Annotated in this window: 52 protein-coding genes, 9 pseudogenes and 1 CRISPR repeat array (2 of these 62 only partly in view); of the genes and pseudogenes, 34 read left to right on the top strand and 27 right to left on the bottom strand. The window is 41.8% G+C overall.

Going from position 1 to position 56,623, the window contains the following annotated elements; translation table 11 throughout:
• The 4 genes from argH to ACE3JL_RS02285 form a co-directional block, all read left to right on the top strand.
• On the top strand, positions 1-183 hold the 3' portion of the coding sequence (argH, locus tag ACE3JL_RS02270; protein ID WP_045361287.1) for an argininosuccinate lyase. 1,206 nt of this gene lie to the left of the window's left edge; the window shows 183 of its 1,389 coding nt (coding positions 1,207-1,389); its start codon lies beyond the left edge, outside the window; it ends in the stop codon at positions 181-183.
• 85 nt (positions 184-268) lie between these two features.
• Positions 269-724: an NUDIX hydrolase gene (locus ACE3JL_RS02275; protein ID WP_002736967.1), complete on the top strand. Its 456-nt coding sequence runs from the start codon at positions 269-271 to the stop codon at positions 722-724.
• A 332-nt stretch (positions 725-1,056) separates the two neighbouring features.
• Positions 1,057-2,460, top strand: coding sequence for an SUMF1/EgtB/PvdO family nonheme iron enzyme (locus tag ACE3JL_RS02280; protein WP_375328754.1), 1,404 nt, complete (start codon positions 1,057-1,059; stop codon positions 2,458-2,460).
• 303 nt (positions 2,461-2,763) lie between these two features.
• Positions 2,764-3,000 (top strand): CopG family transcriptional regulator, encoded by a 237-nt coding sequence (locus ACE3JL_RS02285; RefSeq protein ID WP_002798399.1) that lies wholly within the window; start codon positions 2,764-2,766, stop codon positions 2,998-3,000.
• Between the two features lie 488 nt (positions 3,001-3,488).
• Here ACE3JL_RS02285 and ACE3JL_RS02290 read toward each other — a convergent pair whose 3' ends face one another.
• Positions 3,489-4,571: a molecular chaperone DnaJ gene (locus tag ACE3JL_RS02290; RefSeq protein WP_375328755.1), complete on the bottom strand. Its 1,083-nt coding sequence runs from the start codon at positions 4,569-4,571 to the stop codon at positions 3,489-3,491.
• Between the two features lie 398 nt (positions 4,572-4,969).
• On the opposite strand from ACE3JL_RS02290, the gene ACE3JL_RS02295 reads away from it, so the two are divergent.
• The 5 genes from ACE3JL_RS02295 (at position 4,970) to ACE3JL_RS02315 (ending at position 11,067) form a co-directional block, all read left to right on the top strand.
• Positions 4,970-6,328 (top strand): CmpA/NrtA family ABC transporter substrate-binding protein, encoded by a 1,359-nt coding sequence (locus tag ACE3JL_RS02295; RefSeq protein WP_375328756.1) that lies wholly within the window; start codon positions 4,970-4,972, stop codon positions 6,326-6,328.
• A gap of 112 nt (positions 6,329-6,440) precedes the next feature.
• Positions 6,441-7,271, top strand: a complete 831-nt coding sequence (gene ntrB / locus ACE3JL_RS02300) for a nitrate ABC transporter permease (RefSeq protein ID WP_043996475.1) — start codon at positions 6,441-6,443, stop codon at positions 7,269-7,271.
• A gap of 70 nt (positions 7,272-7,341) precedes the next feature.
• A complete protein-coding gene (locus ACE3JL_RS02305; RefSeq protein ID WP_375328757.1) occupies positions 7,342-9,360 on the top strand; it encodes a nitrate ABC transporter ATP-binding protein in 2,019 nt (672 codons plus the stop codon).
• Between the two features lie 79 nt (positions 9,361-9,439).
• The gene (locus ACE3JL_RS02310; protein ID WP_271992431.1) at positions 9,440-10,279 is read left to right on the top strand and encodes a nitrate ABC transporter ATP-binding protein; all 840 of its coding nucleotides are present in this window, start codon (positions 9,440-9,442) and stop codon (positions 10,277-10,279) included.
• Positions 10,280-10,593: 314 nt separating this feature from the next.
• Positions 10,594-11,067, top strand: a complete 474-nt coding sequence (locus tag ACE3JL_RS02315) for a phosphate-starvation-inducible PsiE family protein (RefSeq protein WP_110578770.1) — start codon at positions 10,594-10,596, stop codon at positions 11,065-11,067.
• Positions 11,068-11,113: 46 nt separating this feature from the next.
• Here ACE3JL_RS02315 and ACE3JL_RS02320 read toward each other — a convergent pair whose 3' ends face one another.
• The 3 genes from ACE3JL_RS02320 to queF all read right to left on the bottom strand — a co-directional run bounded on the left by ACE3JL_RS02320 (position 11,114) and on the right by queF (position 13,692).
• Entirely contained in the window at positions 11,114-11,596 is a 483-nt protein-coding gene (locus tag ACE3JL_RS02320; RefSeq protein WP_375328758.1) for an SH3 domain-containing protein, read from the bottom strand.
• Between the two features lie 12 nt (positions 11,597-11,608).
• Positions 11,609-13,114 carry an AAA family ATPase gene (locus ACE3JL_RS02325; RefSeq protein ID WP_271992433.1) on the bottom strand — a complete coding sequence of 502 codons (1,506 nt, stop codon included), beginning with the start codon at positions 13,112-13,114 and terminating at the stop codon, positions 11,609-11,611.
• A 182-nt stretch (positions 13,115-13,296) separates the two neighbouring features.
• Positions 13,297-13,692 carry a preQ(1) synthase gene (gene queF / locus ACE3JL_RS02330; RefSeq protein WP_375328759.1) on the bottom strand — a complete coding sequence of 132 codons (396 nt, stop codon included), beginning with the start codon at positions 13,690-13,692 and terminating at the stop codon, positions 13,297-13,299.
• A gap of 219 nt (positions 13,693-13,911) precedes the next feature.
• Here queF and ACE3JL_RS02335 point away from each other — a divergent pair, with 219 nt between their 5' ends.
• The 3 genes from ACE3JL_RS02335 to ACE3JL_RS02345 are packed head-to-tail and all read left to right on the top strand — an operon-like array spanning position 13,912 to position 16,067.
• Entirely contained in the window at positions 13,912-15,093 is a 1,182-nt protein-coding gene (locus tag ACE3JL_RS02335) for a M20 family metallopeptidase (RefSeq protein WP_271992435.1), read from the top strand.
• Between the two features lie 22 nt (positions 15,094-15,115).
• Positions 15,116-15,580, top strand: a complete 465-nt coding sequence (locus ACE3JL_RS02340; protein ID WP_375328760.1) for an MEKHLA domain-containing protein — start codon at positions 15,116-15,118, stop codon at positions 15,578-15,580.
• 52 nt (positions 15,581-15,632) lie between these two features.
• Entirely contained in the window at positions 15,633-16,067 is a 435-nt protein-coding gene (locus ACE3JL_RS02345; protein WP_271992438.1) for a VOC family protein, read from the top strand.
• On the opposite strand, the gene ACE3JL_RS02350 is transcribed toward ACE3JL_RS02345, so the two are convergent.
• Complete coding sequence (locus ACE3JL_RS02350; protein ID WP_271992439.1) at positions 16,064-16,732, bottom strand: hypothetical protein; 669 nt, start codon at positions 16,730-16,732, stop codon at positions 16,064-16,066. The genes ACE3JL_RS02345 and ACE3JL_RS02350 overlap by 4 nt on opposite strands.
• A gap of 190 nt (positions 16,733-16,922) precedes the next feature.
• Here ACE3JL_RS02350 and ACE3JL_RS02355 point away from each other — a divergent pair, with 190 nt between their 5' ends.
• The 5 genes and pseudogenes from ACE3JL_RS02355 to ACE3JL_RS02375 all read left to right on the top strand — a co-directional run.
• On the top strand, positions 16,923-17,624 hold the full coding sequence (locus tag ACE3JL_RS02355) for a DUF3120 domain-containing protein (RefSeq protein ID WP_271992442.1): 702 nt from the start codon (positions 16,923-16,925) through the stop codon (positions 17,622-17,624).
• Between the two features lie 407 nt (positions 17,625-18,031).
• Positions 18,032-19,417, top strand: coding sequence for a cytochrome P450 (locus tag ACE3JL_RS02360; RefSeq protein ID WP_271992444.1), 1,386 nt, complete (start codon positions 18,032-18,034; stop codon positions 19,415-19,417).
• Between the two features lie 86 nt (positions 19,418-19,503).
• Positions 19,504-20,487: a protein-methionine-sulfoxide reductase catalytic subunit MsrP gene (gene msrP, locus ACE3JL_RS02365; protein ID WP_271992445.1), complete on the top strand. Its 984-nt coding sequence runs from the start codon at positions 19,504-19,506 to the stop codon at positions 20,485-20,487.
• A 43-nt stretch (positions 20,488-20,530) separates the two neighbouring features.
• A pseudogene (locus ACE3JL_RS02370) lies at positions 20,531-20,964 on the top strand (DUF29 domain-containing protein).
• A 68-nt stretch (positions 20,965-21,032) separates the two neighbouring features.
• A pseudogene (locus ACE3JL_RS02375) lies at positions 21,033-21,582 on the top strand (IS30 family transposase); the annotation flags it as partial.
• Positions 21,583-21,626: 44 nt separating this feature from the next.
• Here ACE3JL_RS02375 and cobT read toward each other — a convergent pair.
• The 3 genes from cobT to ACE3JL_RS02390 form a co-directional block, all read right to left on the bottom strand.
• The gene (gene cobT / locus ACE3JL_RS02380) at positions 21,627-22,706 is read right to left on the bottom strand and encodes a nicotinate mononucleotide-dependent phosphoribosyltransferase CobT (RefSeq protein ID WP_375328761.1); all 1,080 of its coding nucleotides are present in this window, start codon (positions 22,704-22,706) and stop codon (positions 21,627-21,629) included.
• Between the two features lie 169 nt (positions 22,707-22,875).
• Positions 22,876-23,238: a type II toxin-antitoxin system VapC family toxin gene (locus ACE3JL_RS02385; protein WP_375328762.1), complete on the bottom strand. Its 363-nt coding sequence runs from the start codon at positions 23,236-23,238 to the stop codon at positions 22,876-22,878.
• The gene (locus ACE3JL_RS02390; protein ID WP_271989617.1) at positions 23,226-23,459 is read right to left on the bottom strand and encodes a hypothetical protein; all 234 of its coding nucleotides are present in this window, start codon (positions 23,457-23,459) and stop codon (positions 23,226-23,228) included. The genes ACE3JL_RS02385 and ACE3JL_RS02390 overlap by 13 nt, the downstream gene beginning before the upstream one ends.
• 198 nt (positions 23,460-23,657) lie before the next feature.
• Between ACE3JL_RS02390 and ACE3JL_RS02395 the strand changes: the two genes are divergently transcribed.
• The 4 genes and pseudogenes from ACE3JL_RS02395 to ACE3JL_RS02410 all read left to right on the top strand — a co-directional run bounded on the left by ACE3JL_RS02395 (position 23,658) and on the right by ACE3JL_RS02410 (position 27,401).
• Positions 23,658-24,536, top strand: coding sequence for an ABC transporter permease (locus tag ACE3JL_RS02395; protein WP_194033432.1), 879 nt, complete (start codon positions 23,658-23,660; stop codon positions 24,534-24,536).
• A 45-nt stretch (positions 24,537-24,581) separates the two neighbouring features.
• Positions 24,582-24,944, top strand: coding sequence for a co-chaperone YbbN (locus ACE3JL_RS02400; protein WP_193956626.1), 363 nt, complete (start codon positions 24,582-24,584; stop codon positions 24,942-24,944).
• 16 nt (positions 24,945-24,960) lie between these two features.
• Positions 24,961-26,139 (top strand): LL-diaminopimelate aminotransferase, encoded by a 1,179-nt coding sequence (locus tag ACE3JL_RS02405; RefSeq protein ID WP_271989619.1) that lies wholly within the window; start codon positions 24,961-24,963, stop codon positions 26,137-26,139.
• A gap of 231 nt (positions 26,140-26,370) precedes the next feature.
• Positions 26,371-27,401, top strand: a pseudogene (locus ACE3JL_RS02410) (6-bladed beta-propeller).
• 64 nt (positions 27,402-27,465) lie between these two features.
• Here ACE3JL_RS02410 and ACE3JL_RS02415 read toward each other — a convergent pair.
• From ACE3JL_RS02415 to acsF, 8 genes and pseudogenes are all read right to left on the bottom strand, one after another.
• Positions 27,466-28,260, bottom strand: coding sequence for an Rpn family recombination-promoting nuclease/putative transposase (locus ACE3JL_RS02415; RefSeq protein ID WP_375328763.1), 795 nt, complete (start codon positions 28,258-28,260; stop codon positions 27,466-27,468).
• Positions 28,253-29,041, bottom strand: coding sequence for an Rpn family recombination-promoting nuclease/putative transposase (locus ACE3JL_RS02420; protein WP_375328764.1), 789 nt, complete (start codon positions 29,039-29,041; stop codon positions 28,253-28,255). The genes ACE3JL_RS02415 and ACE3JL_RS02420 overlap by 8 nt, the downstream gene beginning before the upstream one ends.
• Positions 29,034-29,828, bottom strand: coding sequence for an Rpn family recombination-promoting nuclease/putative transposase (locus ACE3JL_RS02425; protein ID WP_375328765.1), 795 nt, complete (start codon positions 29,826-29,828; stop codon positions 29,034-29,036). The genes ACE3JL_RS02420 and ACE3JL_RS02425 overlap by 8 nt, the downstream gene beginning before the upstream one ends.
• A complete protein-coding gene (locus ACE3JL_RS02430) occupies positions 29,829-29,924 on the bottom strand; it encodes a plasmid maintenance system killer protein (RefSeq protein WP_375328766.1) in 96 nt (31 codons plus the stop codon). It abuts the gene before it with no gap.
• A complete protein-coding gene (locus tag ACE3JL_RS02435; RefSeq protein ID WP_375328767.1) occupies positions 29,912-30,733 on the bottom strand; it encodes an Rpn family recombination-promoting nuclease/putative transposase in 822 nt (273 codons plus the stop codon). Before ACE3JL_RS02435 ends, ACE3JL_RS02430 begins: the two co-directional genes overlap by 13 nt.
• Positions 30,734-30,871, bottom strand: a pseudogene (locus tag ACE3JL_RS02440) (flagellar assembly protein H); the annotation flags it as partial.
• A 384-nt stretch (positions 30,872-31,255) separates the two neighbouring features.
• On the bottom strand, positions 31,256-31,792 hold the full coding sequence (locus ACE3JL_RS02445; RefSeq protein ID WP_375328768.1) for a zinc ribbon domain-containing protein: 537 nt from the start codon (positions 31,790-31,792) through the stop codon (positions 31,256-31,258).
• 157 nt (positions 31,793-31,949) lie between these two features.
• The gene (acsF, locus tag ACE3JL_RS02450) at positions 31,950-33,026 is read right to left on the bottom strand and encodes a magnesium-protoporphyrin IX monomethyl ester (oxidative) cyclase (protein WP_002752007.1); all 1,077 of its coding nucleotides are present in this window, start codon (positions 33,024-33,026) and stop codon (positions 31,950-31,952) included.
• A 560-nt stretch (positions 33,027-33,586) separates the two neighbouring features.
• Here acsF and ACE3JL_RS02455 point away from each other — a divergent pair.
• The 6 genes from ACE3JL_RS02455 (at position 33,587) to ACE3JL_RS02480 (ending at position 36,567) form a co-directional block, all read left to right on the top strand.
• Positions 33,587-34,291: a vWA domain-containing protein gene (locus tag ACE3JL_RS02455; protein WP_375328769.1), complete on the top strand. Its 705-nt coding sequence runs from the start codon at positions 33,587-33,589 to the stop codon at positions 34,289-34,291.
• 316 nt (positions 34,292-34,607) lie between these two features.
• A complete protein-coding gene (locus ACE3JL_RS02460; RefSeq protein ID WP_002733756.1) occupies positions 34,608-34,883 on the top strand; it encodes a hypothetical protein in 276 nt (91 codons plus the stop codon).
• Positions 34,880-35,251, top strand: coding sequence for a clan AA aspartic protease (locus ACE3JL_RS02465; RefSeq protein WP_375328770.1), 372 nt, complete (start codon positions 34,880-34,882; stop codon positions 35,249-35,251). Before ACE3JL_RS02460 ends, ACE3JL_RS02465 begins: the two co-directional genes overlap by 4 nt.
• Before the next feature lie 552 nt (positions 35,252-35,803).
• Positions 35,804-36,082 carry a nucleotidyltransferase family protein gene (locus tag ACE3JL_RS02470; protein WP_375328771.1) on the top strand — a complete coding sequence of 93 codons (279 nt, stop codon included), beginning with the start codon at positions 35,804-35,806 and terminating at the stop codon, positions 36,080-36,082.
• A gap of 19 nt (positions 36,083-36,101) precedes the next feature.
• Entirely contained in the window at positions 36,102-36,302 is a 201-nt protein-coding gene (locus ACE3JL_RS02475; RefSeq protein WP_375328772.1) for a hypothetical protein, read from the top strand.
• The gene (locus ACE3JL_RS02480; protein ID WP_271992205.1) at positions 36,274-36,567 is read left to right on the top strand and encodes a DUF86 domain-containing protein; all 294 of its coding nucleotides are present in this window, start codon (positions 36,274-36,276) and stop codon (positions 36,565-36,567) included. Before ACE3JL_RS02475 ends, ACE3JL_RS02480 begins: the two co-directional genes overlap by 29 nt.
• Before the next feature lie 690 nt (positions 36,568-37,257).
• Here ACE3JL_RS02480 and trpE read toward each other — a convergent pair.
• Positions 37,258-38,778: an anthranilate synthase component I gene (gene trpE, locus ACE3JL_RS02485; RefSeq protein ID WP_375328773.1), complete on the bottom strand. Its 1,521-nt coding sequence runs from the start codon at positions 38,776-38,778 to the stop codon at positions 37,258-37,260.
• A 51-nt stretch (positions 38,779-38,829) separates the two neighbouring features.
• On the opposite strand from trpE, the gene ACE3JL_RS02490 reads away from it, so the two are divergent.
• Complete coding sequence (locus ACE3JL_RS02490; RefSeq protein WP_375328774.1) at positions 38,830-39,018, top strand: hypothetical protein; 189 nt, start codon at positions 38,830-38,832, stop codon at positions 39,016-39,018.
• Positions 39,019-39,166: 148 nt separating this feature from the next.
• Here ACE3JL_RS02490 and ACE3JL_RS02495 read toward each other — a convergent pair whose 3' ends face one another.
• Entirely contained in the window at positions 39,167-39,592 is a 426-nt protein-coding gene (locus tag ACE3JL_RS02495) for a photosystem I reaction center subunit II PsaD (protein WP_002740397.1), read from the bottom strand.
• A 168-nt stretch (positions 39,593-39,760) separates the two neighbouring features.
• The gene (locus tag ACE3JL_RS02500) at positions 39,761-41,398 is read right to left on the bottom strand and encodes an iron ABC transporter permease (protein WP_271990319.1); all 1,638 of its coding nucleotides are present in this window, start codon (positions 41,396-41,398) and stop codon (positions 39,761-39,763) included.
• A 31-nt stretch (positions 41,399-41,429) separates the two neighbouring features.
• A CRISPR array of direct repeats spans positions 41,430-41,677; the repeat unit is 35 nt; unit sequence GTTTCCGTCCCCTTGCGGGGAGTAAGAGATGAAAG.
• Between the two features lie 447 nt (positions 41,678-42,124).
• Between ACE3JL_RS02500 and ACE3JL_RS02505 the strand changes: the two genes are divergently transcribed.
• Entirely contained in the window at positions 42,125-42,337 is a 213-nt protein-coding gene (locus tag ACE3JL_RS02505) for a hypothetical protein (RefSeq protein WP_375329660.1), read from the top strand.
• A 113-nt stretch (positions 42,338-42,450) separates the two neighbouring features.
• Here the strand turns inward: ACE3JL_RS02505 and ACE3JL_RS02510 are convergent, their stop codons facing one another.
• The gene (locus ACE3JL_RS02510; protein WP_375328775.1) at positions 42,451-43,665 is read right to left on the bottom strand and encodes an ISL3 family transposase; all 1,215 of its coding nucleotides are present in this window, start codon (positions 43,663-43,665) and stop codon (positions 42,451-42,453) included.
• A 177-nt stretch (positions 43,666-43,842) separates the two neighbouring features.
• On the opposite strand from ACE3JL_RS02510, the pseudogene ACE3JL_RS02515 reads away from it, so the two are divergent.
• The 3 genes and pseudogenes from ACE3JL_RS02515 to ACE3JL_RS02525 form a co-directional block, all read left to right on the top strand.
• Positions 43,843-44,794: pseudogene (locus ACE3JL_RS02515) on the top strand (ISNCY family transposase); the annotation flags it as partial.
• An 810-nt stretch (positions 44,795-45,604) separates the two neighbouring features.
• Entirely contained in the window at positions 45,605-45,928 is a 324-nt protein-coding gene (locus tag ACE3JL_RS02520; protein WP_375329574.1) for a DUF6883 domain-containing protein, read from the top strand.
• A 117-nt stretch (positions 45,929-46,045) separates the two neighbouring features.
• Positions 46,046-46,354, top strand: a complete 309-nt coding sequence (locus ACE3JL_RS02525) for a DUF4926 domain-containing protein (protein ID WP_375328776.1) — start codon at positions 46,046-46,048, stop codon at positions 46,352-46,354.
• Positions 46,355-46,502: 148 nt separating this feature from the next.
• Here the strand turns inward: ACE3JL_RS02525 and ACE3JL_RS02530 are convergent.
• Positions 46,503-46,799 (bottom strand): annotated as a pseudogene (locus ACE3JL_RS02530) (ISKra4 family transposase); the annotation flags it as partial.
• 174 nt (positions 46,800-46,973) lie between these two features.
• Here ACE3JL_RS02530 and ACE3JL_RS02535 point away from each other — a divergent pair.
• A pseudogene (locus ACE3JL_RS02535) lies at positions 46,974-48,188 on the top strand (ISL3 family transposase).
• Positions 48,189-48,214: 26 nt separating this feature from the next.
• On the opposite strand, the pseudogene ACE3JL_RS02540 reads toward ACE3JL_RS02535, so the two are convergent.
• Positions 48,215-48,996, bottom strand: a pseudogene (locus ACE3JL_RS02540) (ISKra4 family transposase); the annotation flags it as partial.
• Between the two features lie 261 nt (positions 48,997-49,257).
• Between ACE3JL_RS02540 and ACE3JL_RS02545 the strand changes: the two are divergent.
• Positions 49,258-50,472 (top strand): annotated as a pseudogene (locus ACE3JL_RS02545) (ISL3 family transposase).
• Between the two features lie 482 nt (positions 50,473-50,954).
• Here the strand turns inward: ACE3JL_RS02545 and ACE3JL_RS02550 are convergent.
• From ACE3JL_RS02550 to ACE3JL_RS02570, 5 genes are all read right to left on the bottom strand, one after another.
• Complete coding sequence (locus ACE3JL_RS02550; RefSeq protein ID WP_375328777.1) at positions 50,955-53,387, bottom strand: S8 family peptidase; 2,433 nt, start codon at positions 53,385-53,387, stop codon at positions 50,955-50,957.
• Positions 53,387-54,391, bottom strand: a complete 1,005-nt coding sequence (locus ACE3JL_RS02555) for an AAA family ATPase (RefSeq protein WP_004162500.1) — start codon at positions 54,389-54,391, stop codon at positions 53,387-53,389. The genes ACE3JL_RS02550 and ACE3JL_RS02555 overlap by 1 nt, the downstream gene beginning before the upstream one ends.
• A gap of 365 nt (positions 54,392-54,756) precedes the next feature.
• Entirely contained in the window at positions 54,757-55,605 is an 849-nt protein-coding gene (locus ACE3JL_RS02560; protein WP_375327644.1) for an IS630 family transposase, read from the bottom strand.
• A 337-nt stretch (positions 55,606-55,942) separates the two neighbouring features.
• Positions 55,943-56,278 carry a ribulose bisphosphate carboxylase small subunit gene (locus ACE3JL_RS02565; RefSeq protein WP_002741682.1) on the bottom strand — a complete coding sequence of 112 codons (336 nt, stop codon included), beginning with the start codon at positions 56,276-56,278 and terminating at the stop codon, positions 55,943-55,945.
• Between the two features lie 15 nt (positions 56,279-56,293).
• Positions 56,294-56,623, bottom strand: the 3' portion of a protein-coding gene (locus ACE3JL_RS02570; RefSeq protein WP_271989071.1) for a chaperonin family protein RbcX. It continues 69 nt past the right edge of the window; 330 of the gene's 399 nt are visible here — the last part of the coding sequence; its start codon lies off the right edge, out of view; it ends in the stop codon at positions 56,294-56,296.

Raw genomic sequence — 56,623 nt, forward strand, 5'->3', positions numbered from 1 at the left:
AAGTTATTGAAAGATTTAACCCTGACGGAATGGCAAGAATTACATCCAGCTTTTGAGGCCGATATCTACGACGCGATCGCTCCTCGTCAGGTAGTAGCGGCCCGTAATAGCTATGGTGGCACAGGTTTTGAACAAGTGCGATCGGCTTTAATTCAAGCTAAAGCCATTCTCGATCATGATTGATATTGTTAGGGGTTTTGGGGTTTTGGGGTATTAGTTAAAATTTCCCTATCTCCCTATCTCCCTATCTCCCTATCTCCTAATTCCTATGGGTCGTGTTTGGCATTTTATTAAAAGTGTGATGGGAATTATCTTTCGTCATCCTGTAACTGGGGTGACAATAATTCCGCTGCTTGCTGATGGTACAATTGTTTTAATCCGACGCAGAGACACCGGCAAATGGGCCCTACCGGGGGGAATGATCGATTGGGGGGAAGATATTTTTAATACTGCTCAAAGAGAATTAAAAGAGGAAACAGGATTAAATTTAGTCAGTTTAGGGCGTTTAGTCGGGGTTTATTCCTCTTTTGAACGTGATCCGCGCATTCACTCCATTTCAGTTTTAATTGAAGTGACGGCTGCGGGGAATTTTCAGATCAAAGATACATTAGAAGTTAGCGAGGTGAGAGCTTTTAGCGTCGAAACTTTACCTCTAGGCAATCTCAGCCACGATAATGATCGCCAACTAGAAGATTATCTCAGGGGTGCCACTGTAGTAGCTTGATTTTTTTCTATGTGATGGTGATTTTGTTGATTTCGATAAGACTCACGGTTTGTTTAATTTTTTAAAGGAGGATTTTTAAAATTTGCTGTTACCTTTGTCCTGTATTGCTTTTAGTGGGATAATACTCGAAAGCAGTTCGCCATTCAATAACCGGAAGGTTGATACTTGGCTATGGATTTGGTAGCATGGCGGCGGAAAAAATGTGCTTATTATGGGCAAACCACAAATCTCTATCGGAATTCCCCTAGTTCCTCACCAGACCAAACCTCTAACCCCCAGAATCTGCTAAGTTACCTAGTAAATCAGTAGCGACTACACTGGTAGAAACCAAAGTGAAGAAGAAGTCAGAGATCCAAATTTTCCTAGCTCACGCTAGTGAGGATAAACCAGCAGTTTTGGCACTGTATAACCGCCTCAAGCAAGCGGGGTATAAACCTTGGTTGGATGAAGAAGACCTTATTCCGGGTCAAATTTGGCGAGATGAAATTCCGAAAGCGATTAAAGCTAGTCAGATTTTTCTGGCCTGTCTGTCAGCGAAATCGGCTAAACAGGGATACATCCAACGGGAGTTGAGGATTGCACTTGATACCTTGGGACAGATGCTACCGGGGACAATTTTTTTTATTCCCATGAGGTTAGAAGAATGCGAAATTCCTGATCTGCGAAGTGCAGAAGTTGGCTTGAATCTGCGAGATATTCACCGGCTTGATTATTGGAAAGAAAACGGATTTGAGCAACTAGAAAGAGCAATTACCTATCAATTCAAGCTTGAACCAGAAGAGCTAAAACAACCAGTAATCGTTCCAGAAGAGCTAAAACAACCAGTAATCGTTCCAGAAGAGCCAAAACAACTGTTATCAGTATTTAACTTTGAGATCGTGCGAGTAAATGCGAAGGGTGAGGAAATCAAAAAAGAGTCGAAACAGTCCCAATATTTCAGGGAAGATTTGGGCAACGGCATCACCTTAGAGATGGTTGCCATCCCGGGGGGAACTTTCCTGATGGGTTCACCGCAAGACGAGAAAGATAGTTTTGGTGATGAACGTCCTCAACATGAGGTTAACGTCCCCCCCTTTTTTATAGGTAAATACCCCATCACCCAGGCCCAGTGGAGAGCGATCGCCTCTCGCACGGATTTAAAAGTTGACCCTTCGGCTTCGCTCAGGGTCAACCTTGATCTCAACCCGGCCTATTTTAAAGACCGTCACGATAGCGATCGCCGTCCCGTCGAACAAGTCAGTTGGTACGATGCGATCGAGTTCTGCGCGAGATTATCGAAACTAACGGGAGGGGAATACCGACTTCCCAGTGAGGCGGAATGGGAGTACGCCTGTCGTGCTGGAACCACCACCCCGTTTTACTTTGGGGAAACTATTATGGGGGAATTGGCCAACTACAATGCCAGTAATACCTACGCCGAGGAAGCGAAGGGAGAATATCGAGAAGAAACGACTCCCGTGGGACAATTTCCCCCAAACGCCTTCGGGCTGTACGATATGCACGGCAATGTCTGGGAATGGTGCGCCGATACCTGGCACGATAATTATGACGGTGCGCCGAGGGATGGCAGTGTCTGGACAGAAAATGGGGATGATAATCGTTCTCCTCTGCGGGGCGGTTCTTGGTTCAACTATCCAGCTCTCTGCCGTTCTGCTTGCCGCTACTACGACTCCCGCCGCGACGACTACTACTACTTCGGTTTTCGGGTGGTGTGCGGTGCTGGGAGGACTCTGTAACCCTTTTCCCCTTTTTTTCCCTTTTTACCCTCATTCCCTATTTTTTCTCTTTTCTTTTCTTTCCCGCCCTTAGGCGGGTCGATTTTTTTGAGAAAATGGCGTTAATGTTAAATTTTATTAAGGCAATGAAAGAATTATCGGTTATCAGTTGGGAAGGTGGTGTTATATTATGGGTAGTAAAGTTGCTCAAAAAGCTGATCAGTTTGCTATTAGAATAGTGAACGCTGATCAATATCTCAGCCCATAAAAGAAAGAAGTTATCCTGTTATAATAAAGTTAATTGATATTTGCTTAATTTAAGTTATGAACTTCAACCTTTATCTGGAAGATGAATTAAGTCAGCAACTACAGGCTTTATCTCGCTCTACAGGCAAATCCCAGAATGCTTTGATTCGAGAAGCAATACAGCTTTTAATTACCACAAAAGAACAGTCTCAATGGTCGTCAACTATCCTTAATTTTCAGGGTATAAGTGATGGTATTATTTTTGAAGCTTATAGAGAGGAACTTTCCCCACCTAGAGAAGATGAGGTGATTTAGTGCTGGTTTTACTCGATACTTGTACGATTAGTGATTTTGTCAAAGGTGATAGCAACACTCTAGTGCAGATCAAAAATCATACTAAATCTGGTTATTAAAAACTGATTATTTATTTCCCTTTTTGCCTTTTGCATAAGTAGAAAACGGGTTTCTCGGAGAAACCCGTTTTCTGTGGGTTACTCAACGGATTTAAAAATTAGGTAAAACCCTACACTCGGCCACCGGGAAAAACTTTTTGCCGCATACCCTAAATAGGGTCTGCTGAAAAAGTACGGGCGAAGCATTCGGATAGAAAATCTACGGTTTCACCGATAGGTTATTGCCCGAATGCTTCGCCCCTACAGGACACGGGCCGATGAAGACGCAAGGTTTTGAACGACGATTCTCTCAAAATCTTGCACCTGTGAGAGCAAAACAGAACCCTAAAACCCTTACCTCGTCTATATTTCACATTTATTCAGCATACCCTAAATATTGGCTTTCTCTCTTTAACGGCTGATTCCGCGAAGTTGCTCCAGAAGTTGATCAAGAATGTCTTCCATCTCTTCCGGGCTTCTGCCCATCCTGACCGGTCCGCGCAGAAACTCTTTAACCGTTATCTTTTTATCGCGGAAGTCCCGGACAAAATTATAGATTTTTTCGGTGGATTGAACTTGTAATTTCATCTCCTCTAGCATTTGCTCAATCGGGTCGATGCCATCCTTCTCACAAGCGCGACTGGCCCTCACCATCTCGCCTTCCGGGGTATTTCGCACCGAGCGCAGTTCTCTTTTCAGGTTCTCGTATTGCTTTTTAAGTAGTTCGTTATTGGTTTCAACCCTCTCGCACTGTCGTTTAAGGTCGCTTTCCGATGAGCCTTCAACCGCGAAAGAGTCCCCCATTTGATGCTGTCGTTCGATTTCCAGCAGTTTGGCAATATCTCCCTCTTTATAGGCGCGGTTGACTTCCTTCATGATCTCATTGTGACGCATCCGAGTTTCGGGGTCTGTAACCTTATCGGGGTGAAAAATCTCGGCCATTCTCAGGAAAGTGCGTCGTATTTGTCTAGATTCAGGAGATTTAGGCGAGCTTTCAGGTGATAGCTCTGTTCCATCATCGTGACGGTTATAGGAGTCTCCCCCAGAGAAGAAATCCTGCGCGGATTGCTCCGATGATCCTTCCGGTCCTTCGTCTCCGAAAAGTTCGTCAAGTTCTTCATCTCCATCGTCAAATTTCGGGCTAATCACCCCCGTTAACTGAAGTGTCTCGTAAATTCCGAGAATCCTTTTTTTTGTCTGCTGCCCCAATTTTCTAGCAGTGAGGATTTCGTCAAAAAGGGCGTGTATTTCGCGGTCGAGGTCGGTAAGTTTTTCATAGAGGGGTTGCCCTCTCTGGAAAATCTCCGTCGCTAAGGAACGCATCTGGTCGAGGAATTTCTTCAGTTCGTTGCGTTTTCTGCCAATCTGCTTGAGGAGCCACTGATGCTCCTCCTCTAAAGCTTGGAGACGAAAATGTAGGGAAGACAGAGCCAAGGAAGGAGAGGTAGGCGAATCAGAGGAGTTCGGTGATTTCGGCTTTTTAGATCTGGTCATTACTTTGGGGTGAAAGCATATTGTCCATTCTACCAAGCCGGAAGGAGCCGCATTCCTAAAACTCACCCTTGGCTCATTTTATTGTTTCTCCCCACCTCCCTGCTCCCCATCACCCCTGCTCCAGCGCCCTACGGAAACCTTTTAAAGTGGCTAGAAGCTAGATATATCAATGGTCTTAATTAATCCTTATCAATCGAATTAAATTTTTGTACATAAAATTCTCGCTCAGATTAATTATTTTTTCCAAATTCCGCTAGACTTATTTAGTAAGTTCAATCGAGATTCAATATTCCATAGCTAAATTTCTATAGCACAGGCTAGAAGGGAAGTTTAGCGAGGGATTCCTTTACCCATAATTCAGCACACATATTTGCTTTAGCAAGCAGGTAGGAGATTCTATGTCAAATTTTTCGAGACGGAAATTTTTAACCACAGCGGCAGTTTCAGCGGCAGGGGCTGTTGTCCTGAAAGGTTGTGTGGGTAATCCCCCCGACAGTACGGGTGGAACCACCACCACCGCGCCCGCTTCCCCGGTTGCTTCTCCGGTTGCGGTGGCCCCCGGAGAGGCCCCCGAAACCACCAAAATTAAATTAGGTTATATTCCTATCGTTGAGGCTGCACCTTTAATTATTGCCAAGGAAAAAGGCTTTTTCGCTAAATACGGGATGCCCGATGTGGAAGTCTCCAAACAAGCAAACTGGGGATCCGCTAGAGATAACGTCGAAATTGGGGCAGATGCGGGCGGAATTGACGGAGGACAGTGGCAAATGCCCATGCCTTACCTAATTTCCGAGGGACTAATCACCAAAAATAACGTTAAAGTCCCCATGTATGTGTTAGCGCAGTTAAACACCCAGGGTAACGGAATTGCGATCGCGGGTAAACACGAGGGCAAAAATATCGGTTTAGACCTGAAACCCGCCAAAGATTACATCCTCGGCATGAAAACGACGGGAACTCCCTTCAAAGCTGCCTATACTTTCCCGAAAGCTAATCAAGACTTCTGGATTCGTTACTGGTTAGCCGCCGGTGGGATTAACCCCGATACGGATATTAACCTAATTGCCGTACCCGCAGCCCAAACCGTGGCCAACATGAAAACGGGAACCATGGATGCGTTTAGTACCGGCGATCCTTGGCCGGCGAGAATTGTGGCTGATCAGATCGGTTTTATGTCAGCTTTAACCGCAGAAATCTGGCCCTATCACCCGGAAGAATACCTCGCTATCCGCGCCGATTGGGTGGATAAAAACCCGAAAGCTACTAAGGCACTATTAAAAGGAGTTATGGAAGCGCAGCAATGGCTCGATCAAGAGGCAAATCGGGCAGAAGCGGCGGCAATTCTCGCTAAACCGGCTTATTTCAACCTCAAAGAAGAAATTATCGCCGGTCCCCTCAAAGGAATGCAGAAAATGGGTGACGGCAAACCGGAAATCACCGACAAAAATAAAGGGGTTTTCTACTGGAAAGATCCCGCCGGTAGCGTTTCCTATCCCTATAAGAGTCATGATCTCTGGTTTTTAACCGAAAGTGTTCGTTGGGGTTTCTTGCCGAAAGAAACTTTAACCACTGCCTCAGCATTAATCGACAAAGTTAACCGCGAGGATCTTTGGAAAGCGGCAGCTACAGAATTAGGCGTTCCCGCGGCCGATATTCCCACCAGTACCTCCCGGGGTGTCGAAAAATTCTTTGATGGCAAAACTTTTGATCCTGCCAATCCCCAAGCTTATCTCGATAGTTTGGCGATTAAAAAATAGCGAGATTTTTCCGATAGGCTAGGGGCATAAAATATCTAGTCTATCAATCCCAAAAATGTTTTCTTCTCTTCCCAATCAAGTAACTTTATTTTCAACAAAGGAAAACGAAAAAATGGCAACTAGCGTCAGCAGAACAAGCAAGGGTGGTTTCAACTTTAGTAAATTTTGGAAAAAGCATTCTGGGGATATCCTTCCTCCGATTGTGGGTATTTTATTTTTCCTGATTTTATGGCAGTTAATGTCTATGGTGGGATTGATTAAATTACCGCCGCCATCGGATATTATTACTAATGAGCGTACCCGCACCTATTTAATGTATCCTTTCTTTGACCGTGGAGGTATTGATAAGGGACTATTCTGGCAAACTCTCGAAAGTCTAAAACGGGTATTAATCGGTTATTCTTTTGCCGCAGTGGTGGGTATTGGAGTTGGAATTATGGTTGGGGTTAATCCCTTCTTAAATAAGGCACTCGATCCCCTTTTCCAATTCCTGAGAACAGTTCCTCCTCTTGCTTGGGTTCCCCTATCTTTGGCCGCTTTACAACAAAACCAACCTGCTGCTTTATTCGTTATCTTTATTACCGCAGTTTGGCCAATTTTGATTAATACTACCGTTGGTGTCCAACAAATTCCCCAAGACTATATCAACGTTAAACAAGTCTTGCAATTGTCCAACCAAAAATTCTTTTTCAAGATATTAATTCCCTCAGCACTTCCCTACATCTTCACTGGTTTGAGAATTGCGATCGGTTTAGCTTGGTTAGCGATTATTGCGGCGGAAATTGTTATGTCGGGTATTGTCGGTATCGGTTTCTTTATCTGGGATGCCTACCAAAATAACTACATCAGCGATATTATTCTGGCGCTATTTTATATCGGTGGTGTGGGTTTATTACTCGATCGCTTTATGGCTTGGTTGCAAAATCAAATCGTTCGTCAATAGGGAATTAATGGGGAGAGTTTCCCCATTTCTAAATAACTGAAACTTGAGCCAATTTAAGGAGAAAAAAACTATGAGTTTGTTTGTTGCTGTCGATAACATTGATAAAATCTTCCCCCTTAGTGGTGGCGGTGAATATGTGGCCTTAAAAGGGATAGATTTACAGATAAAAAAAGGAGAATTTATCTCCCTTATCGGTCACTCTGGATGCGGAAAATCCACCCTCTTAAACATGATCGCTGGTTTAGATTTGCCCACAGAAGGGGTGGTGACTTTGCAAGGTCAAAGCATCAAAAAACCCGGACCTGATCGCATGGTAGTCTTCCAAAACTATTCCCTTTTACCCTGGTTAACCGTCAAAGAAAATATCACTCTGGCCGTCGATCAAGTTCTCGCCCAACTATCAGAAGACGAAAGAAAAGCTGAAGTCGAAAAATATATCGATTTGGTCAATCTTCGTCATGCAGTGGATAAACGTCCCAACGAATTATCGGGGGGGATGAAACAACGGGTAGCGATCGCTCGCGCCCTAGCCATCCGTCCGAAAGTCCTGCTTTTAGACGAACCCTTTGGCGCGTTAGATGCCCTGACTAGAGGTAATCTACAGGAACAGTTAATGCAACTATGCGAAGAATACGAAATGACCTCGGTAATGGTGACGCACGATGTGGATGAAGCGGTGCTATTATCCGATCGCATCGTCATGCTCACCAACGGTCCTGGCTCAAAAATTGGCGGTATTTTGGAAGTAGATATCCCCCGTCCCCGCAAACGCATGGAAGTGGTGGAACACCCCAGTTACTACAGTCTCCGGAGCGAAATTATCTATTTCCTCAACCAACAAAAACGGATCAAAAAACTACGCGCTCGCAAAGTCGAAGTTATTGCCCGTCACGGTTTAGAAAAAGTCAATCTAGAAATCGGTTTTGTTCCCCTCACCGCTTGCGCTCCCCTAGCAGTGGCCAAAGAAAAGGGATTCTTCACTAAACATGGTCTAGATGAGGTGAATTTAGTCCGGGAAACCAGTTGGCGAGGCATTGTGGACGGGATCGCAGGGGGATTCCTCGACGGGGCGCAAATGCCTTCAGGAATGCCCACCTGGTTAACCGTCGGTGGTTATCAAGATCAACCTTTGCCGATTGTCAGCGCCTTGACTATGACTCGTAACGGTAACGGTGTCACCCTCGCTAAACGCTTCTATGACGAGGGAGTGATTGACGGTAACGCTTTAAGACAGATGCTATTGGAATCGAAGGAGCAGCGCCATATTTTTGGCATTGTTCATCCCTCCTCGATGCACAATTTGCTCCTGCGTTACTGGTTAGCGGCAGCGGGAATTGACCCCGATAAAGACGTTCACCTCGAAACTATTCCCCCGGCCCAAATGGTAGCTGACCTCAAAACCGGTAGTATTGACGGTTACTGTGTGGGTGAACCCTGGAATCTCAGGGCTGCTATGGAGGGTATCGGTTACACCGTCGCTACCGACTTAGAAATTTGGCAGGGCCACCCGGGTAAGGTCCTGGGAGTCCGGGAAGATTGGGCCAATAAATACCCTAATACCCACGTCGCTTTAGTTAAAGCATTGCTGGAAGGTTGTCGCTACTGTGCTGAGGAAGGGAATCAGGAAGAAATTCGTCGAATCCTCGCCAGTCGTCAGTATCTTAGTACCAATATTGATTATATCCAACTGGGTGATCCCAACTCCCAGGTGTGCAGTCTCGATCAACCGATGAAAGAATATGCACACCATCTCTTCTATGGAGAAGGGGTAAATCGTCCCAGTCGTACCGAACACCTCTGGATGATGACCCAAATGGCACGCTGGGGACACATTCCTTTCCCCCGTAACTGGGTAGAAATTCTCGAACGCGTCTGTCGGGTGGGTGTCTTCAGTACCGCAGCCCGGGAATTGGGTCTAGGGGATATTAAATATCGTCGCACACCGATCCTGTTATTCGATGGTATCGAGTTTGATGCCGAGGATCCGATCGGTTATCTCAATAGTTTAGAGATCAAACAAAACATCACCATGGCCGAAGTGGCTATTGATGCTCGTCCTAGTGCCAGCGAATCTCGTAAAATTGCCTAAAAATCGACTAAGGGGATAATTCCTAGCCAATTATCCCCGGTCATTGCCCCTATTAACTAATTTCCCCCAAAGACTAATCATGTACACCACCACCGACACAATTAACCGAGCAACCCAGACCCCCAGTAAAGAAGCTTTTGTCACCATTGAAGGAGTTTCTAAGGTTTATCCCACTCCCAGAGGCCCCTACACCGTCCTCAAGGATGTTAATCTCAGCATCAATGAAGGTGAATTTATCTGTGTGATCGGTCACTCCGGTTGCGGTAAATCGACCCTATTAAATATGGTGTCGGGTTTTTCTTCTCCCACCGATGGCATCGTTAAAGTTAACGGTAAGAAAATTACTAAACCCGGGCCCGATCGCATGGTAGTGTTTCAAAACTATGCTTTATTGCCTTGGTTAAGCGTTTTTGAAAATGTCTATCTTGCGGTAGATGCGGTGTCTCCCAATGCTCCAGAAGCGCAAAAACGCTCGATCGTGCGGGAACATTTAGCTATGGTGGGTTTAACCGAAGCTATGGATAAAACCCCTCCCCAAATCTCCGGGGGGATGAAACAACGGGTTTCGATCGCTCGCGCTCTTTCTATCCGTCCGGAGGTGTTGATTCTTGATGAACCTTTCGGCGCTTTAGATGCGATTACCAAAGAGGAATTACAGGAAGAATTGCTGAAAATCTGGCAAGATAAACGCTGTACGGTGTTGATGATTACCCACGATATCGATGAGGCTCTTTTCCTCGCTGATAAGCTGGTAATGATGACCAATGGACCGGAAGCGAAAATCGGCGAAGTGATGAATATTCATTTCCCCCGTCCCCGCGATCGGGAGAGAATTATGGAGGATCCAGAATATTATCGTCTGCGTAACTATGCCCTCGACTTCCTCTATAATCGTTTCGCTCACGATGATGTCAGCTAGATGTGAGCATTTGTATTAGTTTGGGGTGCGGTTGACTTAATAGCGATCGCACCTAGATTTTTTTTCTAGGGAAGCCTTCTTCAAGTAAAATTATCTCTAAGTAGGTAGAGTTTAAAAATTTTCAGATGCCCCCCTTATCAAGGGGGGATTAGCTTACTTGTCAACTAAATAAGTACCTAGGCAAAATTAATTACACATATCTAACCCCGCTCTTGCCTCTTGCCTATCTTCACTAGGAAATTAATTTTGCACGACTACTTAGAACAATTAGCAATCAAATACAATAATAATTTTTACTTTTTACTTAATCAATCATGCTCAAACAGATACGGAAACTAATTATCAATTTTGGTCAACAATGGCGCGATGAAAATTTCATGAAGTCGATTCATGTCGTTGAAAACTTAGTTTCTAAGGTTTTATCCGTAGCCTTAATTATTGTTATTATTGTTTCTCTTTATGATCTAGTAGTTATCCTAATCCGAGATTTATTTACTACGGAACCCATCGGTTTTTTTGGCAAAACTTTAATTGAAATTTTCGGATTATTTCTCAATATTTTAATTGCCTTAGAGTTATTAGAAAACATCACTGCTTACCTAAGAAAACACATCGTACAGGTTGAATTAGTTGTAGTTACGGCTTTAATTGCCATCTCTCGAAAAATTATTATTTTCGATCCCAACAAATACAGTAAAGATGATTTAATTGCCCTCACCGTGGGAACCTTAGCTTTAGCGGCAAGTTATTGGTTAATCAGAAAAGTTAATCGCGATAATCGTTCTTGAATTAAGGGAAAGGGATAGATTTAGAAAATCTATCCCTTCTAAATATTTACTGGACTCTGGAAATATTACCCGCTTTAATCCAACCTTCGCGACCATCGGACAGACGCACGCGATGCCATTGGCCATCACTACTGGTTCCCACCACACTGACTTTAGTATTATAATCCAGACCGCCGAGACGAGTAGATTCAGTGGTAGGTTGAGAGCGCAGACTTAAACCGCTTTGCCATGTCACCCGCGCTTGATAACCCTCGGATGTGGTTTCTTTTTTTCTTGCTTCGGGACTAGGTTTCGGGGCGACTTTTGGTGCTGGTGCAGCCGTGGGAGACTCTTTCACCTCAGCTTGGGGTTTAGCAGCTTTCTCCTCCTTAGTTTCCTCTTTTTTCTCCTCGGTAAAGACGGGTTTAGGAGGATTAGAATTCATACCGGAGAGAAGCATATAGGCGACAGCAGTAGCCCCACCGACCAAAATCGCCACTCCTAGGACAAAACCGACCATAAATTGTAATAAACCAGATAAACGCTTCATATTGGTGCTAAATTAACTGTTAGGATTAACATTAAAACGATCATCGCGAGAGGCTAGACGAGCTTTACCTGACTTAGCCCAATCCTGTAGAAATTGGATTTGTTCTTGAGCAGTGCGAGCTAGGGGTATAATCTGACTAGCGGCCTCAAGCACATCATCGGTGCTAAAGTCGCGATTTTGACTAAACCCAATGTGCATCGCTTCCACGATGGTTTGTTCGATTTCTGCCCCTGAAAAATCGGGAGTTTCGTAGGCTAGTCGCTTTATATCATAACTTTTTAGATTATGGGGCCGGACTTTCCCCAGATGAACGCTAAAAATCTCCTCGCGGGACTTTTGACTAGGTAGTCCGACAAAAAATATCTCATCGAAGCGTCCTTTTCGCAACATTTCCGGGGGCAAAGATTGGATGTTATTAGCTGTAGCGACGACAAAAACCGGCGATTGTTTCTCCGCTAACCAAGTGATAAAAGTCCCGAAAACCCGTCCGGTGGTTCCCCCGTCACCTTTCCCATCCACTCCGGCGAAAGCTTTATCGATTTCGTCTATCCACAGCACACAGGGAGCTAAAGCTTCAGCGAGATTAATCATCTGACGGGTGCGTGATTCCGATTCTCCCACCAATCCGCCAAATAAACGCCCCACGTCTAGACGTAGTAGCGGTAAGTGCCAATGATGGGAAATAGCTTTCGCTGTCAGGGATTTACCCGTCCCCTGAATTCCCACCAATAGTAAACCCCGGGGATTGGGTAAACCGTAGGCGCGGGCGCGTTCACTAAAAGCACCACCGCGACGAATCAGCCAGTCTTTGAGATTATCTAGACCCCCGATGTCAGAAATCTGCTCTGTAGCGGGATAAAAGTCTAATATCTGGGTTTGACGAATCGATTGGCGTTTTTCTGCCAAAATTAATTCCACGTCCTCTGGCTCAATTTGGCCGTGACTGGCTAAACATTTGGCTAAAACCCGACGAATTCTCTCTAGGGATAATCCTTGAGCAGAAAGCACTAATTCATCCAGGAGTGGTTCTTTTACCAGTTGTCTGGTGGCAGCGATTAATCGCTGGATTTCCTGTTTAATTTCTTCGCCACTGGGGAGGGGAAAATCGACGACGGTGATGACTTCGGTGAGATCCGAGGGGATAGACAGTTCAGGAGCGACGATAATTAGGTTTTTAGGCTGAGATTTCAGGGAACGAGCAAGATTTCGCAATTTTCTGGCGATGGAAATATCTTCTAGAAAGCGCTGGAAATCGCGTAAAATGATGATGGCGGCGATGTTAGACGGCAGCTTTTCGACGAATTCAAGAGCTTGGAGGGGATTGCGCCGAGCAAAGTTCTCATTATTGGGATTATCTTGATAACCATCCACGAAATCCCAGACATAGACAGCGCGGTTATGGCTCTGTTTGGCAATATCGGCGATCGCTTTTTCGAGACGTTCTTCTTCTAGGGTGGTAACGTAGATGAGAGGATAACGGGCCCGCAGCAGTAATTGAAATTCTTCACCAAAGCTCATAGCTATTCGTCTATAGTTTTTGCTATTTATATCGTCATCAGAAAATATAGCAGTTAGCCGTCAGTCAGATCAGGATGGTAGGGATAATGGGTAATGAAGACGACGACAGCAAAAAACTTGAACAATAAAAACTAGAACAGTTAGAGATGGGGGTCAACCCATCCCCAAACTAAACAATTATGCTATTCCTTTTTATACATCACCTCCACCACGGTATGTACGTTACCTCTGGGATGAAAATCCCCTTTAACTTTCATCTGCAAGGGTTCGCAAGCCACCACCAAATCATCTAAAATTTGGTTAATTGCTTCTTCGTGGGAAATATAACGATCGCGATAACTATTAATATAAAGTTTAATCGCCTTTAATTCCATCACCTTTTGATCGGGAACGTAGCTAAGATAAATAGTGGCAAAATCGGGATAACCGGAAAAGGGACATTTACAGGTATATTCCGGCAGAGTGATCTGAATATCATAATTTCTGCCAGGGCGTGGATTAGGGAAAGTAATTAATGTTCCTTCGGCAATTTCTCTTTCCCCGTACTTAACTTCAATTTTTTCAGAAGACTGAACCATGTTTTTTCCTAACTAGACACTGCTTTCTATCATAGCTGGAATATTCTCTCGATAGGAGTTACCGAATTAAGATATGAATAGTAACTCCCGTATCCTCTTAACAAATTAGCTTAGTCCCAGAATGCCGAGAAGACAGTTCAAGCAGAAAATCAGCCAAGCCCAATTTTTAGGTAAAAAATGATCTATGATTAACCCTAAAGATACTGTAAAACTGCTTTCATGCTCTCCGAGATTAAAAACATAGCCGAGAGTCTCGCACCCCGATTAGTGGAGATTCGCCGCCACATTCACGCGAATCCAGAGTTAAGTGGGCAAGAATATCAAACTGCTGCCTATATTGCCGGGGTTTTGTCTTCCTGTGGTCTATCGGTGCAAGAAGCGGTGGGAAAAACGGGAGTTAAGGGAGAATTGCCCGGAAAAGGCAGTGATCGAAGGATTTTAGCCATCCGGGCCGATATGGATGCCCTACCGATCCAAGAAAAGACCGATTTAGACTTTGCTTCCCGTAAACCGGGGATTATGCACGCCTGCGGTCACGATGTTCATGCTACCGTCGGTTTAGGGGTGGCGATGGTGCTTTCCCGTCTCTCGGAACCTGTGGGGGGAAAAATACGCTTTCTCTTTCAACCAGCAGAGGAAATCGCCCAGGGGGCCAGTTGGATGATCCGGGAAGGGGTGATGCGGGATGTCAGCGCCGTTTTTGGACTGCACGTTTTCCCCTCGATTCCGGCCCGATCGATCGGAGTTCGTTACGGGTCCTTAACCGCGGCTGCCGACGATCTGGAGATTTTTATTCAAGGGGAATCCGGCCACGGGGCCCGGCCCCACGAGGCCATCGATGCTATCTGGATCGCTTCCCAAGTAATCACCACTTTACAACAGGCAATTAGTCGGACTCAAAACCCCTTGCGTCCCATTGTCCTCACCATCGGCCAGATTAGCGGTGGTCGCGCCCCCAACGTCATCGCCGATCAGGTACGCATGGCAGGAACAGTGCGATCGCTGCACCCAGAAACCCACGCTCATCTCCCGGAATGGATCGAGGGTTTGGTCACGAATGTCTGTGGCACATATAACGCAAAATGTCAAGTAAATTATCGTCGGGGTGTGCCATCGGTGCAAAATGACCAATTTTTAACCCGTTTGGTGGAAGAAGCTGGTTTAGAAGCTTGGGGACGGGATCGGGTTTTAATTCTCTCGGAACCCTCCATGGGGGCCGAGGATTTTTCCCTTTATTTGCAACAGGCCCCCGGTACAATGTTCCGTCTGGGAGTGGGTTCGACTAATCTCCTCAATCCCCCCCTTCACCATCCAGAATTTTTAGTGGATGAGTCGGCAATTCTGACGGGAGTGATTACTTTAGCCTACGCAGCCTATAAATATTGGCAAAGGGAAGATTAAACTGGTTGTTAACGGTAATTTTATGGAAATTTGGCAAGATTTAGCTATTATAGATTGGACAGAATTGCTGCTGGATAGTTATGAACAATTAATCGGGCGATCGCTTTTACCCCGGATCGGTACTGGCAAAGAACAGAGTAAAATGCTCTTTTATGCCCCTTTTGTGCTGGTTTCCCACGGTACACAAACTAATCCGATCTTTAATTATGGCAATCGCAGCGCCCTCGATCTCTGGGGTTTAACTTGGCCAGAATTATTAGCAACTCCTTCGCGAGCGACGGTAGAGGGAGAGGAACCCGCCCAAGAACGCCAAAAAATGCTGGATTTAGTCAAAAAACAAGGCTATATTAATGATTATCACGGGGTAAGGATCACAAAAAACGGTCAACTTTTTCGCATTGAAAAGGCGATCGTTTGGAATATCATCCATCGTGATGGCATTTACTGCGGACAGGCTGCCACTTTTGCCGATTGGATTTTTCTCTGATTTAAACTCCCCAATCCCCCATCTCCCCACTTCCCACTCCTATCTTCTGAAAATGCACCACGCTTCTATTCGTACCGCTAATATCCATCGGGCGATCGCTTTTTATCAGATTCTCGGTTTTACCCTAGAGGAAAGATTCACCACAGGTTATACTTTGGCCTGTTGGCTAACGGGGTTAAACGGACGCATCGAATTAATCCAAATTCCCCAACCGAAACCGGCAGCCGATGCTTTTAGTGATCAGCATTATGTCGGTTATTATCACTTGTCTTTTGACCTAACAGAAAATGTCAGCAATTTACCAGAATGGTTAGAAAAATTAACAAATAACTTTCAGCAAGCCCATCAAGAGGATGCCGATTTGTATCAACCTTTAAATATTCTTTTGCCACCGCAACAACAGATGATCGGCAATCATCTGTATGAAGTCACTTTTATTGCCGATACAGATGGTTTACCCCTAGAATTTATCCGTCGTCTAACCTAAAAAGATTGTCCGACTTCTAAGACTTTTGTTTGGCCGTTGCGAGATAAAATAACCTGTTGATTGCCAACTTCCACTAAAGTCCAACCGTTGATAAATTCCCCCGGAGAAATACGCGTAGTTATCCCCTGATTATCAAATAAAGCTGAAGATCGATCGCCTAAATCCATCACCCCCACCAGAGTATTTTTAACCTGATTATTGGTAGGAATAACCAGTACCAACGGCGGATTTACTTGGGGGACAGCTGGCAATGCTGGTGACGAAGTTTCGGCCTTTGATGGTCTGACTGGGACAATTTTGGCCGTAGTTTCAAGAGTTTGAGGATAAACGGGAACGTAAATTCTTTCTATGATCTGAGGAGCGTTATTAACTGGTAAATTAGCGGGTGGTGCTGGTGGAACTGTTACTACTGGGGAAGGTATATTTTGGGGAGAAGAATTAGGAGCGGGGGATGAAGTTTGACCTTGGCGATCGATAATAGTCAGAGATGATTGCAGATAGGCGATAAATTTTTGATCTTCTGGGGAAATGGTGCCATTTTGAGAAACAAGGACATTTTTTTGACTGATTAGCCATGCCACCACCCAACCTAGATAGACGCAAGCAATGACAAAAATAACTTTATCTAGGGGCATTCTGGGATTTTCTTTACGGCCCGCCGCCATATTTTTGCTACTCCTCGATCGCTGCTGTCGTTTCGATTCTAACAGGATAGCGCTCGGTTATTCCCCTTTGATTTTCCTCGATCGCCAAAAACAATTTTTTAATTTATCAAAATCCCCCTAGGGGGGATACAATGAAAAAAGAATGATGTATCTTAATATAAGTAAAGTTTTGTAACAATTCTGAAATCTTTTGCTCAACTCTAGCCTAATCCCCAGCAATCCCGATCGCCTGAAACCCCTAGTCCCTAACTGGGAAAAATGTCAGTCCGTCTTGTGGACAGCAGCATTTTTGGTATCAGTCCCCGTATTCCTACAAGCACCCCTAGTGCGTTACTATCCCGAAATTAGCCTCAGTTTGACCATTTTCTGGGTGGGGTTAGGAATTTGGCTGCTCAAACAAGCAAAAATCAATCTTTGGGGGGATTTACTTTTGGGCTTTAGTTGGAGTTGGTTAGCAGGTTCTTTATACTGGGGTTGGTGGCGTTGGGAACCGTTGCTCCATATTCCCATGGAAGCGATCGGGCTGCCCTTTGTTCTCTGGGGATTATACAAAGGTCGCGGCAAAGTGGGCAATCTTTTCTATCTCGGTTCTTTGTTAGGGACCGCCATCACCGATGTATATTTTTATCTAACGGGACTAATTCCCTACTGGCGACAATTAATGACCGTGGAACTAGACCCCAACCTAGTATCGCCAATATTTCATGACGCTTTAGCCCAAATTCAGACCCCCTGGGGCATCAGTTGGGCGATCGTGTTGCTCAACTTGCTCTTAGCAATTGGTATCTATCCTTTGCAAAAACGGGTATGCCACTGGTGGGCATTTAGCGGAGCCGTATTGAGTACAATTTTAGTCGATGGTTTATTTTGGATTACCGCTTCTCTAGCCTAAGGGTTTGGCTCTCTTGGATTTGGTGGGTAAAATGTATTCTAAGATACAGTCCTGCCGGCGAGGGAGTGGAAGGAACCATAGAGATACAGAGGACATAAAGATCGATCATTATGTAAGTTAAACTTATCACACAGAGCCTAGAAGAGCCGTCGAACTACTAAGCTCACGCCGAGATCCGAACCGCCGAACAGAGTCAGTCCTGATGGAAAACTTTTCACCACCAGAGATGAAAGAGGTTTCTTTCCCTACACCCCATACCCTCTTTCAAGTCAGTAGTCAGGAGAATTTCGGTTTTTAATAATCGGATTTAGTATAAAATCACAGACCTGCCAGAATTACACCTTGCTGTCTCTGGGGAAAAAATGCCACAATTAGAAATAATTAGCATTTGATATAGCAATTAATCTATGAAAATCCTGCCCAAGGTTAAAGCCCCTACGTTCCTGCAAATGGCACAATGGATTATTAATCCCGTAGCTTTTATGGAAAATGCCGCCCGCAATCATGGCGATATTTTTAGCACAAAAGTGGGTTTAACTGTAGATAATTTTATCTTTGTCAGTAGTCCTGCAGCCCTACACCAGGTTTTAACTAATGACCGTAAAAAATTTTCGGCACCAGGGGAAGCAAATCGGATTATTGCCCCGATTATCGGTGATTATTCCGTCGTCATGTTAGACGGAGACATCCACAAAAAACGCCGTCAGCTTTTATTGCCACCTTTTCACGGGGAGAGAATGCGTTTTTACGGCGATTTAATCTGCGATATTACCCTAAGAGTAATGGCAGAATTGCCCGAAAATCAACCCTTTAAAGCCCGTTCAGTGACCACAGCGATTGCTTTACAAGTAATTATGGAGGCAGTTTTTGGAATTAGTCAAGGGGAACGTTATCAAACCTTGAAAAAAAATCTGGCTGAAATGCTCGATATTTTTAACTCTCCGGTGATGGCTTCTTTGTTATTTTTCCCAATTTTGCAGGCTAATTTGGGTGCTTGGAGTCCCTGGGGAAAATACCAGCGTTCCCAAGCAAAAATTGATGATATTATCTATACAGAAATTGCCGAAAGAAAAGCTAATCCTAACCCCAACCGTACCGATATTTTATCACTGCTGATGTCGGCTCGCGATGAAGAGGGCAACCCGATGAGTGATAAGGAGTTGCGCGATGAATTAATGACCTTATTATTCGCAGGTCATGAAACCACGGCCACCGCTATGTCTTGGGCGCTCTACTGGACCCATCGCTATCCAGAAATTAAAGCAAAAACTCTCCAAGAAATAGCCACTTTAGGAAATAATCCTAACCCCATTGACATAACTCGATTACCCTATCTTTCTGCGGTTTGTTCGGAAACTTTACGGATTCATCCCGTGGGAATGTTAACTTTTCCCCGAGCAGTGGAAGAACCAGTAGAACTGGATGGTTATGCTTTAGAAAAAGGGACAATGATTATGGGTTGTATTTATCTGGCCCACCACCGCGAGCAAACTTTCCCTGATTCTCATACTTTTAAACCAGAACGCTTTTTAGAAAAACAATTCACCCCCTACGAATATATGCCTTTTGGTGGTGGAGCGCGTCGTTGTATCGGAGAAGTTTTAGCTATCTACGAGATGAAAATCGCTGTCGCCACAATTTTGGCCAATTATCAGCTAACTCTAGTTAATAATACTCCCGAAAAACCCAGTCGCCGCGGTCTCACTCTTGCTCCCTCGCGAGGAGTTCCCATGGTCTTAAAAGGACGACGGGAACCTCTGGTGACTGCCCCGATGCTCGCCGAAATTTCTTAAAAAAACTGACAAAATATTGTACAATCAGAGTTATGGTATCCCATATCATAACTTTGTTTTTTTTGTCAATAAAATTGGTGATAATTATGGTCTTGATTCGTTTAGCTAAATCTTGGCAAATTTCCGAAAATGAAGTTACTTCCGAAAGTGTTTATTTTAATCGTCGTCGCTTTTTACAGGGGTTAATCGGGGCAGGAATTGCGGGGAGTTCCCTATTATTAACTGCTTGTGGTAAATCCTCCTCCTCAGAAGCTTTAGAAAAAAGTTTACAATTGCCTAAAATTGAAGGGTTCAGCAAAAATTCGCAGTTTTTAACGGTAAATCGCCCCATAGTTGCCGAAACTGTAGCTGGGAGATATAACAATTTTTATGAGTTCGGAGGGGGAAAAAATATCTGGTTAAAAGCGCAGAAATTACCGACGAATCCCTGGACGGTAGAAGTGGGAGGATTGGTAAAAAATCCCCAAACCTACGATATAGATACTATTAAAAAAATCTTTCCTCTCGAAGAAAGAATCTATCGTTTTCGTTGTGTGGAAGCTTGGTCAATGGTTTTACCCTGGCTAGGTTTTCCCATGAGTGCTTTAATTGCAGCAGTGGAACCAAAACCCGAAGCTAAATTCGTCCGTTTCACTTCATTTTATAATCCCGAAATTACCCAGGGGCCAGGATTACATTTAGGAGCCTTACCCTGGCCCTATACAGAAGGTTTAAGAATTGAAGAAATGGCCAATGAATTAGCTTTTTTTGCCGTGGGAATTTTCGGGCATGATTTACCCAAACAACACGGCGCACCCTTGCGAATGGTTATTCCTTGGAAATACGGTTTTAAAGGTGCAAAATCAATAGTAAAAATTGAATTTACCGCCAAACAACCCGCCACTTACTGGAACACAATTGACGCTCATGAATACGATTTTGAGGCTAATGTAAACCCCAGTAAACCCCATCCCCGTTGGTCGCAAGCAACGGAGAAATTTATCGGCAGTAGCAGTGATTTATCTTGGGAAATCATCGAAACTCTGCCCTATAATGGCTACGGTGAATATGTGAATAATTTATATAGTTAAGTTCTATAATTGTCCCTGTTTTATTAAGTTAAAGGAAGTATTTATGGACAATAGAAATCTGTACGAACAAGACTTCATCTCTGGATTAGAACTACTATTAATTAACTGCAAGCCAGACAGTTTGAACGAGTAGATTTAGATAATTTACCAGAGGAGTTAGCAAGTATGGGAAGGAGCGAAAAACGCACAATTAAAAGTCTCTTAACCCAATTATCACAACATTTACTTAAACTCAAATATTGGGGAGCAGAAAGAGAGAGAAAAGACGGTCACTGGAAGGGAGAGATTAGAACTTTTCGTCTCGATATATTAGATGAACTTAAAGATAGTCCTAGTCTCAAATTCTATCCTTTGGAAATTTTCGATGAATGCTATCTTTCATATCAAAAAAATGCAAGCGATCGCTATCAATTACTCCTCGATACTTTCCCCGCTATTCCCATTGGTTCCCTTGAACAAACGCCAATTCAAAAATGAAACGCATCAACCTCAAGAGTTGACAAAGAAAGGCTCATCAGGTACTGTCTGATCATTAACAAAAACAAATTAGACCCAAAAACGAAGCTCCCCAATATCCTAACATAGAACAAAGAAACTTGCTCTACCAACTGAGTCAAGAGGGAAATTTATCTCAACAGCAAATGGCCTTCTAGCTCGGATGTCATCAAAGCACGATATCACGAGAATTAAGAAGGAATCAAAGTTCTCTGGGCTGCTATCTACCTGACACAGCACAAGCTGAAAGCGAGACGCGCACCAAAAATGTCAAACAACCCTTTAAAAATGTCAGCGAGTCGGTCTTAAAGTTCGTGAAAAAAGAATTGAAAGATTATCATAGTCCCGAACAAATAACAGGTCGTCTGAAAAGAGCCAGTCAAGAATCGCTCAGTCATGAAACCATCTATTAGAACTAGCGAGACTGTGGAAAGTATCAAGAATACCTACGTCAAGGACGGGGAAAAAGAAAGAGTCGAAATGGAGCAAAAAGTAAGTGTGGAGCGATTCCGGGGATATCAGCGAGGGACCAGTAATTGCTGACCAGAAAACCGAAATCGGTCATTGGAAAGTGACACAATGATTGGAGTCAATCATCTTAGAAAATCCAAGGTTTTAGCGATAGGTGATACCCAAATAGATAGTCAACAGTTTAGTTGAAACTCGATTAAATTTTCGATTGCTTTGAGCAAATCTTGATCAGTCCAATTCTGGTACAAATAAGCCGCGATCGCACATCCCCCCGCACCGACTCCTTCCTTGACGAAACCCTGTTCATAAGCTTGCAAAACCGGGTATTTAGAGGCGGAAAAGTTTAATTGTGTGGCTAATAAGGGTATTTTTCCGATCATGCTGGCTAATCCCACCGTATCCCCCGTTTTATCTTCCGCTACCCAACGAGTTGTGCCGACGATGATATTTTCCCAGTTAACCGGATAGGCATATTTAGTCACTAGAGCTTGAATTAAAGCAGAAACCGCCAACATTTGGGTTCCTCCGGCGAGAAGTACCCCACCCTGCCCACTAGCGGCAATCGCCATACCAGCGACGAAAATCTGCTGAGGATCGCCTAGGGCGGCGATTACCTCAAAAGGATCAAAAAATTCTTTTTGGGCTAATCCCTGCTCAACTATTGCCTGTTTCTGAGCATGATTGCACTGGGGATGGCTGCTGTTAACTTTGCCTTTGGCTTGATAACCCAATCCAGTGAGGATGGCGAGGGCGGTGGTGGTGCCACCCACCACACACTCGCCGATAATTAGATAACTAGACTCCCGGGCTAATTTTTCTCCCCAGGTTAGTCCTTGGGCGAACAGGTGTTTTACTATGGGGAGATCTAGGGCGCGGCCGGTGGAGAGACAACAGGCCGGTTGTCCCCCTAGTTCGATATAATCGACGGCTGGGGGCAAGGGTAAACCGGCGTTAAAAATCCGGACGGGAATGGCTAATTTTTCCACTACGGCGCGGGTAATATAGGCAGGGGAGGCTCCCACTGTTAGGGGTGGTAAGGGATAACGGGGATGGGGTGAAACTCCTTTAACGATAAATTCGGCATCAGCGATCGCAGTGTATTTTCTATCTTCCGGGGTGGCGCCAGCGGTGGAGATTCCGGGGATTAATCCCGTCTCGGTAAAACCTAAAACTAGGGCAAATATCGGAGAAGATTTTTGATGGCGCTCTAACCAATTTTGCCCCCGTTCAATTTCCGTGTAAATTTTAATCATCTGTTGATTTTGTCCTCTTACTTATCACTATTTCCCTCTCTCCATAAGATGATCTTTGATTTCAACATATTTAGAAAATATAGCGTTTCCTGTTTGCAAGAGGTACATTATCGATGTTGAAAAGCTTGCTCAGCAAAGGTTTGGCTGTGCTACACAGGTGTGAGAACCGCTATAAGTTATCAATACTAGCCAGTTTTGCCCCGTATGCTAAGGCTGTAGCCATAATAATACGGTCAAAAGGATCTTTGTGAATGGGAGATAAATTAACGGCTCTAATGGCAATTTCGGGGGTAATTGAAAATATATCTATTTTAGCTACTGTTAAAGCTTGTTGAATCCACTCTTGAAGGGGATAACTTAATTCTAATCTTCCCCGTTGGTTAGCAAGGGCTATTTCATAGCAAGAAATGGGGGAAACTCCGAGAGATTCTGCTAACTCAAATTTTTCTAGCCAATGATCGGGAAATCTGTCAAAATTGCCATTTATTAACCACAACCAAATATGACTATCAAGCACAATTACTTCAGACATTCCCAATCTTCTTCATCTACAATAGGACTGACCATATCACCTAGTATTTTAGCTTTACCCACCATATTCTCCACTGGAAAACGCCGTTTAGATAAGGATGGTTTTTCTTCTAATAAGTTGTTTTTGCTGGCGGTGAAATTTTTAATTAATTGATAAAGTTCATCTAGTTGTTCTTCAGGTAAATTATCAATTGCTGTTTGAATAAGTTCTTTAACAGTCATAGTTTTACTCTCTATTTTCTGAACTTGAGTTATATTATAACACAACGGTTCCTTCAATAAAGGGACTCATCTTGATATTTTAACTAAAATACAGCAGACTAAAAAGACTCATTTAAACCGTTTATTCTTAGATTAGCGGAATCTCCCCCAATGCAAGAGTGCCTCGTCTCAAAAAGTAATTTAAACACTTAACAGCTTATGTCTTCCCTGTCTTCTGCAATTATCGATACTTGGCGACGTTTTTACCGAGATCCCCTGGCAGTAATAGGAGCGATCGCATTAATGATAATTATTTTTGCTGTCCTATTCGGTCCGATTTTCTATCGAGTCCCCATCGATACCATTGATTTTAGTCAAACCACTGCTCCCCCTAGTTTAAAACATCTTTTCGGGACTAATGATCTGGGCCAGGATCAATTAGCGAGGATTTTGGTGGGGGGTCGAATTTCCCTAGCGGTGGGGATTGCTGCTATGATGGTGGCGATGATTTTGGGAACGGCAATCGGGGCTATTTCCGGGTTTTACGGGGGGGCGATCGATGGCTTATTGATGCGATTAACGGATTTATTTCTATCTTTGCCCCAATTACCCCTACTTTTGCTGATTGTCTATTTATTTCGCGATAGTATCAAAAAAATCGCTGGACCGGAAACGGGTATTTTTATCCTCGTGGTTTTGGTGATCGGGGGTTTAAATTGGATGTCGGTGGCGCGATTGGTGCGGGGAAATTTCTTAAAATTACGCGAGATGGAATTTATCTCGGCTGCAAAAGCTTTGGGGGCCACTCCTTGGCGTTTGATCTGGGTGCATTTATTACCTAACGTTTTGGGAATGATAATCGTGGCGGCCACTTTAGCGGTGGGTAATGCGATTATTACCGAGTCAACCCTGAGTTTTTTGGGTTTGGGTTTCCCCCCCGATGTGCCGACTTGGGGACAAATGTTATTTAAAGCTAAAGATTACTTGACAACTGCCCCCCATTTGGTCATTTTTCCCGCTCTGGCTATCGTGATCACGGTGTTAAGTATTAATTTTATCGGTGATGGTTTACGCGATGTCTTCGATCCTAATGTTTGAGGAACTGTGGAACTGGATAATTGCCGAAAAGTACCCAGAACCTCTATGATAATTAGTAGCGATGGTGAGGAAATAAATACTGTGAGTAGCGTAACTGTCATTAGCGATCAGAAGTTTGACCAAGAGGTTTTTGGGGTCGAAAAACCCGTTTTAGTCTATTTTTGGGCGAGTTGGTGCGGTCCGTGTCGTCTGGTATCCCCCTCGATCGATTGGGTGGCGAAAACCTACGACGAACGGCTAAAAGTAGTTAAACTAGAAATAGACCCTAACCCCGACTCGGTGGCTAAATATAAGGTGGAAGGTGTTCCCGCTTTACGCATCTTTAAAGATAAAAAACTTATTGCCAGTCATGAAGGGGCGATCGGCAAACAACAATTACAATCTTTTATCGATACCTATATCAGCTAATTAGGTATCCGTGGTTATGAGTAACTTAACCCTAGCACACCGCTTACAGGCACTACAATCCAACGTTTTTGCCGATATGGATCGGGCAAAAGCTGCCAGTAGAGAAGCGGGTAATACCATTATCGATCTTTCGCTCGGTTCCTCCGATCTTGGGGCTGCTCCCCACGTTATCGATGCTATTGAGCGATCTCTCCACGATCCTCACACGCACGGCTATTTACTCCATAATGGGACTAGAGACTTCCGCATAACTGCGGCTAACTGGTATAGCGATCGCTTTGGTGTACCCATCGATCCGGAAACGGAGGTTTTACCCCTAATTGGTTCTCAGGAAGGCACGGCCCATCTACCTTTGGCCCTTCTCAATCCCGGAGATTTTGCCCTGCTCCTCGATCCGGGTTATCCCTCCCATTTAGGCGGTGTTGCCCTTGCCGGCGGTCAAATCTACGGGATGCCAATTTTGGCAAAAAATGACTTTCTGCCAGTTTTAGAGGACATTCCTGACGTAGTGCTGGCACAATCGAAGCTGATGGTCTTGAGTTATCCCCATAATCCGACTACAGCGATCGCACCTTTGGCATTTTTCCAAAAAGCGGTTGATTTTTGCCGTCAGCATAATTTAGTCTTAATCCACGATTTTCCCTATCTAGACATCTTTTTTGAGGGAACATCGCCCCCACCGTCAATTTTACAGGCCGATCGAGCTAAAACTAATTCGATCGAGTTTTTTACCTTTTCCAAGTCCTATAATATGGGCGGTTTTCGCATCGGTTTCGCCATTGGCAACCCGCAGTTAATTATGGCTTTGCGACAAATTAAAGCTATGGTTGATTTTAATCAGTATTTGGGCATACTCAACGGTGCGATCGCTGCTTTAACCGGTAATCAAGATTCGGTCAAAGAAACCGTCGCTATCTTCCAAAAACGCCGGGATGTGTTTATTAATGCCCTAAATCGCATCGGTTGGCCGGTTGCCACTCCAGCCGCTACTATGTACGTTTGGGCGAAAATTCCCCCCAGTTGGCCGGGTAATTCCGTCGATTTTTGTCGGCAATTGGTGGCCCAAACTGGTGTCGCTGTTTCCCCCGGTTCCGGTTTTGGCAAGGGTGGTGAGGGTTATGTGCGTTTTGCCTTAGTTCACGATCCCGATATTCTAGAGGCTGCCGTGGAGAAAATTGGGGCTTTTTTGGGATAAAACCGATGTTTAACCTGAGTTTGGCCTAAAGTGAAACCCTGATTTTACCCTGGGTTTCTGGCTTTAATACTATCTTTCAACGGTCAAAACTGACAATTAAAAGTAGCTTTAGGGCGTAAAGAAGCGTAATTAGTGAATTTTTGCCCCAAAAATCTCACACCTTTGGAAAAAGTCCTTGACAATTACTAGAAGAAGGAATAGGTTACAAACAGTTTAATTTTATAAAGTCTTATGTCATTAGCCCAACTTATCAATCATGGGGGGGGGGAGAAGCAGAGCTTATCAAAGGCTCTGCTCAAATCCTTTTCCCTAGTCACGGCCACTGCGATCGGATGTATTAGTATCGCCAGCAGTGCCACTGCAGCCAGTTTTTCTTTTTCCTTCGCTTTCGGTAGCTCCGGTTCGGGGAACGGTCAGTTCAGTTTCCCCTTCGGTATCGCCGTCGGGAGCGGTGGTAATATCTATGTAGCCGATACGGATAACAATCGCGTACAGGTGTTCAACTCTAGTGGTGTCTTCCAGTCCACTTTCGGTAGCTTCGGTTCGGGGAACGGTCAGTTCAGTTCACCCAATGGTATCGCCGTCGATAGCGCCGGTAATAAGCTAAACGGCGCTTAACCTGCATGATCCAATAGCTATAACCCTTTTGGAGTCTATATCGGTGATCCGAAGTAAAAGCCGTTTAGCTTATCTATGTAGCCGATACGAACAACCGCCGCGTACAGGTATTCAACTCTAGTGGTGTCTTCCAGTCCACTTTCGGTAGCCTTGGTTCGGGGAACGGTCAGTTCGATAGCCCAACCGGTATCGCGGTCGATGGCACTGGTAATATCTATGTAGCCGATACGAACAACAATCGCGTACAGGTATTCAACTCCGGTGGTGTCTTCCAGTCCACTTTCGGTAGCTTCGGTACGGGGAACGGTCAGTTCAGTTTCCCCCAAGGTATCGCCGTCGGTAGCGGTGGTAATATCTATGTAGCCGATTCGTTCAACAACCGCGTACAGGTATTCAACTCCGGTGGTGTCTTCCAGTCCACTTTCGGTAGCTTCGGTACGGGGAACGGTCAGTTCAATTCACCCACCGGTATCGCCGTCGGTAGCGGTGGTAATATCTATGTAGCGGATGGGGGCAACAACCGCGTACAGGTATTCAGCCCGACGAGTCCTCCGCCAGTGTCCACGCCCGAACCTTCTGGTATTATCGGATTAGGCATACTAGGTGGTGGTTTAGTGGTGCTTCGCCTCGCTAAACGTCGTTAATCGGTGTGGGGTGGGGAGACGGTCGGAAATTTTCCTAATTCCCCACTCTTTGCGGTTAAAAGCTTTAATTGTGCTGCTGTCTTAGTAATTGCTCGATCGCGTTGGGGGATAAATCGGTAAATTGGGCGATTTCTGTGATAGAAAAACCAGCAGATAGCATTTTTAGGGCAATTTGTCGAGCTTTTTCTTCTTTACCCGCTTGCAAGCCTTTTTGTAGTCCCTTTTCCTCGCCTTCCTCTAAAATATCTTGATAGATGACGGATTCTCTCATAATGTCACTCCGAAGAATTTTTTTAATCGTCTCTCGATTTAATACTAACCCGGCGAGAATACTGGTAGCGGCAGCGAGATTGCTTTGCACCTGTTTTTCGGGGATAGTTTCTAAAGAACGGGACACCTGACTTAACACCTGTTCAGGGTCATCGGTATTGCTGAGGACAGCAAAGGGTAATAAACCGGGATGATGGAAAAATTGTGGTGTCTTTTCTTCCCAAAGACGGATGACTTGGAAGGAATGAAAGGTTTCCCCCAGACGGAAGGTATTTTCTTGTACTAGGGGAGAGTCGCTACGTCGCAGATAAATTACCACTTGACGCATTTGTTTTTGGGGATGACGACGATAGACGCGAATGCGATAATCAAGCATTCGGAAAGGAATCTTGGAGTCGGGGTCGGTTTGAAACTCGGTATGGAGAATTAATTCCTCTGACTGCAAAAAAATCAGAGAATCGGCCCGAATGGGGTCTAATTGTAATTCCGTCGGGTCGAGGACGGTTAAGGAGAGGGGAGAACCTAATAACCAAGTGGCTAGATCATCGGAGAAGTTTTCGGCAATAAATTTACAAATATTATCAAACATCGTGAGCGTTTTGTCTTTGTAATTGCTCGATTGCGTCGGGGGATAAATCGGTAAATCGGGCGATTTCTGGGATAGAAAAGCCAGCAGATAGCATTTTTAGGGCAATTTGTCGAGCTTTTTCTTCTTTACCCTTTTGTAGTCCCTTTTCCTCGCCTTCCTCTAAAATATCTTGATAGATGACGGATTCTCTCATAATGTCACTCCGAAGAATTTTTTTAATCGTCTCTCGATTTAATACTAACCCGGCGAGAATGCTGGTAGCGGCAGCGAGATTGCTTTGCACCTGTTTTTGGGAGATAGTTTCTAAAGAACGGGACACCAGACTTAACACCTGTTCAGGGTCATCGGTATTGCTGAGGACGGCAAAGGGTAATAAACCGGGATGATGGAAAAATTGTGGTGTCTTTTCTTCCCAAAGACGGATGACTTGGAAGGAATGAAAAGTTTCCCCCAGACGGAAGGTATTTTCTTGTACTAGGGGAGAATCACTGCGTCGCAGATAAATTACCACTTGACGCATTTGTTTTTGGGGATGACGACGATAGACGCGAATGCGATAATCGAGCATTCGGAAAGGAATTTTGGAGTCGGGGTCGGTTTGAAACTCGGTATGGAGAATTAATTCCTCTGACTGCAAAAAAATCAGAGAATCGGCCCGAATGGGGTCTAATTGTAATTCCGTCGGGTCGAGGACGGTTAAGGAGAGGGGAGAACCTAATAACCAAGTGGCTAGATCATCGGAGAAGTTTTCGGCAATAAATTTACAAATATTATCAAACATCGTGAGCGTTTTGTCTTTGTAATTGCTCGATTGCGTCGGGGGATAAATCGGTAAATCGGGCGATTTCTGGGATAGAAAAACCAGCAGATAGCATTTTTAGGGCAATTTGTCGAGATTTCTCTTCTTTACCCTTTTCCTCTCCTTCCTCTAAAGCTTCTTGATAGACTTTAGTTTCTCTTAAATCACTTAAACTAAACATAGCTTCTATCTCCTTACGGTTTAATTTGGGCAATTTATAAATGAGAATTGTCTCAATTAATTCGAGAATGTCTTGTCTTTTTAAAGACTCCTGAAATTGTTGTCTAACCTGTTGAATCAGTTCTTTTCCCTGTGCTAAGGTGTTTGGTTCCGATTCCACAATTAATTGTAACACTTTTACCCCCAGAGAATCCCCCTCATCTAACTGATTTAGATAATAACAGTTAACCCGGCCTGACTCAAAGAATTCTTGATAACGAGATTTGGGACTGTTTTCAATTTCCCGATGAGGATAAATGATCACCCCTTGCCAATTGTTATTACTTTCACTTTGATGAAAATAGAGAAATATTTCACTAAAAAAGCGGGAGTAAAACCGTTCATCTTTTTGAAATTGTACCTCAACAAAGTAAATTGGGTCATTCAGGTTATCAGGAAGAAAGACCCCATCTAAACGAAAAGCTAGTTGTTTAACTTCTAGGGGGGAAAATTGATAATGATTGACGGTTTCTGGGGGAAGATTAAGCAAATCAAAGAAACTTTCAGGAAAAGTCTGAAAGAGACGATAGAAAATACTGTCCGTTTTCACTCAATTTTGTCCCTCAATGACTTGTGGTACTTGTTCAATATCTAAGTCTAAAGCTTGGGCAATTTGTTCTCTAGTTAATCCTATTAATTTAACCACTGGTGCAAATCTTCCAAATCCGAAAAGTTCAATAAAGCAAGAGCCAAATTATCCAATTGATTAGGATTTAACTGTTTAATTTTTTGTTCTACTTTTAAAGGAATAGAACCTAGTTTTAAGTTTAGCTGACGCAAAATTAGGCTTTTTTTAGCGGATAATTCCCCTTCCTCTAAAGCTTCTTGATAGACTTTAGTTTCTCTTAAATCACTTAAACTAAACATTTTTTCTATCTCCTTACGGTTTAATTTGGGCAATTTATAAATGAGAATTGTCTCAATTAATTCGAGAATGTCCTCTCTTTTTAAAGACTCCTGGAATTGTTGTCTAACTTGTTGAATCAGTTCTTTTCCCTGTGCTAAGGTGTTTGGTTCCGATTCTACAATTAATTGTAACACTTTTACCCCCAGAGAATCCCCCTCATCTAACTGATTTAGATAATAACAGTTAACCCGGCCTGACTCAAAGAATTCTTGATAACGAGATTTGGGACTGTTTTCAATTTCCCGATGAGGATAAATGATCACCCCTTGCCAATTCTGGCTTAACTCGCTTTGATGAAAATAGAGAAATATTTCACTGAAAAAGCGCGAGTAAAACCGTTCATCTTTTTGAAATTGTACCTCAACAAAGTAAATTGGGTCATTCAGGTTATCAGGAAGAAAGACCCCATCTAAACGAAAAGCTAGTTGTTTAACTTCTACGGAGGAAAATTGATAATGATTGACGGTTTCTGGGGGAAGATTGAGCAAATCAAAGAAACTTTCAGGAAAAGTCTCAAAGAGACGATAGAAAATGCTGTCCGTTTTCACTCAAGTTTGTCCCTCAATGACTTGTTGTATTTGTTCAATTTCTAGGTCTAAAGCTTGGGCAATTTGTTCTCTAGTTAATCCTAAGACCAATAAACGGGGAATAGATTTTAATTTAGCGGATAATTCTCCTTCCTCTAAAATATCTTGATCAATGACGGATTCTCTCATAATCTCACTCCGAAGGATGTTTTTAATCGTCTGTTCGGGGTCATCGGTATTGCTGAGGACGGCAAAGGGTAATAAACCGGGATGATGGGAAAAAGGGTTCTTTTTTTGACTTGATCTCCTTCTGGGTAGCACTCTGGTCTAAGAACAGCGGGGGAGGAATTACGGTTAGAAACTTTCTCTATATACATGGCTATCATTTTAGCAAATAGAGAGAATTCTTGTCCATTAAGAAATACTACAAATTACATGGGTACATTAAAAAAATTAAGGGGTGTATCCATTGATGGATAAGAGTTTTCGTCCATTATGGTATATATGTATGAGAGAAGTTCAGTTATAAGATTTTATGAGATTTTAATAGGTTTTTAGAAGGTGATGACCGCAGCTACTACAAAAGCGATCGGTTGCCGCCACTTTTGCCCCGCATTGACTACAAAATTGGGCTTTACTGACGGTTTTTGCGTCTCCCATACTCATTTTCATATCTCCCATTTGCATTTCCATGGGGGTAAAATTCATCGACATATTACCCATTTTCATCGGTTGCATTGGTTGCATCGGTTGCATTGGTTGCATTGGTGAGGAGGAGAAACTGGTAGCGGTTGTCGATTGAGAGGACTGAGAAACTCCAGAGGTATGAGGGGAGGAAAAACCGATACTGCTTCCCTGAATTTGGATTCTATGGGGTCCAGTTTCAGTGATAATTTCAATAATTGCCCCTTGGGGAATTATCTCTATTTGGGGTTCTTGTGTCCAAACTCCCGTAGCAAAACTACTGCTAGACTGCTGTTGTTGTCCCACCGCACCACTAGCGAGGGTTACAATCGTCTGCAGCCCTTGATTATCGAGATAGAGACGTTGTCCTGTGGGTAATTCACTATAAATAGCCATATTTTTGACAGTCAAAAGTAAAAAGTAAAAACCTAGTTCACACCCCTAGGATCTAGTCTAGCGAGGATAGAAATGTTAGAGGATTTTCTTAAGAATTTTATCGACAAAAAAAGGGTGGTTTTACCCACCCTCACCATGTCTCAAGAAAACAAACTTTTTAACGGACGCTACCGGCTAATTTATCGACCCGAATCGGTTTCATCAGGTACAATTTGAGGAATTGCCAAGCGTTAGAGGCGAAGATCGGCAATTTCTTCAGGAATTTAACCGGTGCGGCACTGTTTTCGCTATCGATCGCCCGTAATCCCTCGTTATTGCGAACACAAATTTCTAGGCGATCATAAAATTCAGGACTATCCACATCGAGAACAATCGGGAAGACGCGGCCGGCGGTTTCATTAGTCTTCTCGATTACATACTTATCGTACTCGCGAGCGTCCAAACCGAGAATGGCGTAGAAACCAGAACGCTGAGTATCATTGAGATACATCGTAGCGAAGACCGAAAGCAGGAAGAAACGACACCAGAGACGAGCGCGCCAATCATTAAGAATATCAGGCTGCGCACGCATGATCGCATCAAAGAAGTCCCCGTGACGGTTTTCGTCTTGACACCAATTCTCGAAGAAGTTAAAAATCGGATAAACCCGATCTTCGGGATGTTGTTCGAGATGACGATAAATGGTGATATAGCGCCAATAACCGATTTTTTCGGAAAGATAGGTGGCGTAGAAGATAAATTTCGGTTTAAAGAAGGTGTAGTTACGGCTTTTGGTTAAAAATCCCAAGTCAAGGGAGAGGTTAAAATCCGATAAAGCCTTATTAAGAAATCCAGCGTGACGCGCTTCGTCCCGGGACATGAGGTTAAAGCATTCTGCGAGAACGGGATTTCTGTTTTTTAAACGTCTGCCGAGTTCTTTGTAGAGAAGAAAGCCGGAAAATTCGGCCGTGCAGGATCTTTCCAGAAATTCCACGAATAAGCGACGAGTTTCGCCATCAATATGCTCCCAAGAGCGATCAAATTCTTGATTGCGAACGAAGTGATGCCGGTTATAATCGGTACGGAATTCCTCTAAAATCGCTTTCAGTTCTTCCTCGTTAGCGGCGATCGACATTTCCGCCATCGCTTCAAAATCAGTGGTGTAGAAGCGGGGAGTGAGGATCGTTTCTTTAGCGGGAACTTTTATACCCGGACGGATTTCCTCGAATTCTGGTTTTTGGATCGTGCTGACCATAGGGATTATTGATTTTACTCTGGGATGATGATTGAGACGAGTAAAGGCTCTAAGATGATGATGACCAGCCGTGAAAAAACGGCTAGGATTCACTATAGCAAGCTCTCAGCCCTAGACTCCCTTCCTGTTCATTAAAAGTTACAACTCTTAATTAAGCTGTGTGAACAAACCCGGCTTTTTCGCTGGGAGTTTTGACAAATGTTCGGAGAGGTGGGGTTTGTTCGGTGATCAGTAAACAGTCATCGGTAATCGGTGAACTGAAAACCCACATCTGATAACAAGGGACAAATCTAAAACCTAATTGGTTAAGTTAAAAGCTTTGATGTGCTTAGTTTCTACCTTCTTTTTTCGAGCCGGTTGCCTTGTACCATGATTAACTCCCAATCCAACTTGAACAACCAGATCCCTTCTCCCCAATGCTCTAACAAAAAACAACTATCCCCCGATAGCGATCGCTAAAGGTCAAATAATGATAAATTTTTGTCAAGGGGTGTGGTCAGACATAGGAATCATCGCTAGAATGAGCTTAAGTATGTGGTTAGGCTTTAATCAGTATCATCATGGAAATAGCACTTGAAATTCTTGTTGATCACTCAGGAGGTATGGCAGGCAAAAAATTTGACCGTGCTAAGCAGATACTTACAGATGTAGCACCCGATTTACTAGGCTGTGCAACTTGGATAGGGGCAAAAACCTTTTCAGGTAACTCTAACATGATCAATTCTGTGTATGAATACAAGTTAAATACTAAAGATAGTGATAAACTATATGACTTTATAAGTAAGATTAAAGATCCATCTGGTGGTACTCCAATTGCCGGAGCTATAAGAGATGTTGTTAAGTCTTTTAGGTTTCTGCGGCAGCAGGTTGAAGAATTTGTCCCGAAGGTTGTTCTGATAACAGATGGTTGGGATACTTCAGGTGGTGATTGGAAGGCAGAGATTGAACAAGCAAAACTAGATGGTATTGATTGCGAGATTCACATCGTTGGAATTGAACTAGATGAGGCGACAAAAAAATTGGCTCAAGAAGCAGCCCTTCAAACTGGTGGTACATTCACAGCAGTGTCATCTGTTTTGAGTGGTTCTGAAACAGAGAAATTGATAGATACTTTTAGGAACTCTGTCTTAAGTTTAAAGCCTAAGCTTCTTATCCATACTTTAAACTTACGTGCGGATTTGAAGATAGAGTTTTCACTTCCAGTTGATTTAACTGCTGAGGAGGCGGATAAAATCGCAAAGTTTATCAAAATATTGCCTCTATAATATACTCAACCTGATGAGTGGTTTGCATTGCCTAACACATCGTTGGAGCGGACGATATTGAGATGGTTTATAGCAAGCAAAAATTGTCTGAAGCCGCTCAACTTAGCTGTTAGATCGCTATCGCTGTAGGGTGCGTTCCCTAATGTGACTCCCACTGCTCCACCGATCGATTTTTGGGGAACGCACCATGCACATTTATTGAAACTGTGGGTTAAAGTGCGATGCCGCTCTGGTGGGTTGAGTTGAGGAATGTTAGCGAAGATTCCCAATGTTTAGGTTAAAATAGAGGGGCAAAAGTTGCCACAGGGTCGCTTCAATGACAGTTCGACAACCCCGCTACAGCAAAGAAGAATTTGCCCGACGTGGACACGAAGTCTATGAATCTCAGGTACGCTCCCAAATCGAGGAAGGGAATCATGGGAAGATTGTAGCAATAGACATCGAAACAGGGGCTTTTGAAGTGGCTGATGACAGCCTAACAGCTGCTAAACAACTGTTAATACGTTTTCCTGATGCACAAATATTTGGTATTCGCATTGGACATCGTGCCGTCCATCGTTTTGGCTTTCGTTCCCCCAGTGTGTCCCCATGATGATGGGGAGCGTCAATTCGCGCCGAGAAGCAATTATTCAATTCGTAGTGCTAGGCGAAAATCACCAGAGGCAAGCGATTAAAGCAGTTATTGACACTGGTTACACTGGATTTCTCGCGTTGCCTTCCGCTATCATTACAACCCTAGGATTAACGTGGTATATGCAAGAAGAAGGGATTTTGGGCGATGGAAGCCTCTGTATGTTTAACGTATTTGAGGCAACTGTGATCTGGGATGGTCAGATCAAATCTATTGAAATCAATGAGTCAGAAACAGACCCATTGGTTGGCATGGGTTTACTTGAGGGCTATGAGTTGAATATTCAGGCTTTTGCCGGGGGATTAGTGACAATTAAACCTTTGTCATAGTCTCTAGCCATAGCCGTAGGGTGCGTTCCCTAATGCAAGTCCTATTGCTCTACTGATCGATTTTGGGGAACGCACCATGCACATTTATTGAAACTGTGGGTTAAAGTGCGATGCTGCTCTGGTGGGTTGAGTTGAGGAGTGTTAGCGAAGATTCCCAATGTTTAGGTTAAAGTAGAGGGGCAAAAGTTGCAACAGGGTCGCTTATTTTTAGCTGTGCTTCCTGTCACTGAGCCTTTACATTGAGCGTGTCGAAATGTGTTGAAGTGTGGACACTGAGCCTGTGGAAGTGCTGTTTTATATTGGCGTAACCTTTCATCTCCGAGGTAAAACCGAGGGTTCCTTCAAGCCGACATTTAAGGTAAAATTGATCCTCTAGTTTCTGTGGGGCAATAACGGCAATCGCAGTAAAATTAATGCCAGAGTCAAGCAGAAAATCGAACAAACTGGTGCATCTGACCCAGAAAGGTTGCCAGCCTATATCATTGTGGTGGAGTTCAGTCGCCCGATCTCTGTCGTTAGCACAAAACAGAATCCTGGAGGAGCCTTACTTCAATGAGCCAGATTCAAACGTTTCACCAACAAGCAATAGATTTAGCCGAGGCAGCGGCAGTCACCCGCTTGAGAGGTGCGATCGATCTGCCAACGGAAAAAATTGCTGATTTCTGCCAACGCTGGCAAGTGACCGAATTTGCCCTTTTCGGCTCTGTCCTGCGCGATGACTTTCGCCCCGACAGCGATATTGATAAGTACCTAAGCAAAATTAATTACACATATCTAACCCCCTCTTGCCTTTTGCCTCTTGCCTTTTGCCTATCTTTACTAGGAAATTAATTTTGCACGACTACTTATTATGGTGCAGTTTCACCCAGAGGCACATCCCACCTTCAGCAGCCTGAATCAGATGGAAGCAGAATTAAAAACGATGTTTCACCGAGACATTGATCTGATTACCCGCCAAGGTATTGAAACTAGCCGTAACTATTTACGCCGCCACGAAATTCTTTCCTCTGCCCAGGTGATTTATGCAACGGGATCTTCAATTCCTGCTTGATATGCTGCAATCCGCAGAACTGATCATAACCTACACGGCTCAATGCTCAAAAGCTGAGTTCGTTGCCAATGTGCAGCTTCAAGATTCAGTCATTCGACGGCTATTGGTGATTGCCGAAGCCGCCAGACGAGTTTCCGAAACAACCCGCCAGATCTTTCCCAACATTGCTTGGCAAGAAATCAATGGAATGAGAAATCGGTTAGTACACGAGTATGATGATGTCAACCTCAATATTGTAAGTAGTCGTGCAAAATTAATTTCCTAGTAAAGATAGGCAAAAGGCAAGAGGCAAAAGGCAAGAGGGGGTTAGATATGTGTAATTAATTTTGCTTAGGTACTTATGGGATGTGATTCAGGCTGAAATCCCGTCACTGATTGAAGACTTGCATTTACAGATTCCACCTGAACCCTGAGAATAGTGCGATGGCGAAGACACTGCATAGCAGTACGCTTGATCGATTTTTGGGGAACGCACCATGCACATTTATTGAAACTGTGGATTAAAGTGCGATGCTGGTCTGGTGGGACCAGTTGGGGAATGTTAGAGACACAGAGGACACAGAGATCGATCGCTTCTATGGTAAGTTAAGCTGATTATACTAAATCCGTTGAGTACAGGCTAGTTATGAGGAGAGGCAAAAGGCAAGAGGCAAAAGGCAAAGGGGAATAAATAATCAGTTTTTAATAACCAGATTTAGTATTACACAGAACCTAGAAGAGCCGAAAAGTGCCAGTAATTGCAGTGATCGGAGGGAAAATTTAGGCACTTTTTCCCTGAAAAAACTCCACACCCTACACCCGTTCGGACCTCGGCGTGAGACTTCGGTCGAACGCTGAGCTCACGGCCGAAGTCCACACCCCAGGAAAAACTTTTTCGGCAAACCCTAGTTAGTTAACCCTATTCCTGCTCAGAAATCATAGGAAAATCTCCTTAACTGAATCTGGGTTAAAAAATCTAACTTAAACAGCGAATTGCCTCCAATAAACCCCTCGCTTTGCTGAGGGTTTCTTCGTACTCTTTTTCCGGCTCAGAATCGGCTACTAACCCCGCTCCCGCTTGCACAGAAACCAGATAATTTTGATTACCTTGGGGACGAACAATCATAGTGCGAATTGTGATGGCACTATTTAACTGTCCCTCGAAATCGTAGTAACCATAAACCCCTGAATAGGGACCACGACGACAGGGTTCTAATTCATGGATAATTTCCATAGCGCGAATTTTCGGGGCCCCACTGACGGTTCCTGCCGGAAAACAAGCTTTTAATAAATCCCAAGCACTTTTATTGGTGGCTAAATCCCCCACCACATTACTAACAATGTGCATAACGTGGGAATAACGTTCAATGATCATTAATTCATCCACTTTAACCGTACCTCGATCGCATACCCGACCTAGATCATTTCTCCCCAAATCCACTAACATAATATGCTCGGCAATTTCTTTGGGATCTTGCAGTAAATCCGTTGCTAAAGCTTGATCTTCACCGAAGTTTTGTCCCCGGCGACGGGTTCCAGCAATTGGTCTAACCGTAGCCTTTATTTTACCTAATTCGTCCCGTTCTGCCTTAACCATCACTTCAGGACTAGAGCCAATAATTTGCCAATCCTTAAAGTTATAAAAAGCCATGTAGGGAGAAGGATTAATCAGACGCAAGGAACGATATAAATCGAAGGGATGACCATGATAATTGGCATTTAAACGCTGGGAAATAACCACCTGAAAAATATCCCCCGCTTTGATATAATCCTTAGCTTTTAGGACATTTTGACAGAATTTTTCCTGAGTTGTATTGCTTTCATAAACTAATTCTTTTCCCTGTCCAACTGGTAATAATTCTAGGGTTTTGGCATTAGTTGGTAGGGGTAATCGTAACTTCAGAACTAACTGTGTAACTCGATCGCAGGCTGCTTGATAAGCGGCCGCTAAATCGGGATTTTTACCCCGAATATCGGCATAAGCGATCGCCCATATTTTCCGTTTAACTTGATCGAAAATAATCAGATTATCCACCTGCATCCAAATACCATCCGGTAGATCCGCATCGGTAGCGGGATAAATAGGCACTCGCGGTTCAATCCAATTAATTAATTCATAACCCCAAAAACCAAATAAACCCCCTATTCCGGCGGGTAATTGCGGCAATTTAACCGGAATAATCGGGGCTAAACATTGAGTTAAAATCTCGAAAGGATCCCCCGAAAAAATTTCTTGAGAACCATCGCGAAAAGTTTGGGTGGTGGTGTTTCCCCGCGCTTCCAATACCCAGACGGGATCGCCGCCTAAAAAGCTATAGCGTCCCAAGGTTTCGCCCCCTTCCACCGACTCTAATAAAAAATTGTAGGCTTGATCGGCACAAACTTTATACCAGGCCGAAACCGGCGTTTCTAGGTCAGCGACCCATTCTTGATAGACAGGAATAAAGTTACCTTGGCCAGCCAGTTCACGAAAGCGATCGAAGTCGGGGAAGATCATATTTTGATGGTTCAGGAAACGGAAGGAATTATGAATTATGAATTATAAATTATGAATTATGAAGGAGGGGGAAGTGGGGAAGTGGGGAAGTGGGGAAGTGGGGAAGTGGGGAAGTGGGGGAATGGGGAATGGGGAATGGGGAATGGGGAATGGGGAATGGGGAAGTGGGGAAGTGGGGGAATGGGGAAGTTGTCTCATCACCCTAACACCCTAACACCCCCCGCAACGCGCACGCAGTGACCACCCTAACTCCCAACCCCAAGAAAGACTTTTTCAACAAACCCTAACTAGCAATTGATTGCGATCAGAGAAATCGAGAGTCGGAAGTCAAATCTTGGGGCTAAATAGCTTCTAAATCTAACTCCCCACTCTCGATTTTAGGGTTTATTTATGCTTCGTAGGGAGTGACACCAGAGAACTTAATTGTCGCTGGTTCGGGGTTTTTGCCGATATTGCGGTCTTTTTTGCCGAAAAATTCACGACCAGCGTTAACTTTTTCGGGGAAGACACCATCAGCAGGGTGGAGATACTGCACTTCACCACTGGGGTAAATCCGATAGATTTTGTAATCTTCGATTTTGGGCTTAAATTTCGTCCGGAATTGGGTACCAAGAGCGAGCGCGTGTTCTTTGCGAGCCAAATAGAGGAGATTTTCGCCTTCGTTCATGATAGCGGCGCCACCGGTGGGCATTTCAAAGACTTGTTCTTTGCTGCTTGTCCAGGTGATGGCGTACTTTTCTTCCAGATCGGCTTTGGCGAGTAAACCGCCCGTGCTGCCACCGAACTTGGGAGCTTTTCCAGAAAGTTCTGTCATAGGATGTTGTTCTCTCTACACAAATAAAGAAAAGGGGTTTTAGGGAATCCTATCACTGACACCCCCCCTCTCTAGTAGTCTTGTCAAGAACTGTAACATTATTTTGTACTAAACTATAGAACTAAGCTGCTGGCCGATCGCCAACTGGTCTAGGAATCGACCACCACTTTAATCGATCGCCCGTCGGGAAATTTGCCAACTTAAAAAAATTACCGGAATTAATCCCACTAGGACAATGGCCAGGGCCGGTGCCGCCGCTTCCACCAAACGTTCATCACTGGCGTATTGATAAACGCGCACCGCTAGGGTATCAAAATTAAAAGGTCTTAACACCAAAGTAGCGGGTAATTCCTTCATCACATCGACAAAAACTAACATAGCCGCCGTCAATAATCCCCCTGACAAAAGAGGAATATGCACTTTAATTAAAGTGGCACCGGTGCCATAGCCAAGGCTGCGGGAAGCATCATCTAAACTAGGTTTGATTTTACTTAAACTCGATTCTAACGTGGAAAAAGCTACGGCTAAAAACCGGACAACATAGGCAAAAATCAAACAGAAAATTGTGCCGCTCAGAATTAAATTGATATTTAATCCTTGGTTGAAAAAGTTATCTAATTTGCCGAGAGGAATTAAAACCCCCACTGCGATAACGATGCCGGGGATAGCATAACCAGCAGCCGCAATCCGCACAGAACCCTTAAGAGTTTTATTCGGATTAAGTCTTTCCCCGTAGGCGAGAATTAAAGCTAAAACTACCGCAATAATTGCGCTTAAACTAGCCAGAAAAAAACTGTTTCCCGATAGACTAAAAAAGTCATTATTAAAAGTTTCTTGGGCATGATTAAAGGCTAGATAAGCTAGATAAAAAGCAGGGGCAATAAACCCCAGAAATACCGGCACAAAACAGGAGATCATTGCCAAAAAACTGCGAATAAATCCCAGTTTATACTTAGTCGGTGACTGGAAACGATTGGTCATTTCATAGTAACGAGCTTGACGACGGGAGGATTGTTCAAGGAAAACTAAAACGAGGATAAATACCATTAAAACTGTGGATAATTGCCCCGCTGCTATGCGATCTCCCATACCGAACCAAGTATTATAAATCCCCGTGGTAAAAGCATTAATGCCGAAATACTGCACCGTACCAAAATCGTTCAGAGTTTCCATTAAAGCTAGGGCTAATCCCGCCATAATTGCCGGTCTTGTTAGGGGTAAAGCGACGGTAAAAAAACTGCGCCAAGGATTACATCCCAAGGAGCGACTTGCCTCCACTGTGCAGACAGATTGTTCTAAAAAACCGACCCTTGCTAACAGATAAACGTAGGGATAAAGCACCAGTATTAACATCAGAATCCCACCCCAAAGAGAACGGATATTAGGAAACCAATAATCTTCGACACTATTCCAACCGAAAACACTTCTTAAGAAGGTCTGTACTGGACCAAAATAGTCCATCATATTGGTATAAGTATAGGCCAAGAGATAGGCAGGAGCGGCAAGGGGTAGTAATAATAACCATTGAAATTGTTTACTACCGGGAAATTGACACATCGTTATTAACCAAGCTGTGCCAACACCGATGATTAAAACACCGCTACCCACCCCGCTCATTAACCAAAAAGAATTAACTAGATAATCCCAGAGAACAGTTTCGATCAGATGTTGCCAGACTTGACTGGAATTAGTTAATAAACTACTGGCCACCGATAAAATTGGCAGGGAAACAAGCAGGGCAATTAGTAAAACTGCAATTGTCCATCCCTGTCTAAAAAAAGAGCGAGATTCTTTCAGCAAAAACATTTTTAATAAGATTGTTAAAGCAATTTTAGTAGTTTCCGTCCCCTTGCGGGGAATAAGAGATGAAAGTACATAACCATCGATGGCAGTATCTTCCGGTTTGAGTTTCCGTCCCCTTGCGGGGAGTAAGAGATGAAAGCCCAGTTCCAGCGGTAGGTCCTGCTACCCGTTCAAGGGTTTCCGTCCCCTTGCGGGGAGTAAGAGATGAAAGCATCAAAAAAGTGCATATTATTCCCAGACAAAATCCGTTTCCGTCCCCTTGCGGGGAGTAAGAGATGAAAGAGCTACTCTAGGAAGTCTTGTGGCGAAAGGTTTCTAGACGCTAAATCGACGCATCCCTATTTAGAGCTTACCGCAGAGAGTTACTAATCGCCATATTTTGTTTTTTTGAAGCCTGAAACCTAGACGGGGAGAGGAATCGACGCACCTCGACGGAAAATATGGTCTTTCAGACCGTGGGGTTAGGTGCGTCGATTTGCCCCGACGGAAGGATCGAAGACAGGGGAAAACTCTATAGATTTGTCAAGGTACAGGGGCGATCACCATCATAGTTAATAGTCGGGTAAAAATCCACCGTTCTCAGATAATATCTGAACTTCCCCCATACATATATACCATAATAGCCGAAAATCCTTATCCATCAATGGATGCACCCCCTTAACTTTTCTCAATATACCCATGTAATTTGTAACATTTCTTAATGGACAAGAATTCTCTCTATTTGCTAAAATGATAGCCATGTATATAGAAAAAGTTCCTAACCGTAATTCCCCCCCCGCTGTTCTTCTTCGGGAGTCCTACCGAGAAGGAGATCAAGTCAAAAAAAGAACCCTGGCCAATCTCTCAAAATTACCCGATGATATTATCGACAATCTAAAACTGGCTCTTAAAGGAGCAACACTGTCCATGAATGAAGGCATTCCCCAGCAATTCTCATTTTGAAATAAATAGAGCATTAACCCCGATTTTGGCAGGGAAAATATAGTACGAAGCAACTATTTTCTAGAAGAGGCGAACAATAAAAAAAACGGCTCTTCGTTACCCTTTATGCTAAATCAACAGACAAGATGCCAAGATAACATACTTCTAACCCAAAAATTCCGAAAGTTTCTAAAGCCATAGCCTCTCCGTTTTATTAGTTTAAGTTTATTGTTGATTCCCTCGACCACCCCATTTGTTGTCCTTTGCTCGAAATAACTAATTATTTCTCCAAACCAGTTTCGGATTGTTTGACAACTCTTAGTAAAAACACTGGAGGATTTTGCCAACCATTCCGAGATGGATAGCATTCCCTCTGTCGGATTCTCTGAGGTTTCATAAATCTTTCTAAATTCTTCCTTTAATTCCTGCATCTTTTTCAAATTTGGAAAATTTTCTTTGATAGCTTCTAGTTTAATTTTTTGGGTTTCCGTTAAATCTTTTTCATTTTTTAACAAGCTATATTTACTTCGCTTTAAAACTTCTAGCTTTGCTTCTTTTTCCGCTTTCTGTTTTTTATTTTTCTGCGCTTCTACCGCTCTTTTTTCTGCTTTTCTCTGTTCGTCTAACTCTTGATTAATTTGTTTCATTACATGGAATCTATCGGCGACTACCTCGGCCGATGGCATCAATTCTTTCACCAAATTTTTATAGGGCAACCAAAGGTCTATGCTGACTTCTTCAATTTGCTCTAATACCTCTTTTCCCCACCCTGTAAGCGTTTCCCTCAATTCTTCTTGTGTTCGCTTCTCTAGAATAGCTATTAGTTTTCCCGTATCTAAATTTACTAAAACCGCACAGTAATTTTTTTGTCCTTTGACTAGAGCGATTTCATCAATTCCTAGTCTTTTTAATTTCGATAGGTCTGTCTCTGTAATTTCTTCAGCTATGTCCTCTATCATTCTTTGAATCTCTTCTTCCGTTACGTCATTTCTTCGGCTAACATTTAAAATATCTCCTGATTTTAATTGTTCGAGTATATTCTCGGCTAGTCTTTTCGTATAGGTTCGTTTCTTGCCGACAAAATCTAACTCTTCGCTAAAGGGTTTCTGACAATTACCGCACTTAAATTGACGACGATTAACTTGTAGGTACACTGGTTGACCTGAGAGCGGTAAATCTTTGACTAAATGTCGATGATTTTGGTGGAGTTTATCGCTCTCTAACCCACAACGAGGACAGACTGCTTTTTTATTTTTCGATTCGATTTGGAAAACTATACCGATATTTTCTAGGTGTAGATAGCCTTGAATAGAGGTTCCTTCTAGGTTCAAAAATTTGTCAAGTATCATAAGTAAAATACTCTGGTTTTTGGCTATTATATCAAATCTTAACTCGATTGTCTATCTTTTTGTATTAACCAGTTTGTGCCTTAAACCTTTTCCTGTATGGGTTTCAGCTATTTTTGGGCGTAGGCTCTCTCATCGAATTTTATTTTAAGTTAATTATTTGCATAACAGTTACCGAAGAGCCGCTCTTTTCAACAAGTCTATCAATGGTTAAAAAAACAGGGAGTTATTAAAAAATTTTTCTACTTAGATGAGGAAATTTTAATAGCTTTAGATGGTACGGAATATTTTTCTTCAAAGAAAATTAGTTGTCCCCATTGTAATTGCCGCAATCATCGTAATGGAACGACAACTTATTTTCATGGTTGCGTCACGCCAATTGTGGTTTCTCCTGAGCAAAAACAAGTGATTAATTTAGAACCAGAATTTATTAAAAAACAAGATGGGCAGCAAAAACAAGATTGTGAAAATGCGGCTGTTAAAAGATGGTTAGATAAGAATCATCAAAAGAAGTATGGTTATCCTGTAACCCTGTTAGGAGATGACTTATACTCTCGCCAACCTATCTGTGAGTTAGCTCTAAAACAAGGTTATAATTTTATTTTTGTTTGTCTTGAAACTTCTCATAAAACCTTATATGAATGGCTAGAATTTTTAGAAAAAAGTGGAGAAGTTAAAGCCGTAGAAAAGAAACAATGGGATGGACGAAAGAATCTCATTTATCGTTATCGTTATGTTTCTAGAGTTCCTCTGAGAGAGGTCGAGTCAAGTCTCGAAGTTAATTGGTGTGAAGTCACGGTCATTAATGAAAAAACACAGAAAATTATCTATCAAAATAATTGGATTACCAATCATCAAATTACTGAAAATAATGTTGAAAAAATTGTCAAAGCTGGACGCAGCAGATGGAAAGTTGAGAATGAAGGAAATAACGTTCTTAAAAATCACGGTTATAATTTAGAACATAATTTTGGTCATGGTCAAAGTCATTTATGCGAGTTCTTGTTGTCTTTAAATTTACTAGCTTTTTTATTTCATACCGTTTTAGATTTAGTTAATCATACTTATCAAAAGATTCGTGAGTTATTAGTTACTCGCACCAGTTTTTTTAATGATATTCGTACTTTATTAAAATATTTTTGGTTTAAGAATTGGTCAGAGTTTTTCTTGTTTATTCTTACCGAATATGTCCCGCTCAAAAAAATAAATTCTAGTTAAAAATGTCAATTTTTCGAGAGAAGGAAAGATTATTTTATTCATTGAAAAAACCACAAATTAGGTCAGAATTTCAGCTAAATTTATGAGTTGAGATAAGTTTTTTATGGGCAGATATTTTAAAACTGTCTCTTGAAGCTAATTATGATGATTATCTTGAAAAAAAATGATAATTAGACAGAAGTTCTCTATGTGAACAAGAGAACTTTATCTTCTTTTGTTTTCAAAATGAGAATTGCTGGTGACAGATGGTGTCATTAATCTCTAGAGTAAGCGATTCCCTCTGTAACCATGTTTTTGCTGGTTTTCTGACCCGAAACAAGCTATAATGGTCTAAGGGTCGAATTTGAAAAATTTTGCCTCAAACCCTATCTGCGTAAAGACTTCAGGATTTTGTGTTCAGTAGCTCATTGGTATTATATGGCTTTAACTAAGGCTCTGTAAGACTTTTACTCATGGCTAGTATTTTTGTACGGGTAAAGTCCAGAGCTAAATGGTTGCCTTTTTTAACTTTTTTATTGATCTCATTAAGCATTTCTACTTATTGCAAAGGTGAGACTAAATCCAGTTATTAAAAACTGATTATTTATTCCCCCTTTTGCCTCTTGCCTCTTGCCTTTTGCCTATCCTGATATGTTACCTATACTCAACGGATTTAGTATGAGATGCTCCCTTATGAAATATGAAACTAGAGGCAAAGTCAAAATTAATAATCATCTTAATTCCAATAAAATTAAAAGATATTGTCAACAAAGTCAAAATAGATTCTAGAAAATTAACCCAATATGCTCTCAATTTAGACAATCCAAAAGGATTAAATAAAGCCATCATGTTTCAACGCCACTTAGGATATACTCAAGATAATTATGAGCCACTTCTACAACAAACCGCTAACAAATCCCTTGAAGCAAAAGCTGTTTATCAAAGTACAGATCGACATGGCAAACGCTATCAAGTTGACCTAAAAATTACAGGAATTGAACCAGGGCAACAAGAAATAGTGAGGACTGGATGGATTGTTGAGCCTGATAGTGATACAGCTAAATTATAGCGTTTCTGATTCACAAGAGGTACATTCCCGATCCTGAACAGCTTAATCAGCAAAGGTTTAAGTGTGCCGCACAGATGCGAGAACCGCTATAGTAACTTTATATGTGAGAAAAAGACCATGATTAAACCAGAATTATTTGACCTCGTGGAATTATTAGTTGACTTGCCTGAACATAACTTAATAATGGGAGAACAAGGGACAATTGTTGAAGACTACAATGATGGTTGTTACGAAATTGAATTTAGTAATGATCTAGGGGAAACTATCGCCCTTTGTTCTCTCCCAATGCAGCAATTTCTTGTCATCTGGAAAGCTCAGAACAAAACTTGGTTATCTTTAACAGAAAAGATAACAGCTTTAATCGATAAATTACCCAAAGAAAAGCAACAAAAAGTTTTAGATTTCACCCGCTCTTTGTATCAATAAAATCGGAAAAATAGGCTATTCCAGAATTGCTATGCAAATAATTAACTTAAAATAAAAGCTAAAATTTATATAGGGAAGGACTTAAGGCACAAAGGGAGCATCTCACCTTTGCAATAAGTAGAAATGCTTAATGAGATCAATAAAAAAGTTAAAAAAGGCAACCATTTAGATAAGCACAGCGATGACGAAGGACTTGCGGTACATTACCAGATTCCCAACTTGCACCAGTAATTTTGAGACGATGAGCAATTTGTTTAATTTTTGATTCAACAGAGCCAGAGCCGATAGAAATGCCCTCTGCCTGCAAATAACCATAATTGACAATTCGATGTTTATGCTTGTTCAAATAAGTAATAAAATTCTCAACTTGCGGCTCTGACCATCCTTCACAACAAGAGATAGCGGCGTCTACGTCCCCCTTCCATAGAAAACATTTTAGGCTCTTCGGTAACTGTTATGCAAATAATTAACTTAAAATAAAATTCGATGAGAGAGCCTACGCCCAAAAATAGCTGAAACCAATACAGGAAAAGGTTTAAGGCACAAACTGGTTAATACAAAAAGATAGACAATCGAGTTAAGATTTGATATAATAGCCAAAAACCAGAGTATTTTACTTATGATACTTGACAAATTTTTGAACCTAGAAGGAACCTCTATTCAAGGCTATCTACACCTAGAAAATATCGGTATAGTTTGACCAGTCGAATCGAAAAATAAAAAAGCAGTCTGTCCTCGTTGTGGGTTAGAGAGCGATAAACTCCACCAAAATCATCGACATTTAGTCAAAGATTTACCGCTCTCAGGTCAACCAGTGTACCTACAAGTTAATCGTCGTCAATTTAAGTGCGGTAATTGTCAGAAACCCTTTAGCGAAGAGTTAGATTTTGTCGGCAAGAAACGAACCTATACGAAAAGACTAGCCGAGAATATACTCGAACAATTAAAATCAGGAGATATTTTAAATGTTAGCCGAAGAAATGACGTAACGGAAGAAGAGATTCAAAGAATGATAGAGGACATAGCTGAAGAAATTACAGAGACAGACCTATCGAAATTAAAAAGACTAGGAATTGATGAAATCGCTCTAGTCAAAGGACAAAAAAATTACTGTGCGGTTTTAGTAAATTTAGATACGGGAAAACTAATAGCTATTCTAGAGAAGCGAACACAAGAAGAATTGAGGGAAACGCTTACAGGGTGGGGAAAAGAGGTATTAGAGCAAATTGAAGAAGTCAGCATAGACCTTTGGTTGCCCTATAAAAATTTGGTGAAAGAATTGATGCCATCGGCCGAGGTAGTCGCCGATAGATTCCATGTAATGAAACAAATTAATCAAGAGTTAGACGAACAAAGAAAAGCAGAAAAAAGAGCCGTAGAAGCGCAGAAAAATAAAAAACAGAAAGCGGAAAAAGAAGCAAAGCTAGAAGTTTTAAAGCGAAGTAAATATAGCTTGTTAAAAAATGAAAAAGATTTAACGGAAACCCAAAAAATTAAACTAGAAGCTATCAAAGAAAATTTTCCAAATTTGAAAAAGATGCAGGAGTTAAAGGAAGAATTGAGAAAGATTTATGAAACCTCAGAGAATCCGACAGAAGGACTGCTATCTATCTCAGAATGGTTGGCAAAATCCTCCAGTGTTTTTACCAAGAGTTGTCAAACAATCCGAAACTGGTTTGGAGAAATTATTAGTTATTTCGAGCGAAGGACCACGAATGGGGTGGTCGAGGGAATCAACAATAAACTTAAACTAATAAAACGGAGAGCCTATGGCTTTAGAAACTTTCGGAATTTTTGGGTTAGAAGTATGTTATCTTGGCATCTTGTTTGTTGATTTAGCATAAAGGGTAACGAAGAGCCACATTTTACCTCCTCAATTCGCTGGAATGACCCGCCAACTTTATAGAGGTTTTCGATTAAATGATACCAATCCAATATTTCAATTCTTTCCTGTTTCTCTCCGATCTCACGAAATAAATTCCAGATACCATCATGTCCATCTCCTAAACAAATTAAAGGCTTGGCCAAAACTTGAGAATTAACCAAATCTAATAAAGCTGAGTTATCTTGAAAAAAAGCCGCTACCCCCAGTTGATGAAAACTCACTGCTTTATAATCACGCCAAATTAAGGCTTTTCCCTTGGCAGTTCTTAGTCGTACCTTACCGCCATCTAGGCTCATTTCTTCCACTTCCACTTCTGGGTTAGACGGTAATTCTTCAAAAGCATAGCGATGTACGAGGCGTTGTTGGGTACTGTGAGAAACAGCAATCCCTGTCAATAATTTGATTTTCTGCGCCGATTTCTCGTAGGATTCATCGCCACTTAATAGCAAACAGTTCTTCTCTAACATTGGACTCATCTGAGTCCGAGGCTTTACTTCTAACTTCTTCGCTTGTTTTTCTGTAATTGGTAATTCCCCCAAAATGCTTTTCACTTTTCTCGTCCGACCGGCGGTTTCTTCTGTGCTTGTTTTGACAAAAAAATACCGATTTCTGGGTTAACATAATGAATCATTAAATCTCTAACAGTCTCCTCTATCTCTCCCAAGTTATTAAATTTCTTAATTTGGGATTGCTCATAGAGACATTGCCCTAACTCTTGACATAACTCTTTAATTCTTTTTTCATTTTCTGATAACATTGAATTATTCCTCCCATCGAGAGCTATTCTGAATTGTAAGTTATAACCATTATAATCTCATTTCTCTTTGTGATCAAGTTGGCTCTTCGGTAACTGTTATGCAAATAATTAACTTAAAATAAAATTCGATGAGAGAGCCTACGCCCAAAAATAGCTGAAACCCATACAGGAAAAGGTTTAAGGCACAAACTGGTTAATACAAAAAGATAGACAATCGAGTTAAAATTTGATATAATAGCCAAAAACCAGAGTATTTTACTTATGATACTTGACAAATTTTTGAACCTAGAAGGAACCTCTATTCAAGGCTATCTACACCTAGAAAATATCGGTATAGTTTGACCAGTCGAATCGAAAAATAAAAAAGCAGTCTGTCCTCGTTGTGGGTTAGAGAGCGATAAACTCCACCAAAATCATCGACATTTAGTCAAAGATTTACCGCTCTCAGGTCAACCAGTGTACCTACAAGTTAATCGTCGTCAATTTAAGTGCGGTAATTGTCAGAAACCCTTTAGCGAAGAGTTAGATTTTGTCGGCAAGAAACGAACCTATACGAAAAGACTAGCCGAGAATATACTCGAACAATTAAAATCAGGAGATATTTTAAATGTTAGCCGAAGAAATGACGTAACGGAAGAAGAGATTCAAAGAATGATAGAGGACATAGCTGAAGAAATTACAGAGACAGACCTATCGAAATTAAAAAGACTAGGAATTGATGAAATCGCTCTAGTCAAAGGACAAAAAAATTACTGTGCGGTTTTAGTAAATTTAGATACGGGAAAACTAATAGCTATTCTAGAGAAGCGAACACAAGAAGAATTGAGGGAAACGCTTACAGGGTGGGGAAAAGAGGTATTAGAGCAAATTGAAGAAGTCAGCATAGACCTTTGGTTGCCCTATAAAAATTTGGTGAAAGAATTGATGCCATCGGCCGAGGTAGTCGCCGATAGATTCCATGTAATGAAACAAATTAATCAAGAGTTAGACGAACAAAGAAAAGCAGAAAAAAGAGCCGTAGAAGCGCAGAAAAATAAAAAACAGAAAGCGAAAAAAGAAGCGAAGCTAGAAGTTTTAAAGCGAAGTAAATATAGCTTGTTAAAAAATGAAAAAGATTTAACGGAAACCCAAAAAATTAAACTAGAAGCTATCAAAGAAAATTTTCCAAATTTGAAAAAGATGCAGGAATTAAAGGAAGAATTTAGAAAGATTTATGAAACCTCAGAGAATCCGACAGAGGGAATGCTATCCATCTCGGAATGGTTGGCAAAATCCTCCAGTGTTTTTACTAAGAGTTGTCAAACAATCCGAAACTGGTTTGGAGAAATTATTAGTTATTTCGAGCGAAGGACCACGAATGGGGTGGTCGAGGGAATCAACAATAAACTTAAACTAATAAAACGGAGAGCCTATGGCTTTAGAAACTTTCGGAATTTTTGGGTTAGAAGTATGTTATCTTGGCATCTTGTCTGTTGATTTAGCATAAAGGGTAACGAAGAGCCATCAAGTTGAAGATTTTCTAGTTTTTGACGGTTATAAGTATTAATACTTATTGCATAAGTGAGATGCTCCCAGGCACAAACAGGTTAATACCAAAAGATAGACAATAGAGTTAAGATTTGATATAATCGCCAAAAACGAGAGTATTTTACCTATGATAGTTGACAAATTTTTGAACCTAAAAGGAACCTCTATTCAAGGCTATCGACACCTAGAAAATATCGGTATATTTTGACGAATTGAATCAAAAAATAAAAAAGCAACGGCTCGAAGGCGTTAGATTTATTTGGGGTTTCCTTAATTTGTACCCAGTAAAACCCCATTCAGATACAGCACGGGTTATGGTCTTTTGTCAAGGGGGGAAGTCCAGCTATAGCAATCCTAAATAAATAGATCACTTATGATAATACCCGCTTTTTATTGACTTTATTAGCTATGAAGTCTTAGATATAGCGTTTTTAAATATTGCTTCTAGCTTGAACTTCAAGTTGTGCCATGATATTCTGAACTTCCACATAAACATCTGCTGTTTGTGTCGTATCTTCAAGGCGTACAACTACCGCATAAGGTACAGGATTAGGATTTTCACGATTCCATTTTTCGTAAGCAGCAATAGCTAATGTGTAGCAGTTTTGACTATACTCAGATTTGTGCTGCTTCCACTCGCATATTCCATGTTGAACTGTTCCTCTAGAACGTAGAGTAATACCGGGTTCAAATTTTAATTCTTTGGGATTTTCTCCAGTCTCCTCATCATTCTCCTCTTCTTCTACAGACATATACTTAATAACTTCTTCTTGATCCACATTGCCTCTAAACATTCGCCATTTAAGGGTTGTTCCTAAGTAGGTTTCTAATCCCCATCGCTGAACTTCAGGAGCATAAACCACTGTAACAGTTAACCGTTTTACTTTTGTTGGTGGTGTTTCTACTAAACACTCAGGAACAGGAATATCAAAAAACTTGACAGTATTAGGTTGAATTTTCTCCTGGAATATTAGAATTGCCGTGTATTTATCACATTCCGTTGCTCTGATATCATCTGGTATTCCGTAACCAACCACATTTAACCAATGTTTAGGTTTTTTCTCATCCATTGCCTGCTTAAAATTGTCAAAATTTCCATAATAAGGAGGGTAAGTAGCAGAATTAACGGTTAGTGCTTTCAATAAAGAGGCAGAAATATCATAAAAACCAAGAGACTGCATATCATAGAGAATACGAGCCATTTTATGAGCAACACGAGGAACGGCAAAACTTGTACCTGAATTATGACAAATTGCAGGAGTCAGTTGATGACTTGACATAACCACATCAGTCCCTAGATTAGTTTTTATTAAACCATCTTCATTAGTAATATAGTTTCCTCCATATTCAACTAACTCAGGTTTAATCTCTTTGTTAATTCCAGGTCCACAACGAGTAAAAGGTGAAGGTTGCTGTTCTTTTGCAATTGTCATTGCTGTTGACATCACAACTAAATTGTTCTGAAATGCAATAGAGCCTACAGTTATAGCTAATGCTGCTTGACTAGGATCTAGAATAGAGGCTTCATCATCTGTAAAATACTTAGGATAGAGCAACTGAGAATCATAATAATCCCTTACATGAGGAGGTTTAATATTACCTGTACTAATAACAAAAATAACATCGTATTCTCTTGATATTTGATCAATAGTGCGAGCTATCCAAGACTTTCGAGGAATAGTTCTTTTTGATTCAGCATTCCATTTCCGATTAAGAATGCCAATAGAAAAATTAAAAATTTTAACACCGAAAATTGTAAATGTGCTGACTATTTCTTTTAAAATTAATGAAACAAGTTTGGGATCTTCAGTTTCGAGTTCATTATATTTGTTCAGGAATCTTGCACTTGTAATCCACACTTTTCCCTCATTGATAGCCCCATCATGTAAATTAAGAGCATAATAAGATGCTAAAGATGCTATGCCAGAACCATGTCCGTGTTCATCATAAGGATTATCTTTATCTGATTCCTCCTTGAGAAAAGAACGGATTAAATCTTCTCTCACAATAGGTTTTAGAAAAGGATTTTCAATCGTAACGCCTGAATCTACAATACAGACCATTGGTGCATCTGAGGGAGGAATGATAAATTCACCTAATTTTTCAACACTAAAGTTTCTTAGTGTTTGATGAAATGTTTCAAAGGCTGGACGAGCATCAAAATAGACTATTTTAGTTTGCCACTTCCTATCTTCTACTAATTCTTGAAAAACTTCTCCGGTACATCGAATTACAGCACGACAAGTTCCTTTGATTTCTTCATGCTCAAATAAATTTCCTTTAGTCCCACTCTCAAATAGTTTGCTTATTTCTTCTCGTATTTTTAATAACTCCTGTCTCTGCTGCTTTTTTCCCCTTTCTAAAGACATCATTTCAATCTCAAAAATAATCGAATCCTTCTGAATTAATTCATCATATTGCTCAAAAAATACTTGACAAAGACGATCTTTAGGTGAAGCTTCTTCTATCGTATTAAGATAGGCAAAATCTTTATTGGGAGGTTGCCCTTTTTTAAAGTCTCCTTCTCCAAATGCCTCAATTTTTTCTTCAAGTTTGACTAATTTTTCAGTTCGAGGAACAGCAAGCGTAAAATGTTGAGAGGATTCAGAAATGGGTTTTAAACCTGTACCACTTAAATTAACTTTTTGTTCATGTTCCAGTTTAATTAATACGGCCTTTCTTTCCTCTTCAGACATTTCTTGTAGTTGACGAGAGATCCTTCTAACTTGCTGTCTTAAATGATCAGCTTTCTCTTTTCGCTGTTGGATTTTCTCTGGTGAAAGTGGCAGCAAACGAGGTCGTTCCTTACCACGTTTAGCCGTTTGAGGTTGAGTGAGAGATAAGAGGGGAAAATCTGGGTTCATTACACAATTATCCTAGTTTTTGTTCTTGCTTCAGATGAGGCTTTTTTAAAAGCTTTAAGTTGCTCGGAAATATCTTGACTTTGAAGTTGTTCTCGACCTTCAAGAATCATCGTTTTAATAGCTTCTATCGTGATACGTTGAATATCTGCATACGATAGTGAACTCATATTCTTAGCGATATATTCCAGTGAGCCATCAAAATAAACTCCATTTAAAAGACTTTGAAGATAAAACTCTCGTTCGGTTTTAGTGGGTAAGGAAAATTCAATCAAATCATCAAATCGTCTCCACAAAGCAGGATCTAGTAAATATTGATGATTACTCGCTGCAATGACAATACTTTTGGATGAATCAAAAGAATCCATAGCTTGCAGTAAACTATTAACAACTCGTTTGAGTTCCCCCACATCATTAGGATCATCTCGATTCTTGCCCACTGCGTCAACTTCATCTAAAAGCAGTACCATTGGAGTTGTGTTAGCTAAATTAAAAACACGCTGGAGATGAGAAGCAGTATCTCCTAAAAAACTAGAAATAACAGCACTTAATTTTAATAAACCTACTGGAAGCCCAAGTTCATACGCCAAATATTTTGCGGTAAACGTTTTACCACACCCAGGAGGCCCCCAGAAAAGAAGTTTAGTCTTTGGTAAGTATCCATACTTAGCTAATTTTTGTCGTTGACGATGCTCATCTAAGACTCTCTCTATTTTAGCTTTAGTTTCTTGATTAAAAACAATTTGAGTTGAATCTATAGAGCTTTCTTCAAGTATAACTAAATCCTCGCCACTGCGACGATCTTTAGGGAGTAATCTTAATCCATTCTGTGGAATCTGTTTCAACGGTTGCTTTCCTAAAACTTGCTGTAGCTCTTGAGCAAGAGCATGATGATTAGCGGCTAATTCATCGGCAATAAGAGACTCCGCCGCTCTGTAAAAAGCAACATCGTCACGCTCTTTGAAGGCTTGAAATAGCCTTTTAAGTTGTTTTTCAGCTATCATCATCTCATGTCATGGCTCAAGTTTACACTCAGAGACTCGCCCAACAAGCCAAATGTGTCTCCGATTATCTAAAGGTTCTCTCCACAAGTTATATTAAAGTCGCCTGTTTAAAATTTATTCAATCTTAATAATATTATTGTACTAACTCTAGACCTTCTAAAGCAGCTGAGGTAAATTGTAAATTAATATTATGCCGTGAGACTGTGATACACCTCAAACTTAAACAAGTCTCATTTTTTTTTATTTGTTAATCTTTTCTTTTGCCTAGACAGGTTTAACTATATCTTTTTGTCGAAAATGCCACTAATTACTTTTTGGGATAAATTTACCCTTTACATAGTATAGTTATTTCAAATAAGAACGAGACACTAGGCGACACAATAAGTACGAATAATTTCATCAAGGGTTGTCCCCACAGGAGCATACATTCTTGCCCTCTTTAATGCACTAAAATCATGTTCGATATCATTTAAATCAGGAGAGTATTTTGGCAAAAACACTACCTGATGACCTGCTTCTTCTACCAGTTGTTTAATGACTGTCTTCCGATGAATTGGTGCATTATCCATAATTAATACTGATGTTATGGTTAGAGAGGGCAATAAATATAAAGATAACCACCCTTCAAAACCTTCGGCATTCAGGCTTCTCGTAAATACCATCGGTGCAATAAAGTCTTTTTTTCCCTTTCTTCTCCCGGCGACAAGGTTTTCTCTTTTTCCTCGTTTTCCTTGTCTATCTCCCAATACTTTCTTACCTTTTTTTGACCAAGCATAAAGGCAGGCTTGAAATTCTTCAAACCCTGACTCATCAATAAATACAAGGCTTTCACTTCCATATTTTTTAATCAATTCTCTCAGCACTCTGTAGTATTTCATTCTTTCTTCTCGGTTTCTTTCTCTATAACGAAGTTCCTTCTTTTTTCTGGTAATTTTCATTTTTTTTAAGGCATAGCAAATGGCACTTGGTCTCACTCCAAACTTCTCGGCTCTGTCTCTTAATCTTGCCTCGGGATTTTCTTGGACATCTTTTGACAGTGCTTTCCAGTCCAGCTTTCTCTGACGGTGTTTTACCTTTGTTGCTTCCAGTTTTTCCCTACCTAGCCATCTATATATCGTCGCTCTTCCTATATTAAATAGAGCGGCGGCTTTGGTTATGCTTCCCCCATTCTCTACATAATCGATCACTTTTTTTCTCAAGTCTAGGCTATAAGACATTTTTCTGTATGGATTGCTCGTTTCTCTTCATTTTACCTTATTTTTCCCTCGTCTCACACTTATTTGAAATGACTATAACTTTTATATTCTGACTTTTTCAGCCAACAATATGTAACCCAATTAATTGAAGACGGGTTGACTGACCGAGAAAATGACAGTGAACCGCATCCCTAAGCATCGACGCTGGGTTTCTAGCTCCTCCGCTTATCTAAAAAACGATTTCTCTCATAGTATTTTTAGCTCGGATTCACTTTTGTTAAAAATTGTACCAGACAAATAGAAAAAAAGGGAGGTCTAAAAACCCCCCTCAATAGTTAATAATTAGATGACAGCCAAATTAGTAGCGGCCAGCATTGGGTTTATGAACAATAAAGCTCATGGTTTGACATTGTTTGATGTTGTCAAAAGCGATAACGCGGATGTAGCAATCAGAATATTCAGTGCGGCACTCGCGAACTTCATTAAGAACTTCTTGGGGACCAGAAACAGAGAATAAAGGCAGTTTCCACATCGTCCAATGATAATCTGCGGGTTTGGGATCTTTTTCAAATTCCACAGCAGGAATATAACCCTGATCGATCATGTATTGAATTTGTTTAGCAATTTGTTGATCGGTGAGGGGGGGCAAGTAGGAGAGAGTTTCGTAACGCTTCTCTTTAGGTAAAGTTTTCATGGGTTTCTTGATTCCTTATGGGTTGGGTAGATCATCAACATCGAGATTTAATTCCGATGTCTCTGGTTGACTTATAGCAGTACGGGTGAGACGTTCCAAAAGTTGCCGACGATGTTCGGTATTGTCATTAATAATTCCCGTTTTTACCATCTCTGGCAAGAACTCTAAAACCTGTTCGGCTAAATGTTCTCTTACCGTCATGATCCGCAAAACTAACTCTTTATTCTCAGTCATTAACCCCGCAATATAGGCCTCGCCATCCTGAATGGAATGGCTAGAAGTATAGTGACCCAGCCAAATAGCTAAAGTCGGATTAGTTTCTGATAATTGATCGATAATCGTGCG

It is taken from the genome of Microcystis sp. BLCC-F210 (assembly GCF_042134685.1).
Lineage (GTDB): Bacteria > Cyanobacteriota > Cyanobacteriia > Cyanobacteriales > Microcystaceae > Microcystis > Microcystis aeruginosa_D.

What these genes read in the sequence shown, in the direction of transcription:
- ACE3JL_RS02275 (WP_002736967.1), top strand. Translation starts at nt 269, where the DNA reads ATGGGTCGTGTTTGGCATTTTATTAAAAGTGTGATGGGAATTATCTTT.
- ACE3JL_RS02285 (WP_002798399.1), top strand. Translation starts at nt 2,764, where the DNA reads ATGAACTTCAACCTTTATCTGGAAGATGAATTAAGTCAGCAACTACAG.
- ACE3JL_RS02290 (WP_375328755.1), bottom strand. Translation starts at nt 4,571, where the DNA reads ATGACCAGATCTAAAAAGCCGAAATCACCGAACTCCTCTGATTCGCCT.
- ACE3JL_RS02295 (WP_375328756.1), top strand. Translation starts at nt 4,970, where the DNA reads ATGTCAAATTTTTCGAGACGGAAATTTTTAACCACAGCGGCAGTTTCA.
- ntrB (WP_043996475.1), top strand. Translation starts at nt 6,441, where the DNA reads ATGGCAACTAGCGTCAGCAGAACAAGCAAGGGTGGTTTCAACTTTAGT.
- ACE3JL_RS02305 (WP_375328757.1), top strand. Translation starts at nt 7,342, where the DNA reads ATGAGTTTGTTTGTTGCTGTCGATAACATTGATAAAATCTTCCCCCTT.
- ACE3JL_RS02310 (WP_271992431.1), top strand. Translation starts at nt 9,440, where the DNA reads ATGTACACCACCACCGACACAATTAACCGAGCAACCCAGACCCCCAGT.
- ACE3JL_RS02315 (WP_110578770.1), top strand. Translation starts at nt 10,594, where the DNA reads ATGCTCAAACAGATACGGAAACTAATTATCAATTTTGGTCAACAATGG.
- ACE3JL_RS02320 (WP_375328758.1), bottom strand. Translation starts at nt 11,596, where the DNA reads ATGAAGCGTTTATCTGGTTTATTACAATTTATGGTCGGTTTTGTCCTA.
- ACE3JL_RS02325 (WP_271992433.1), bottom strand. Translation starts at nt 13,114, where the DNA reads ATGAGCTTTGGTGAAGAATTTCAATTACTGCTGCGGGCCCGTTATCCT.
- queF (WP_375328759.1), bottom strand. Translation starts at nt 13,692, where the DNA reads ATGGTTCAGTCTTCTGAAAAAATTGAAGTTAAGTACGGGGAAAGAGAA.
- ACE3JL_RS02335 (WP_271992435.1), top strand. Translation starts at nt 13,912, where the DNA reads ATGCTCTCCGAGATTAAAAACATAGCCGAGAGTCTCGCACCCCGATTA.
- ACE3JL_RS02340 (WP_375328760.1), top strand. Translation starts at nt 15,116, where the DNA reads ATGGAAATTTGGCAAGATTTAGCTATTATAGATTGGACAGAATTGCTG.
- ACE3JL_RS02345 (WP_271992438.1), top strand. Translation starts at nt 15,633, where the DNA reads ATGCACCACGCTTCTATTCGTACCGCTAATATCCATCGGGCGATCGCT.
- ACE3JL_RS02350 (WP_271992439.1), bottom strand. Translation starts at nt 16,732, where the DNA reads ATGGCGGCGGGCCGTAAAGAAAATCCCAGAATGCCCCTAGATAAAGTT.
- ACE3JL_RS02360 (WP_271992444.1), top strand. Translation starts at nt 18,032, where the DNA reads ATGAAAATCCTGCCCAAGGTTAAAGCCCCTACGTTCCTGCAAATGGCA.
- msrP (WP_271992445.1), top strand. Translation starts at nt 19,504, where the DNA reads ATGGTCTTGATTCGTTTAGCTAAATCTTGGCAAATTTCCGAAAATGAA.
- cobT (WP_375328761.1), bottom strand. Translation starts at nt 22,706, where the DNA reads ATGATTAAAATTTACACGGAAATTGAACGGGGGCAAAATTGGTTAGAG.
- ACE3JL_RS02385 (WP_375328762.1), bottom strand. Translation starts at nt 23,238, where the DNA reads ATGTCTGAAGTAATTGTGCTTGATAGTCATATTTGGTTGTGGTTAATA.
- ACE3JL_RS02390 (WP_271989617.1), bottom strand. Translation starts at nt 23,459, where the DNA reads ATGACTGTTAAAGAACTTATTCAAACAGCAATTGATAATTTACCTGAA.
- ACE3JL_RS02395 (WP_194033432.1), top strand. Translation starts at nt 23,658, where the DNA reads ATGTCTTCCCTGTCTTCTGCAATTATCGATACTTGGCGACGTTTTTAC.
- ACE3JL_RS02400 (WP_193956626.1), top strand. Translation starts at nt 24,582, where the DNA reads ATGATAATTAGTAGCGATGGTGAGGAAATAAATACTGTGAGTAGCGTA.
- ACE3JL_RS02405 (WP_271989619.1), top strand. Translation starts at nt 24,961, where the DNA reads ATGAGTAACTTAACCCTAGCACACCGCTTACAGGCACTACAATCCAAC.
- ACE3JL_RS02415 (WP_375328763.1), bottom strand. Translation starts at nt 28,260, where the DNA reads ATGTTTGATAATATTTGTAAATTTATTGCCGAAAACTTCTCCGATGAT.
- ACE3JL_RS02420 (WP_375328764.1), bottom strand. Translation starts at nt 29,041, where the DNA reads ATGTTTGATAATATTTGTAAATTTATTGCCGAAAACTTCTCCGATGAT.
- ACE3JL_RS02445 (WP_375328768.1), bottom strand. Translation starts at nt 31,792, where the DNA reads ATGGCTATTTATAGTGAATTACCCACAGGACAACGTCTCTATCTCGAT.
- acsF (WP_002752007.1), bottom strand. Translation starts at nt 33,026, where the DNA reads ATGGTCAGCACGATCCAAAAACCAGAATTCGAGGAAATCCGTCCGGGT.
- ACE3JL_RS02455 (WP_375328769.1), top strand. Translation starts at nt 33,587, where the DNA reads ATGGAAATAGCACTTGAAATTCTTGTTGATCACTCAGGAGGTATGGCA.
- ACE3JL_RS02460 (WP_002733756.1), top strand. Translation starts at nt 34,608, where the DNA reads ATGACAGTTCGACAACCCCGCTACAGCAAAGAAGAATTTGCCCGACGT.
- ACE3JL_RS02465 (WP_375328770.1), top strand. Translation starts at nt 34,880, where the DNA reads ATGATGATGGGGAGCGTCAATTCGCGCCGAGAAGCAATTATTCAATTC.
- ACE3JL_RS02470 (WP_375328771.1), top strand. Translation starts at nt 35,804, where the DNA reads ATGAGCCAGATTCAAACGTTTCACCAACAAGCAATAGATTTAGCCGAG.
- ACE3JL_RS02475 (WP_375328772.1), top strand. Translation starts at nt 36,102, where the DNA reads ATGGTGCAGTTTCACCCAGAGGCACATCCCACCTTCAGCAGCCTGAAT.
- ACE3JL_RS02480 (WP_271992205.1), top strand. Translation starts at nt 36,274, where the DNA reads ATGCAACGGGATCTTCAATTCCTGCTTGATATGCTGCAATCCGCAGAA.
- trpE (WP_375328773.1), bottom strand. Translation starts at nt 38,778, where the DNA reads ATGATCTTCCCCGACTTCGATCGCTTTCGTGAACTGGCTGGCCAAGGT.
- ACE3JL_RS02490 (WP_375328774.1), top strand. Translation starts at nt 38,830, where the DNA reads ATGAATTATGAAGGAGGGGGAAGTGGGGAAGTGGGGAAGTGGGGAAGT.
- ACE3JL_RS02495 (WP_002740397.1), bottom strand. Translation starts at nt 39,592, where the DNA reads ATGACAGAACTTTCTGGAAAAGCTCCCAAGTTCGGTGGCAGCACGGGC.
- ACE3JL_RS02500 (WP_271990319.1), bottom strand. Translation starts at nt 41,398, where the DNA reads ATGTTTTTGCTGAAAGAATCTCGCTCTTTTTTTAGACAGGGATGGACA.
- ACE3JL_RS02505 (WP_375329660.1), top strand. Translation starts at nt 42,125, where the DNA reads ATGATAGCCATGTATATAGAAAAAGTTCCTAACCGTAATTCCCCCCCC.
- ACE3JL_RS02510 (WP_375328775.1), bottom strand. Translation starts at nt 43,665, where the DNA reads ATGATACTTGACAAATTTTTGAACCTAGAAGGAACCTCTATTCAAGGC.
- ACE3JL_RS02525 (WP_375328776.1), top strand. Translation starts at nt 46,046, where the DNA reads ATGATTAAACCAGAATTATTTGACCTCGTGGAATTATTAGTTGACTTG.
- ACE3JL_RS02550 (WP_375328777.1), bottom strand. Translation starts at nt 53,387, where the DNA reads ATGAACCCAGATTTTCCCCTCTTATCTCTCACTCAACCTCAAACGGCT.
- ACE3JL_RS02555 (WP_004162500.1), bottom strand. Translation starts at nt 54,391, where the DNA reads ATGATGATAGCTGAAAAACAACTTAAAAGGCTATTTCAAGCCTTCAAA.
- ACE3JL_RS02560 (WP_375327644.1), bottom strand. Translation starts at nt 55,605, where the DNA reads ATGTCTTATAGCCTAGACTTGAGAAAAAAAGTGATCGATTATGTAGAG.
- ACE3JL_RS02565 (WP_002741682.1), bottom strand. Translation starts at nt 56,278, where the DNA reads ATGAAAACTTTACCTAAAGAGAAGCGTTACGAAACTCTCTCCTACTTG.